Origin of the sequence: Pseudoprevotella muciniphila (assembly GCF_003265305.2) — a bacterium.
Lineage (GTDB): Bacteria > Bacteroidota > Bacteroidia > Bacteroidales > Bacteroidaceae > Alloprevotella > Alloprevotella muciniphila.
Genome location: NZ_CP033459.1, coordinates 1,903,159 through 1,960,829 on the forward strand (window position 1 = coordinate 1,903,159; position 57,671 = coordinate 1,960,829).

General features: G+C 48.1%; 33 protein-coding genes (2 of these 33 only partly in view). 26 read left to right on the forward strand and 7 right to left on the reverse strand.

Annotated elements, in window-relative coordinates:
• The 5 genes from C7Y71_RS07690 to C7Y71_RS07710 all read left to right on the forward strand — a co-directional run.
• Positions 1-404: the 3' portion of a hypothetical protein gene (locus tag C7Y71_RS07690; RefSeq protein ID WP_146739377.1), read on the forward strand. 754 nt of this gene lie to the left of the window's left edge; 404 of the gene's 1,158 nt are visible here — the last part of the coding sequence; its start codon lies off the left edge, out of view; the stop codon is at positions 402-404.
• Positions 405-742: 338 nt separating this feature from the next.
• On the forward strand, positions 743-3,607 hold the full coding sequence (locus C7Y71_RS07695; RefSeq protein WP_146739378.1) for a M6 family metalloprotease domain-containing protein: 2,865 nt from the start codon (positions 743-745) through the stop codon (positions 3,605-3,607).
• Positions 3,608-3,628: 21 nt separating this feature from the next.
• Positions 3,629-6,487 (forward strand): M6 family metalloprotease domain-containing protein, encoded by a 2,859-nt coding sequence (locus C7Y71_RS07700; RefSeq protein WP_111897994.1) that lies wholly within the window; start codon positions 3,629-3,631, stop codon positions 6,485-6,487.
• Between the two features lie 51 nt (positions 6,488-6,538).
• Positions 6,539-8,848: a M6 family metalloprotease domain-containing protein gene (locus C7Y71_RS07705; RefSeq protein WP_111897995.1), complete on the forward strand. Its 2,310-nt coding sequence runs from the start codon at positions 6,539-6,541 to the stop codon at positions 8,846-8,848.
• Positions 8,849-8,934: 86 nt separating this feature from the next.
• Complete coding sequence (locus C7Y71_RS07710) at positions 8,935-9,627, forward strand: N-acetylmuramoyl-L-alanine amidase (protein ID WP_193215871.1); 693 nt, start codon at positions 8,935-8,937, stop codon at positions 9,625-9,627.
• A gap of 66 nt (positions 9,628-9,693) precedes the next feature.
• Here C7Y71_RS07710 and C7Y71_RS07715 read toward each other — a convergent pair whose 3' ends face one another.
• The 4 genes from C7Y71_RS07715 to C7Y71_RS07730 form a co-directional block, all read right to left on the reverse strand.
• Complete coding sequence (locus C7Y71_RS07715; RefSeq protein ID WP_111898080.1) at positions 9,694-12,669, reverse strand: endo-beta-N-acetylglucosaminidase; 2,976 nt, start codon at positions 12,667-12,669, stop codon at positions 9,694-9,696.
• Positions 12,670-12,761: 92 nt separating this feature from the next.
• A complete protein-coding gene (locus tag C7Y71_RS07720) occupies positions 12,762-14,573 on the reverse strand; it encodes a SusD/RagB family nutrient-binding outer membrane lipoprotein (protein ID WP_111897997.1) in 1,812 nt (603 codons plus the stop codon).
• Positions 14,574-14,592: 19 nt separating this feature from the next.
• Positions 14,593-17,898: a SusC/RagA family TonB-linked outer membrane protein gene (locus C7Y71_RS07725; RefSeq protein WP_111897998.1), complete on the reverse strand. Its 3,306-nt coding sequence runs from the start codon at positions 17,896-17,898 to the stop codon at positions 14,593-14,595.
• Between the two features lie 383 nt (positions 17,899-18,281).
• Positions 18,282-20,663, reverse strand: a complete 2,382-nt coding sequence (locus C7Y71_RS07730; RefSeq protein ID WP_111897999.1) for a transglutaminase-like domain-containing protein — start codon at positions 20,661-20,663, stop codon at positions 18,282-18,284.
• 223 nt (positions 20,664-20,886) lie between these two features.
• Between C7Y71_RS07730 and C7Y71_RS07735 the strand changes: the two genes are divergently transcribed.
• From C7Y71_RS07735 to C7Y71_RS07810, 16 genes are all read left to right on the forward strand, one after another.
• Positions 20,887-22,128, forward strand: a complete 1,242-nt coding sequence (locus tag C7Y71_RS07735) for an MFS transporter (RefSeq protein ID WP_394366624.1) — start codon at positions 20,887-20,889, stop codon at positions 22,126-22,128.
• A 21-nt stretch (positions 22,129-22,149) separates the two neighbouring features.
• Positions 22,150-23,121 (forward strand): glycoside hydrolase family 130 protein, encoded by a 972-nt coding sequence (locus C7Y71_RS07740; protein ID WP_111898001.1) that lies wholly within the window; start codon positions 22,150-22,152, stop codon positions 23,119-23,121.
• Positions 23,122-23,297: 176 nt separating this feature from the next.
• Complete coding sequence (locus tag C7Y71_RS07745) at positions 23,298-23,825, forward strand: outer membrane beta-barrel protein (RefSeq protein WP_111898002.1); 528 nt, start codon at positions 23,298-23,300, stop codon at positions 23,823-23,825.
• A gap of 198 nt (positions 23,826-24,023) precedes the next feature.
• Positions 24,024-24,599, forward strand: a complete 576-nt coding sequence (locus tag C7Y71_RS07750) for an outer membrane beta-barrel protein (RefSeq protein WP_111898003.1) — start codon at positions 24,024-24,026, stop codon at positions 24,597-24,599.
• Between the two features lie 678 nt (positions 24,600-25,277).
• Positions 25,278-26,738 (forward strand): lipopolysaccharide biosynthesis protein, encoded by a 1,461-nt coding sequence (locus C7Y71_RS07755; RefSeq protein ID WP_111898004.1) that lies wholly within the window; start codon positions 25,278-25,280, stop codon positions 26,736-26,738.
• 78 nt (positions 26,739-26,816) lie between these two features.
• Positions 26,817-27,404 (forward strand): acyltransferase, encoded by a 588-nt coding sequence (locus C7Y71_RS12175; protein ID WP_317162426.1) that lies wholly within the window; start codon positions 26,817-26,819, stop codon positions 27,402-27,404.
• Positions 27,401-28,513, forward strand: a complete 1,113-nt coding sequence (locus tag C7Y71_RS07765) for a glycosyltransferase family 4 protein (protein ID WP_111898005.1) — start codon at positions 27,401-27,403, stop codon at positions 28,511-28,513. The genes C7Y71_RS12175 and C7Y71_RS07765 overlap by 4 nt, the downstream gene beginning before the upstream one ends.
• 55 nt (positions 28,514-28,568) lie before the next feature.
• On the forward strand, positions 28,569-29,642 hold the full coding sequence (locus C7Y71_RS07770) for a polysaccharide biosynthesis protein (RefSeq protein WP_111898006.1): 1,074 nt from the start codon (positions 28,569-28,571) through the stop codon (positions 29,640-29,642).
• Positions 29,643-29,668: 26 nt separating this feature from the next.
• Complete coding sequence (locus tag C7Y71_RS07775; protein WP_111898007.1) at positions 29,669-30,868, forward strand: polysaccharide biosynthesis C-terminal domain-containing protein; 1,200 nt, start codon at positions 29,669-29,671, stop codon at positions 30,866-30,868.
• Complete coding sequence (gene wecB, locus C7Y71_RS07780) at positions 30,855-32,015, forward strand: non-hydrolyzing UDP-N-acetylglucosamine 2-epimerase (RefSeq protein ID WP_111898008.1); 1,161 nt, start codon at positions 30,855-30,857, stop codon at positions 32,013-32,015. The genes C7Y71_RS07775 and wecB overlap by 14 nt, the downstream gene beginning before the upstream one ends.
• A 63-nt stretch (positions 32,016-32,078) precedes the next feature.
• Complete coding sequence (locus tag C7Y71_RS07785; RefSeq protein ID WP_111898009.1) at positions 32,079-33,284, forward strand: glycosyltransferase family 4 protein; 1,206 nt, start codon at positions 32,079-32,081, stop codon at positions 33,282-33,284.
• Positions 33,285-33,290: 6 nt separating this feature from the next.
• The gene (locus tag C7Y71_RS07790; RefSeq protein ID WP_111898010.1) at positions 33,291-33,704 is read left to right on the forward strand and encodes a WbuC family cupin fold metalloprotein; all 414 of its coding nucleotides are present in this window, start codon (positions 33,291-33,293) and stop codon (positions 33,702-33,704) included.
• A 71-nt stretch (positions 33,705-33,775) separates the two neighbouring features.
• Positions 33,776-34,255, forward strand: coding sequence for an SH3 domain-containing protein (locus C7Y71_RS07795; RefSeq protein WP_146739379.1), 480 nt, complete (start codon positions 33,776-33,778; stop codon positions 34,253-34,255).
• Between the two features lie 82 nt (positions 34,256-34,337).
• On the forward strand, positions 34,338-35,333 hold the full coding sequence (locus tag C7Y71_RS07800; protein WP_111898012.1) for an NAD-dependent epimerase/dehydratase family protein: 996 nt from the start codon (positions 34,338-34,340) through the stop codon (positions 35,331-35,333).
• Between the two features lie 93 nt (positions 35,334-35,426).
• A complete protein-coding gene (locus C7Y71_RS07805; protein ID WP_111898013.1) occupies positions 35,427-35,957 on the forward strand; it encodes a UpxY family transcription antiterminator in 531 nt (176 codons plus the stop codon).
• 22 nt (positions 35,958-35,979) lie between these two features.
• Positions 35,980-37,059, forward strand: a complete 1,080-nt coding sequence (locus tag C7Y71_RS07810; protein ID WP_111898014.1) for an NAD-dependent epimerase/dehydratase family protein — start codon at positions 35,980-35,982, stop codon at positions 37,057-37,059.
• Positions 37,060-37,187: 128 nt separating this feature from the next.
• Here the strand turns inward: C7Y71_RS07810 and priA are convergent, their stop codons facing one another.
• The gene (gene priA, locus C7Y71_RS07815) at positions 37,188-39,662 is read right to left on the reverse strand and encodes a replication restart helicase PriA (protein WP_111898015.1); all 2,475 of its coding nucleotides are present in this window, start codon (positions 39,660-39,662) and stop codon (positions 37,188-37,190) included.
• 2,187 nt (positions 39,663-41,849) lie between these two features.
• On the opposite strand from priA, the gene C7Y71_RS07820 reads away from it, so the two are divergent.
• From C7Y71_RS07820 to C7Y71_RS07835, 5 genes are all read left to right on the forward strand, one after another.
• On the forward strand, positions 41,850-44,411 hold the full coding sequence (locus tag C7Y71_RS07820) for a leucine-rich repeat domain-containing protein (protein WP_146739380.1): 2,562 nt from the start codon (positions 41,850-41,852) through the stop codon (positions 44,409-44,411).
• Positions 44,408-44,578, forward strand: coding sequence for a hypothetical protein (locus C7Y71_RS11840; protein WP_193215872.1), 171 nt, complete (start codon positions 44,408-44,410; stop codon positions 44,576-44,578). The genes C7Y71_RS07820 and C7Y71_RS11840 overlap by 4 nt, the downstream gene beginning before the upstream one ends.
• A gap of 577 nt (positions 44,579-45,155) precedes the next feature.
• Positions 45,156-46,553: a glycosyltransferase family 2 protein gene (locus C7Y71_RS07825; protein ID WP_111898082.1), complete on the forward strand. Its 1,398-nt coding sequence runs from the start codon at positions 45,156-45,158 to the stop codon at positions 46,551-46,553.
• Between the two features lie 651 nt (positions 46,554-47,204).
• A complete protein-coding gene (locus C7Y71_RS07830) occupies positions 47,205-48,416 on the forward strand; it encodes an exonuclease SbcCD subunit D (RefSeq protein ID WP_193215873.1) in 1,212 nt (403 codons plus the stop codon).
• A gap of 179 nt (positions 48,417-48,595) precedes the next feature.
• Positions 48,596-52,312, forward strand: a complete 3,717-nt coding sequence (locus tag C7Y71_RS07835; RefSeq protein ID WP_111898018.1) for a hypothetical protein — start codon at positions 48,596-48,598, stop codon at positions 52,310-52,312.
• Positions 52,313-52,425: 113 nt separating this feature from the next.
• On the opposite strand, the gene C7Y71_RS11845 is transcribed toward C7Y71_RS07835, so the two are convergent.
• On the reverse strand, positions 52,426-52,599 hold the full coding sequence (locus C7Y71_RS11845) for a hypothetical protein (RefSeq protein ID WP_193215874.1): 174 nt from the start codon (positions 52,597-52,599) through the stop codon (positions 52,426-52,428).
• 83 nt (positions 52,600-52,682) lie between these two features.
• Positions 52,683-57,671: the 3' portion of a hypothetical protein gene (locus C7Y71_RS07840; RefSeq protein WP_111898019.1), read on the reverse strand. It continues 711 nt past the right edge of the window; only the last 4,989 of its 5,700 coding nucleotides appear in the window; the start codon falls outside the window, past its right edge; its stop codon occupies positions 52,683-52,685.

Below are 57,671 nucleotides of genomic sequence, written 5' to 3' on the forward strand. Positions count from 1 at the left end.
ACTTCTTTACGTCGGAGACACAGTTTGGAGGAGATCCCGTTATGGGTGGTTCCTTTTTAACAGGAATGGCTTGTGAAGAACAAAATTATATTGATGAATTTCGTTTGTCTTCCATCAAGCGTTTTTCTGCAATCATAGGGGCTGGCGACTTCAAAGAACCTGCAGCAGGTAAACCAACAATAAATAAGCCGCAAAAATTGTTGACGAATTTAAGAGGACTTTTAGATAACGTAGAAGATACCGTCTATAAAAATATGACAATAGAAAACACCAAGGGCACTATTGCGGCATATAAAAAATTCGAAGCTTGTCGGAAGCGTGTAGAAAAAGCATTGCCGAAAAACATGCGTGCGGCTTATGCCAAAGAAACGAGGGCTTATCTTAACCTATTAGACTTTGATTGAAAAAGAGAATCAAGAAGTAAGACGTACTATGAACTAACCATATGTATCGCTTAAGGCGATAAACACGGTAGGGCATTGTCCTGCCGTCTGTGTCCGCGGGTGCAAGCAAGGTTGTCCGGGCGAATCAACAGACAGCCATGGTAAGTACTCGCGGATAAGTGTGCATATATGAGCGCCCACATCAAAAGCTCCTCAAAGGCTTTTAGTACCCGAAATAATGTTAAATAGGGTCAAAATCTTTTCATTGCGGATATAAAGTTGTAATTTTGCAAATTGCAAAAGATTTAAATAAAAAAATACAAAAAATAGGGCGTTATCTGCCACAATCAAACAAATTCATGACTCAGACGAAAAAGATTCTTATTTTGTTCATCATGGTTTTTGCCATGGTAAGTTCTGTCAGCGCCATTCGTCCTGAACGCAGGCCATATTTCTTCCTTCAGAGCGATGGTACAAGAGTAACGGTTTATCGCAATGGCGACGGCCATTCCGGTGTGTTGTTCTATACCACGGAGGACGATGTGGTGTTGGTAAAAGGTGCTAACGGCGACCTGTGCTATGCCTATCCCGAGGGCGACCGCCTGCGTTCTTCAGGCATCATGGCGCACAATGCTTCGCTGCGCGATGCGCATGAAACGGAGTATATCAAGAGTGTAAACCTTGACCTAAAGAAGGCAACATCTGTTGTAAAATCCCGCCGAAGGGGGGTGCGCCGCGTTTCTGCACCAGGTGGTGACGGGCTTGGCACATACGGCCAGAAATCTTCAGGTGCCGTGCCGAGTATAGGCAATCCTGTCATTCCTATCATCATGGTCAACTTCTCGGACATTAAGTTCTCATACACTGACGCAGCGCATCTCGAACGTCAATATAACGAAGAAGGCTATACAGACGACAGAGGTTCTGTGGGTTCTGTACGTGACTATTTCATTGAGCAGAGTAATGGCATGTTTAAGCCCGAGTTTAAGGTGGTGGCAGAAGTGGAACTGAAAAAAGAAGCCTCTTATTATGGAAAAGACGAAAGTGAAGACGAAATAGACGTTAACCTTGATGAATTTGTGACTGAAGCATTTGCAGCCGCAGTGAAAAAAGGATTCAATCCTAAGAATTATGTATATAACAATGATGGTGTGCCTTGCGTTGTGTTCATTTATGCCGGTCAAGGCGAGGCTACATCCTATGGTGATGATGCAGACGGTTATCTCTGGCCCTGCGAATGGGATGATTATGGCACATACGGCGGGGCAGTTATCAACTCATTCTTCATCGGGAATGAGATGGAATACGTATGGTCGAGAAGAGGTTCGTCGTATGTAAGTTCAGAACCGCACTATGCAGGTATCGGCACGTTCTGCCACGAGTTCGGACATGCCCTCGGTCTGCCGGATTTCTATTGCACAAACTATGGACACGATGCGACACCGTTTGGTTATTGGTCTATCATGGACTACGGTTCATACCACAATGGTGGCTTTGCTCCAGTGGGTTATCTTGCATATGAAAAGAGTTTTATGGGTTGGTTGAATATTCGTGAACTGACCGACCCTGAAGCAGTTACTCTTGCGCCGTCGACTGCATCGGCAGGAGAAAATGCAGTACTCGTGCGCAACGACAAGAATCAAAAGGAATACTACATCTTTGAGAACCGTCAGCCTGGCAGGTGGTATCCATCCAATATGGCAGGTGGAATGCTTGTTACGCACTTCGACTATAATGCATCACAGTGGTCAGCGAACACCCTTAACAACGATGAAGACCACCTGCGTGCCACAGTTTTTGCAGCCGACGGACAGGTGGAGCCATACTCTGGGCAAGGACTCAACTTCATGAGCGACCTTTTCACAGGCAGGAATGGGAGTACCATTTCAAACTCCTCTGTCCCTGCCATGAAAGCGTTCACAGGAACGTATATGAACAAGCCTATCTATAAAATAGCAGTGAAAGACGATTCGCTTATGACGTTCAACTTCCTTGAACAAGAGGTTTATAGTTACACCGTGGGCGACACAATAACCGTGGACGGTGTTTCTTACGTTCTGCAGAAGAACAAGAAAGCTGTCGTTACAGCCAGTCAGTCAGGCAAATATGAAGGCGATGTGATTGTGCCTGAAAATTTCATTCACGAAGACATTCTCTTCACGGTGGTAGGTATTGATGAAACGGCTTTCTGTGATTGTCCTTCGCTTTATTCGGTATCATTCCATACGTCAGTTGAAAAGGTTGCCGATGGTGCGTTCAGCAACAGTCCGAACCTTATGTCTATTTGGGTTTCAACCGATAATGCAAAATACGAAAGCATAGATGGAGCACTCTATACCAATCGCAACCTCGATGGCCAGGCCATATCTTCGCAAGCCACTTTCGACTGGGCTAACAATCCTATGGGACTACCTGTTTCGACAAACAGCAGTCAAGCAGCAGGAAACATCAATTCTGCAGTTACGGAGAACGATGTAACTTTCACTTGTACACACGGCACCACAGCCACAAGGCTCTGGCAGTCGGGTACGAGCATCACACTGCGTGTATATTCCACAGGTACTATCACGTTAACAGCCCCCGCAGGTGCTTCTATCTCAAAGATAGAATTCACTGCTACGGACTTCTCTTTGACACCTGATGTGGGAACTATGAGTTCACGCACATGGACTGGCGAAGCCGAGAGTGTGACGTTTACAGCATCCAGCAGGACGAACATCACAAAGATTGTCGTAACGTTAGAGGCTACGTCATCTTCAGTGTGGACACTTCTGAAAGCGCCACAAGGCAAGGGTGGGACATTTGCTGCGGCCGATGGTGTCAAGATGATTGCCGCCGGGGCTCTCGAGGGTTCAAAATACACCACAATTGTACTTCCTGCATCTGTAGAAGACCTTGGTGCAAGCAGTGTGGCGGCTCCAATGATGACCACACTATATGCAGCCATGGAAACAGCACCTACAGTAAGCGAAAACCCATTTACCGGTGTGGATCAGACGGCATGTGTGCTGAAAGTGTATGATTCATCACTCAATAGTTATGCTGCAACCAACTGGTGGAAAGACTTCTTGCAAAAGGAACCCATTTCGGGCGAACTTCCCACAGCCATTGGTTCTGTGAGCATCTTTGGTGGAGAAAATGTGATTTATGACCTCCAAGGACGTCGCGTGCAACAAATGCAGAAAGGTGTTTATATCATCAACGGAAAGAAAGTAGTAAAATAAACAACATAAAGTAACCTAAGTATGAGAGCGAAGAGACTGCTTATATCGGTTTTATTCTGTACTATTGCCGTGATGTCGGTCGTGGCACAGACAGACCAGATTGATCCCGTTCATCCCACGTTCACCATGACACAGCGGGATGGTTCGACAGTAAGGTTGAAGACGTATGCGGGCCACAGGTCATGCTATATCTTTTATACCACGTCCGACGGTGCAGTAGTGGTAAAGGACGCAAATGGCGACTTTTGCTATGCAAGGGCAGAGGGCGGTGCATTGGTATCAACTGGTGTCGTGGCACATGAAGTTGGAGAACGCACTGTAGAAGAACAGCAGACAGCCGATATATCGCTCACTGTGGATGAGGCATTTGCCGCACTTGCAGAGACTGTTGCCACGCGCGACTGCATAAATCGTGTGCGCAAGCCCGATATGAGTCTGCTCTATCGCGACAATACAACCGGAATGGGTGTTTACGGCGAAACAGGTGGCGGTGCAGTGAATTCCATCGGTGAATACACACTGCCGGTAGTGCTCGTGGAATTTGCTGATAAGAAGATGCTCTCCACAAACACCAATGCAGCCTTCTTAAGGCAGTTTAACGAAGAAGGATACAGTCTTAACGGGCGAGTGGGGTCAATACGCGACTATTTTGTTTCGCAGTCGGGCGGCATGTTCAAGCCCACTTTTGAAATAGTAGATCGCATCACACTCGACAGCGTAAAGGCTTATTATGGCAAGGATGAAGGCAGCAGAAGGGACGTGAATTTATACAATTTCATTCAGGAAGTTCTCAAAGCGCTCAACGGCAAGATGAGAAAGTATCAAGACAAACGCACCAACAACAGTGTGCCCAACTTGGCTATCATTTTTGCCGGTACAGGTCAGGCTCAGTCAGGAGTAGCCGACGACCCGTGGCCCTGCGAGATGAATTTGGGCAGAGACTGGAGTTACAACATAGGTCTCGACTATGGTGTAAACTCTGTGTTCATCGGCAATGAAACTGAAGGTGCCGGACTGATGTCGCTCGGTACTTTCTGCCACGAGTTCGGACATGCGCTCGGTTTGCCCGACCTTTATTGCACATCAGGGGAAACTGTGCCAAAAGCCATGTATTATTGGAGCGTCATGGACCTCGGTTGCTACTTAAACAGAGGTATCGTGCCAATGGGTTACACAGCATACGAGAAGAATGTGCTTGGATGGCTCGACATACCTGAACTGACCAAGCCCCATGTCATCACGCTATATCCGCCGGGCAGCAAGAAAGGTAATAATGCTGTATGCATTGTGAACGACGCCGATGCAAGTGAGCGATTTATCCTGGAGAATCGTCATCCCGGCACATGGTATCCCGCTGACTTCGGAAAAGGATTACTGATAACCCACCTGCACTATGACCACAGCACGTGGTATCTCAATGCAATGAACAATGACGGCGACCATCTGCGCTACCAAGTGGTGGCTGCGGACGGAACCATTTCAAATGAAGAAAACGACCTTTGGGGCAGGAACGGCAAAATCATGTTTACCGACGTTTCTAAACCAGCACCTAACGTGTATTCAGGTGAGAAACTTGGCAAACCCGTGTTCAAGATTTCTGTGAAGACCGATAGCACGATAACATTTGCTTATCTTATGAGCAACCCGCCGGAATATTATGTAGGCGATACTGTGGAGGTGAAAGAGAGCGGACTGACTTGCAGGACAGAAAATAATCACGGACTTCTTGTACTGCCAAAGGGTAAATACGAACATTACAGCGGAGATATTGTCATACCCGGCGACACTGTAAACTTCGATCGTGAAAATTACGTTTACATAGGTATTGACAGTGCTGCCTTCCGTGATTGTCCGGACTTGCTGAGTGTGGCAATAGGAAAAAACATACGCCGCATAGGAAAAGGTGCATTCCGAAACAGCCCAAAACTTGCTGTGGTAAGTGTGGAGGAAGGGAATGAATGGTACGAAGAGGAAGCAGGAGCAGTTCTCACCAAAAAAGAAATTGCACAACCAGCCGGTACAATAACGAGTGCTGAAGTGGACTTTGCTGCCAATCCGTGGGGATTACCCATTTCCGAAAACATTGCTGACCATGAAACGGGAAGAATTACGGAGACGATAGCAGAAAATGGTATCTCAGTGGAATTTGTGGACGACACTCTGTCAACTTATCTCTATTCGCAAGCATCGGGAAATGTGCGCTTACACCCCGGAGTGGGTAGCCACATGCGCGTAAGTGCCAATGGCAACGTCATTACGAGGATAGAGATTTCAGGTACCACAGTAGCAGCAAGTCCGAATGTCGGAACCATGCAATCAAAGGTGTGGACCGGTGAGGCAAAAATCGTTGATTTCGAGATTACAGGTCGCAACACATGGAGCAAGATAGCCGTAGAAACACGCAGCGAAGGGAACACTTGGCGGCGCTTGGTCTATGTACCACAGGCAGGCACAGGAGAATTCTTCCTGCCATCCGATGTGGCACTAATAGATGACTATGCCATGGAAGGTGCCGGCTATACGAATGTAACATTGCCCGAAGGCATTTTAAGTCTTGGGCACAATGCCTTGAGTATGCCGCGTCTGACGTCTCTTGAGTCTCGTTCCGAACAGCCTGCTATTTGCTATGGCGGCGATCCGTTCACAGATATACCGGCAACCTGCATGCTCCACATCCCGGCAGGGATATCAAGCGTATATAGCGTTGCAGAATACTGGACACGTTTCTTCCCCAATGTTGTAGAAGACGCAGAAACGGGCATTTCTGCAATAGAAAAAGCACGTGGAATAGAAAAAGAGGTTTACGACCTCCAGGGCCGCCGTGTGAAGCAGATGCAGAAAGGTGTTTACATCATCAATGGCGCAAAAATTATTCGCTGACAATAATCTGGTTTGTCAATCATAACCTATACCCACCTATAAGAAGCAATCATGCGAAATACCGTTTTACATCTCATAGCCACCCTGCTTGTTGCATTGACGACAGTTGCGACGTATGCAGTGCGACCATTGCGAATAGCCATGACAGCGCGTCAGAGCGACGGCAGTACAATCGTTGTATATAAGGAAGGTGAAACACGTCTCGGCATCACTTTTCATGTTACAGTCGATGACATTGCAGTAGTTAAGAATGCAAAAGGCGACTTCTGCTATGCAAGTCTTGTGGACGGGAAGTTGGAGCCTTCCGAAGTTGTTGCACACGATGCTGTAGCACGTTCTGACGAAGAAAAAGCGTGGTTGGCAAGCAACGGCATCAGTGCACAACGCGTGTTTGAGGAGGCGAGTAGCGGAAAGCATTATTCTCCTGTAAATCGCACCACAATGAGCCTGCGCCCAGACGGACTGGGAACATACGGGCAGACCGCGGGTGGGGCAGTGCCGAGTGTAGGAACACCCACGTTGCCTGTCATCATGGTGGAGTTCTCAGATGTGAGTTTCATGGAAACTACTACTGTGGGGGCACTCGACAGCATGTTCAACCTGTCAGAAGGAGCCGCAGGACTAAGCATAGGCTCAGTGAAGAACTATTTCAGAAAGCAGTCGAATGGTATGTTTGAGCCTTCGTTCGACATAGTGTGTAGGGTGCGGCTCGACAACACGCGAGCCTACTATGGTGCCAACAGTTCTTCCGGTGCCATCGACCCTAACAATTACACCTTTATCACTCAGTCGGTGGCAAAGGCGGTGTCGCAAGGGGCAGACCTGAGCAGGTATGACGATGGCAATGGTGTGCCACTCGTGGTGTTGCTGTATGCAGGGCTTGGAGAGGCTGATTCCTATGAAAGAAATTCTGAAGACTTCCTTTGGCCCTGTGAGATAGATATTAACACCACGCTCAGCGGACAAAAAATACGTTCTGTATTCCTGGGTAACGAAGAACGCAGAACATACACCAGGAATGCAGCCGGAGACACCTTGAGTTCCGACCCTAAATTGGCGGGAATAGGTATATTCTGCCATGAGTTCGGACACGCATTGGGACTTCCGGACTTCTATTGTACCAATTATACTCACCGCGTAACGCCATTAGGAATTTGGGATATCATGGATATGGGGCAGTACCTGAATACAGGCAACGGCACGACCTACAGTCCGATAGGCTATACGGCATACGAGAAGAATTTCTGCGGATGGCTCGAAATACCTGAATTGGAAAGTGCAGGACCTGTCACAATCAGTCCTTATGGAAGCACACAAGGTCCATCAGCGTTCCTTGTACGCAATCCGAGCGATGATAAAGAATACTATATTTTCGAAAACCGCCAGCCTGACACTTGGTATCCCGCTGTTATGGGACGCGGGTTGCTTTCCACTCACGTGGCATACAACGAAACTAACTGGAAGAAAAACAATCTTAACAACACAGCATCGAAACTGCGTATGACTGTCTTTGCTGCTGACGGACAAGTGGCAACCGGATCATACCGTCCTTCAAATGCCCACTATAGCGACCTCTTCCCAGGTTACACAGGCAATTCTGAAATCACAGACGAAACGACTGTCTGTATGTCTGTCTTCACTGGCAGTACCATCGACAAACCGATCTATAATATTGCCCTACGCCATGATAGCCTTGTTACGTTCAACGCTTTCTGTAAAGTGGATACGCTGAAATTGGATAAGGCGGGCTATGCCACTTATTATACAACGCAGGCTTTCGAATTGCCCGAAGGGCTTGAGGCTGGTGTCATAACAGGTGTGGAGGAAGATACACTCATCGTGGAATACCGCTATGCAGCAGGGGCAGTGGTGCCAGGAAGAACAGCGATAGTGCTTCGAGGCGACAGTGGGTCTTATCAATTTACCTCAATCCCGCTTTATGAAGGGAAAACGGCACCTGCAGACAATTTGCTCTGTGGTGGCGACTTTGCACATATTCCCGTCATGGGGACAAGCCACTATTATCTTGCCAATGCAGCCGACAGTGACCAAGTGGGACTGTATCTCAAGACAACAGATGCAGCAGATGCACATGAGGCATACTTGTCATTGCAAGACGCAGACAAGCAAGCCTACCTGTTCAAGTATTTCAGAGAAGTAGCCGCAGCCGATAAAGGTGTGCTCTATGGCGATGTGGATAACAATGGTTTAGTCAATGTAACAGATGTTACAACGCTTATCAATTACATTCTCGGTGCTAATTCTGCAGTTTTCAATGTCGTAGCGGCTGACATCACTTGCAACAGCGCCATCGACGTGGCAGATGTTACTTCACTGGTCAATATAATCCTGAGCAACTGATTGTGCAAAACACAATTTATTTCTAACTTGATATCGTAAGAATGAATCAGAGAAAAGTTTTATTTTTTATACCCTTTTCAGTCCTGGTGTTAGCATTAAGTTTCTGCAATACGGCATGTGCTAACACCAATGAAACGCCACGTCAAAGCAACGATACCATTATCGTGCCCATAGTGGCGACAGACGAGGTTGGAGAGGTGAAAACAGATTCCCAATGCATTGAGATAAAAGACATCACGAATGAAGTTTCTTACGGTCACAATCCGGAAGCGAAACCCAATGTGGATGTCATTGTGTTGCACTCTTGTTATCATGCAGATAGTCCAGACACATTCAGCATAGAAGGAGTCATTAAGCAGTTTATACAATATGATGTGGCATCGCATTATCTCATTGCTCGCGATGGGCTTATCCTGCGTCTTGTCAGTGAAGATCATGTGGCATGGCATGCAGGGAAAAGTGCACTGCCAACAACCAAAAGGACAGGACTTAATGCTACATCGATAGGCATAGAGACCATCTGTTCCAAATGGAATGGACCCACAGAAGAACAATATACCGCTCTTGCTGGTCTTGTGAACGATATTTGCGAGCGATACGAAATCAACTACATCGTCTCGCATGAGGACATCGCGCCAACAAGGCGCTCTGACCCTTGGTGCTTCAACTGGAATCGTTTCAAAGCAAAACTTTCTGAAAAAGCACTGTTTGCTATCAGTAAGCGCGACCGTTTCCCTAAACCAAAACTTACAGAAAAGCAAAGGCGAACAAGGATGTAAAGGTAAAAGCCAAAAAAACGGGCCCCGAAGTAACGGGGTCCGTTTTTTTAGGTATAAGCAGTTTGCTTATATGGCTATCTTAACTGCTCGAATGACATTGCCGCTCTGCATCTTGACGATGTATGTGCCTGGAGGGAATTCTTTCGTGCTGATGCTTGTGGGACTATCCTTCGTGAAGTTCACTAATTTACCATCTGCGCTATATATCCATACCTTTTCCACGTTTTCAAGGTTGATGCAATCATTGGCTACAACTGCAGAGGATACAGCACCAGTAAGGGTGTTGATTGCTGTAAGGTCGCCATCGAGACCATCGGGAATATCGCTTACGCCTTGGTCGTGTGTGTCGGCAGGCGGTGTGCGCTCAGCGTTGGCACCCGATACTTCAATAGCGAGGTCGAGGGTGTAGCCTTTGGTGGTAAGACATGTAGGACCCGGATGGGGGAACCACGCATCGCTGAGCACCATGCGCATACGTGTGAAACCGCATACAGCATCTTCTGGAACATTAAGGGTGAATGGCTTGAGATTAGAACTGTTATTCTGCTTTTCTCCTCCCTGCTCAACAATAAGTTCGTCTGTCTTCGACTCGAAATAGCCGTTGATGTTCCAGTCAGCGTAGGTCTTCATGGTGCAGTATTGCAGACCATCGCTTGCACTGTTGTAAACCCAGTTGATGGTAACTTTATCTCCCTGTTTCACTTTCAGCACGCTCGATGTGCCGTCAACGTAGTTGGTACCATCTTGCTGCTTGCTACCCGTGAAGTTGATGTTTGCCACAGAAGCACCGGTGGATGTAACGGACGTGATGTAGCGAGTGTCGAAGGCAGTCTGGTAACCTTCAGAACTTGGGTTGATTTCGCTGATGCCATATACAACATCGCCTTCGACGCCAGCCGGTACGTTAGAACTCCTTGATACATGCACCCAAACAGGATCGCTGTAAGTCTTCAGGTCGGTAGAAACGGCGCGTACACCAATGTAGGGATCTTCGCCATCTGACATGGGAATATCGCCAATATAGTCTGACCAGCCCTGTACATGGCTGATTGCGCTGATTCTGCCGTCTTCTCCATTCTTGTAAAGAACTTCGAAGTGATCCACATTGCCGTCTTCGTTGAATACCATACCCCAATCGGAACGTGTGCTACCGGTAGCATCAAGTGCCCAGTTGAGTTTCACGGCAAGCGATTTGGTAGTTTCGCGCTTCACTTCTACAGTGAAGTCCTTGATTTCTGCAGGTACAACGGTTTTCTCATCGTTAATTTCAAGTTTGCCTACATACATATTGTAGTTGCCCGACGTTGAACCCTTCACACGGAGACCAACGAATTGCACAACGTCGCCAGAGGCCAGGTCGAGAGCAATGTTCTTCTCTTCCCAATTTTTGGAAGTGGTGTTGCCTACGGGATATTCGTGGTAGGTCGTTTCGCCCTTCTTTTTGAGTATGAGGTAGAGGTTGCTGGCATTGTTGCCTTCAATGCCACTCTTGATGGCTACTTTTGCGTATGTGCCCGCGCTCGCAACTGGCAATTCTGTGCGATAGAGCACAATGTCCGTACCACTGGCAGAAGGTGTGCCCGTCAGGCGGAGACTTGAACCACCTTGGTAACTGTCATCAATGGTGAATTCAGGTTGTATGTTGGTGGCAACAGTCGTTGTATTAGCCGAACGTACTAACCAGCGATATGTTGGCACAATGTCCTGAGTAGAGAGATTGTACCATGGACCTGCTGTCTTCTTTCCCTTGTAGTTGTAGCTGTTACCTACACCTATGTTGAAATAAGTGCGGAAAGGCATCGAAGTGATGGCAGAGCGCTCAGGGAAGTAAGTAGCCAAACCTCCGAAGGTGGAGAGGGGAGGAGTTGTCCCGTTCCATGACCAATCGTTGCCCGAGTTCTGCATTGTCGGACGGCGTGCAGGGTTGCGGTATCCACCGGAGAATCCCCTTTCGAGGAGTGCTTGGTAGTTGCTTTGGAACGAACTGGCATCGTCGCCCACGTTCCAACTCCAGAAACGACTGTTGCCATGTTCACCCCATAGAACGGCACCGATACTATTGCCTGCGAGAGATGTCCAGCGTCGGTTCATGTGTACAATCCATACGCCTGCGTATAAGCCGTCAACAGTGCCGAGTGTGTTATTTGCTGTGTTTTCTGAGGCAGCAATGCCGTAAGTGAAGTCGCCGGCAGCATAGTTCAGGAATGTATCTGCAGTCTTGCCGTTGGTCTTGGAACCGAATAGTGATTCTGCATTGCCTGCAGTCAGTGTGGAAACTGATGTGTAAAGACCGATATGGAAATTGTCGAAACCTACGCGTTCTGCTTCTTTATAGAGTGCCTGGTGGAAGCGTATGATGTCGGTGTTGGAATACGACGCATCTTCCCAGTTGTAGTTGATACCATCTGCACCGAAATAGAGTAGGCAGTTGATGACGGGTTTAACGTATTTGTACGTGCCATCAGCATTTTTTTCGGAGATGAGTTTACTATATGCCTGGTCGCCAGAGCCTGCTGTCCAACTCTCAAAGAATTTGATTCCGGACATGATGTCTGTGCCGTTTCGGTGTGCTGCATCAATCCAACAGCCTGGTGCCTGGAAAAGTCCATGATTCCACGAGCCGAACAGGTGTGTGTAGTTCCACATGGTGTATGTGTCATCGCCAGTGTTTGTACCCGGATATCCACCTGTTGTCTTGCCTGTTCCCATCGGAACATTCAGCCAGAGGCGGCGTGTGTTTGATACACCCCTGAGCAACTGGTTGCTTTGGTCGTTAATAATTTCGCGTTTGCGCACATGTGAGCGTACAAACTCTATGTCCATGGCTGTGAATCCGGCTGCTTCGAACTCTTCCATAGTCGGGTAATTCCTTCCATCCTGCAGCGCGTTGTAGAACAGTGTCAGCAAGTTGCTGTCGTTGAACGGATTGAAATCGAACAATGAAGTGGAAGCCGAAGCGTCGTATTCTTGCGCACAAACTGTCTGCACTGTGCCACCGCTTAGGCTGGCAACAAGTGCCGCTGTGAGTAGAATTTTCTTCATGTTATTATAGTTATATGTTTTTAATGTGTCTATAAAGTTTGTGGACTGCACGCAGAGTGTTTGTGCGTACAGCCCACAAATAGTCTTTATTTTCAGAAGTTAGGTCCTTCAACGTCCCACCACAGGCGTGTGCTCTGGTAGTCTTCGCCGCCGAGTGCCTCAAGACCCGTGCGGTCGATGTCGCGTACGGAAGCATCGTCAGTGTTGGGGAATGGAGCACGACGGATGAGGTCGCCATACTTCAAGGTGCCATCGCCTTCGTCAGCATTCATCACGGGGAACACCTTGGGATATCCTGTGCGACGCATGTCGCCCCAAGCCTCCCATGAGTTCGGGAAGAGGGCAATGTACTTCTGAGTGATGATTTTTTCGAGTTTCGTCTCCTGGCTGTCGCCTTCGTTCCATGCTACACCAATCTTGGTAACGCTTTCGAGGTAAGAGTTGCCGGTCTTCGGGTCAACCACATTGCCCATAGGATCCTGATAAATATAAGGAGTGGCCTCAGTCTGTGCCATGTATTCGGGCAGGGCACTGGTGTATGCATAATCGCCGATGAGACGGTCGTTCAGGTAACCATATTCAATGCCGCGTTCGTAGAACATCTTGGCATCACCGCCCATGTTCCAGCCGCGCAGTGCACCCTCAGCACGCAGGAAGTCAACCTCCGAGAGCTTAATGAGATAAAGTGGAGCCATAGCCACATTTTCTGCAACGAGTGAACTATATGCAATCATCTGGTTGTTGCCGTATGCCTGACCCTGTCCCGGGTGAATGCCTTCGCGCAGACCTACAATGCGTGTGTTTGCAGGAAGAACTTCACCGGTCTTCAGGTTAGTGATAGGATCGCTGTTCTTGCGGAACACGCTCTTGGCAAATGGGTGGTTGAGACTCATGAGCAGACTTTCGAAAGAAGCACTCAAGCGAGCATCGCCCCAGTTGTTCCATATCTCAAGCAATGGGTTGGTGAAACCTACCATCAAAGGAGACAAAACGGCTTCGTCGGTTGTTGTCTCTATCACACCGCTTGCCACGGCTTCCTCTGCCCATGTTTGCGCCAATGTCGGGTTCACCTTCACGATGTGCATAGCCATACGCAGTTTCAGAGAATTGGCAAAGCGCCTCCAATTTTCGATATCTTGCGTTGGGTCATACTTGTGTTGCAGCACAACGGTATAACTCCAAATCTGCTCCATAATCTTGTTCTGATACCATTCCGGGCGGTTCTTGAAGTTTTCGAGGCATGCTATAACGTCGTCAATGTTTTCAACAATTTTCTTGTAGATGACTTCCAGACTCTGATACACGAATGGAGAATTGCTGAAGTTTTCCTTGAAATTTTGATAGGGGAACGGACCGAAGATGTCTGCTACTTCCTGTGCTGCGAAGTCGTACAGGAGCAGGTAGATGGCCTTCAGTTCAGGAATGGTGTCGATGGCGGGATCGTTGATGAGCGGAACGATGGCATTTTTCACCATGATGAATGAACTGTTAGGACCGCCGTTGAACTCAGCACTGATATCGTATGTGGATTTCAGTGTGCCATACATAAAGTCGGAGTGAGGCACAGTGGTATATTGTGCGTAGTTGTCAGGACCTAAACTGTACTGACGTTGGTAAGCATGTGGACCGGGAACATCGCCGTTCTTACCACCGCGGATGGCATATTGCCCCGTGATGGTCTGATGGAAACGGGTCTCCAACTTTTTGGTGGCAGCATCCACCGCTTCTTCAGTGGGTAGAGTTCCATAGCCGATACTGTCGGGTTTGCCGTGATATACGGAGTCGGTGATGTTGATATCGGTTTGATTGAACTCATCGGTAGGCTCGTCGTAGTCAACACAAGCAGCAAAACTTATTGCTCCAAAGGCGAGCGCAAATAATGATAATGTCTTATAGAGTTTCATATCTTTTTTGTGTCGAGGGTTAGAAGTTTACTTTCACATTGAAACCGAACGAGCGGGTGGAAGGAAGGTTGAAGATTTCAAATCCGCCCAGGCCGTTGCCTGTAGAGAGGGAGATGTCGGGATCAACAGGTGAGTCCTTGTAGATAAAGAAGAGGTTGCGGCCGATGAACGATACAGAGAGGTTCTTGTTCTCGCCCAGCAGGTTACGGAACGTATAGCCTAAGGAAAGTTCGCGCAGGCGGAAGTTCGTAGCGTCGTAGATGTAGTTCGGTGTGTATTGGCTGCCGGTAGCACCTACAGTCTGGTAGTAGTCCTGAACACCGATAAGTCGTCCGCTTCCGTCAGGCAGATACATGGCAAGTTCGCCGCTTGCTGTGTAGAGGCCGTTAGCTTCTGCATACTGGCGGGCTGCGGCACTGCGTTGTGAGAGACCCAGATTGTCGAGGTAAGCCTCTGTCAGGGAAATCACCTTACCACCGATGCGGCCGTTGATGAGGAAGTAGAGTTGGAAGTCCTTATAACTGATGGTGTTGCTCCAACCGAGTTGGTACTTCGAGTTCATATTGCCAATATACTTCGTGTAACGACGTTCTGTAAGCAGTTTGCCACCTTCGCTCATGAAAAGAGTGCCATCTTCGTTGTGGTGCAAGTCGCGCACGTACATGTCGCCAATGGAACCACCCTTGGTGTAGCGGACACGAACACCGGCGAGGTCAGTGTAGAGTAGTTTCTCTGTACCATCCTCTTCGTATGTCGTTTCGAGAATCTTGTTGTTGTTGTAAGAGAAGTTGAACTGTGTCTTCCAGCGCCAGTCATTGTTGAAGATGAAGTTGTAACCGATGGTGGTTTCAAAACCGCGGTTGCGAACCTTACCGGAGTTTACGGGTTCTGCAAGTCCGCTGGCGTTAGAGGCAATCATGTAGAGGTTCTTCATGATAGAGTTGTAGAACGTGAAGTCGAAGTTCAACTTGTTGTTGAAGAAGAGCATTTCCACACCGGTTTCGAAAGAGTTTGTCTTTTCCGGAACAGGATTGCGGAAAGTGGACCATGTGCTCGAAGTGATGGCACCGGTGCGCAAATTTTCAGAACCCTTGGAATATACGGTGTTAGGAATGGAGTTACCTACCTCTGCATAACTCAGACGATACTTGAAGTAGTTCCACCATTCGGGCAGACGGGCGAGGTCGCTGATGATAGCGTTCAAACCTACACCAAAGTAGCCGTAGTTGTCGTCAACACCGCGGTCCTTGAACTGACGGAATGCGCGATACCAGTCCTGACGATAAGAGAAGTCAGCATAAATGCGTTCTTTCCAACCAACCTGTCCTGTAAACAGCGCAGCCTTGTCCCAGTTGGAACCCTTTGAAGAGGATGTGGCACCAGGACCGCCGGCATTCGTCATGAAGAGGTTAATACGGTCGGAAATCATGTTGAGACCACCGTCAACGTATTTTGCTACAACGTCTGTGGTTTGGTTTCTCGACTTGATGGTGTGTCCCACCCAACCGGCAGTAGCACTCACGCTCCAGTCTTCTGCAAATGTCTTGTTGTAGGAGAGCAGGAAGTTTGTGTAGAGTTCAGTTGTGCGGTTCAGTATGCGCCAGTAGCGTCCGTAGTCTTCCATCGTTGCAGGAAGAAGGGTGGTGGCATAGCGCTTGGTCTCACTGTCATATTTTGAGTGGTCGATACCCACGCGGGCTTCGAATGTCAGCCCGTCAATAATCTTCACGTTGGCAGCGAAGGCACCATAGACGCGGTCTTCCTTGTTGATGCCGGTGTTCTGCTTGAGCAACCAATAGGGGTTGTTCTGAAGGGCTTGCATGTAGGCCCAGTTCTGCATCAGACCGGAGAGGCGAATCGACTCATTAACCTTGTCGTACGTACCATCTTCGTTCTGCTTGTAATAAGTCTGAAGAGTGGAGTTCCAAACGCCTGTGCCGGCATAGTTGTGGCGGTAGTATTCCATGTCCACATTGTTTGGAGTAACATACAGGTGGTAAATCGGGTTCATCACCGTACCACCACCAACGCGGTTCTTCGTCTTGGTCTGAACATAGTTCAACGATGCCTCAAACTTCACGCGGTTCTTGAACAGATTGTATGTCTGGCGGAATGCAAATGTGTTACGGTTGTAGTTGTTTGATGGCACGAGACCCGTGGAGTGGGAGTTTGCCATTGAGAAGTAGGTCTGAATTAGGTCTGTACCGCCGGAGAGCGCCAACGAGTTGTTCGTTGTAGTACTTGTGCGGTAGAAGTCGTCAAGGTTGTTTCTGCCATAGTTGCGCATGAACACCTGGCGGTTGGGATTGCCGTCGGGACTGATGACCATGTCCACTGTTGCATCGCTACTGTAGGGTTGATAGACGTAATCAGGAGTTTCAGAAATCTTTCCGCCCCATCCGTCGGCAGACATCAGCTGACCTGTGGGACTGATGGGCGCACCATAAATCTTCTGGATTTTCGGCGTGAGCAGCGGGGTCTCAAATGTGATGTTGCCTGTGTAGGTAACGTCTATCTTGCCTTGCTTACCTTTCTTCGTGGTAATCATGACAACACCGTTGGCTGCCTTGGAACCGTAAAGTGCGGCAGCATTCGCACCCTTGAGGATTTGCATCGACTCGATATCGTCGGGGTTAATCTGCGACAGAGGGTCGGAACCTTCTACCACTCCCTGATAAGTCATGGTCTCTGCGCTGTTAATCTGTCCGCGGATGTTGTTAGTCATTGGCACGCCGTCAACAACGATGAGCGGGGTGCTGCTACCGAGGATAGACTTGTTACCACGCATGATAATCTTTGAACCACCACCGGCTCCACCGGCACTTGCAGTAATCGTAACACCGCTCACCTTACCTTCGATGGAGTTGGCGATGTTCACGTCTTGCACTTTCATGAAGTCGTCCGACTTAATCTGCTGTGTAGCGTAGGTCAGTGATTTTTCCTTGCGGACAATACCCATCGCCGTTACCACAGCGCGACCGGGATTGCTCTCCGGTGCTTTCAACTGTATGTTCAGCGTTGAGCCTGCCCATTTAACGTCTTCGGTTCTTGCACCGAGATAAGTAATTCTCAATGTCGTTCCGGCGGGAACGTCCGACAGGAAGAATTTACCGTCTGTGTCGGTCTGTGTGCTCTTGTCAAGCCCCAAAGCGGTTACTTTGGCTCCGAACACAGGATCCCCGTCCTGGTCAAGTACGGTACCCGTAGCCGTGGACGACGTAGAGGCGGTTACCTGTGCTGAGGCTGCCTGCGGAACCATTGCTCCGCAGAAAGACAAACCTGCGCAAAATAACAACGCCATCATGGAATGGTTGGAATAATGCATAATTGTTTTGTATTGGTAATAATTAGTTTGTTTCTTTAATTTTTCTCAAGAGGCATGGAAAAATGCACGTCTCTCAAATGTTTTTATGGGTAATCTATAATATAAGAATTTCTAAATGTTTGATTATTAATGATTCATGTTTGTTAACAAGGACGTCTGGCTGCATCTTGCTTTCGTGTGCGCGCGTGTGCAAATCCAATTAAAAGCTTATTTTCGCACAAAAATAAGTAAATCTTAATAAATGTGAAAGAAAAACGCAAAAAAATAGCGCGAGGCACTTGGGAAACCAAAAGTATTTGCACAGCGGAGGTCTGTCACGCTGTGCAAATACTGTTATAAAGGCATGCATTTATGCTTGAAAGAAACCTAAAGTGTGTACACCCTTATTTTCCCGACAAATCTTTCATTTTGTTGATGATGTCCTCGCCTATGCCGATGGTGTAGCCCTGACGGTAGAACATGATGTGGCTGTCCTTGTCGATGAGAACGACGATGGGAAGGTTGGAAGCGTTGTGTATGGGGAGAGCGCGTGCAATGTTGTCATGGAATTCTCCCGTTCCGTCGGCAGTCCAGCGGGTTCCGTCGGGCATGGCGGGGAAGGCTGTCCTATCAAACTTGCGGAGTTGTTCTTCGCTTGGGAAACAGCAGATAATGGGAATTTTCATTCCTTCAAAGTCGGATTTCTTTGCTGCGAGGTCTCGTATAACGTGGTTTGAAGGCTCTTGTCCTTCAGCCAGAAGAGCCACTACGCAAGGGCCTGTAATGTCTTTTACTGTGCCGAAAACCGTGGCTGTATCCCTTATTATTCGCGGTTCCACTTCCACTGTGGTAGTTTTCCCGTCGCTCAATGTGAAAGACTTGATATGGGCAAGGATATTCCCGTTGTTGTAACGTGTTCCGGTTGTCAGTACGTAATGTCCCGCTTCAAGTTCCAATCCGTTTTGCAGTTCGGCGAGCGTTGCTTCTTCGGGATAGGTAAGCAATTTGAGTGTGCCGTTTTCTATTTTAGATAGGGTGAAACGGGTGTAGTAGGGCAGTGTTGTATCGCCGGTAAGAACGAGACGTGCACCGTGTTTTTTATTTTGGGCATCTTGATTTTGAGTGCTGAAGACACCCTTCTTGTTTGTGGTGCAAACTTCGCCTGTTACTGCGTCTATCCATGCAGGTATGCCGTTTGCGCGGCAGACACTGACGAAGAAGATGTCGCGTGAGCGTGGGTCGCAACGTTTTGTGTTGTAAACACCGATGGGAGTGATGTAGGTGCCGTTCAGATTGCATTTGGTATCAATCGTAAGATTGGTATTACACCAGGTTTCCACTGCTTCAGGGGTATTGAACGTAAATCCTTCCTTTTGGAAATAACCTTTGTAAGGACTGAGCGGTTCGAGTGCTGCTCTCGGACAGAGCACATGGCGCTCATATTCCTCCTTGCTGATGCCATCATTTTTAGGCGAATTCTTAAGATGGTCGGTTAAAACCTCCAGAGAGACATCGCGCAGATCCTTGTCGCTCAGGGTGCGTAGCAATGTAATGGCAGGTGTGCCAAATTCTTCGATGAAATGGCGGATTTTTGAATGATTTCCCCTCGATTTCCATAGCAAGGAATCGATGGTTTCCATGCGGTCCTTTTTCTGAACCATAGTGGCCTCGTACGACTTGCGCATTTCGTCTTCGATAGCAGTGAGCCTGTCGTTTTCGCTGCGTTGCTCTGCTGTTACCTGTGGTAGGGTGTAATGTTGTTCCGGCACATTCACGTTGATGTCTATATCTATGGGAGTGGTGGCATCGTGATTCAGGTGGATGGTGTTGCAGGTATCCTTGGCGAAATCCGCCTTGATAAATCCGTATCTGTCGCCTTTCGACGCCCATACCAGCAAGTCGCCGCAACCGGCAGTGAGATAGGTCTTACCCAAACTGTCGGTATAGCGCGTTACGGCGGTGTAGAACTCGGCATAGTTATATATCTTGAATTCCACCTTTGCGTTCTCAACAGGCTTGCCATTCTGCATGACGATGAAGTTCACGCGTCGCGTAGGAGCATAGTTGCTCGTTACGTTGATTTCAGTGTAAGTAGGGGTTCGAAGAACAATTTCTTCCTGACCGGAATAGTTGCCGAAAACGCGTGTGTGCATCATCATTCCCCGCGATGCAGGAGCATTAAACCATCCCAAATCGAGTACAGGCTCTGGCTCGCATGCTCCAAGGAAATGCCATTTTCCGTCTGTCCATACTTCCACCCACGCATGGTTGTCGTCGCAGTGTGCCCATCGTGGTGTATAAACTTGTCGGGCAGGTATGCCCACCGTGCGCATGGCTGCCACACACAGTGTGGATTCTTCTCCGCATCGTCCGTGGGCAGTCAGAAGGCTTTGTAGGGGCGATGAAGTGCGGCCGTCGGAAGGTTGGTATGTTACGTGTTCATGGCACCAATGGTTGATGGCTATGGCTGCGTCTGTCATGTTCATGCCGCTGACCCGCGCCTTGAGAGTTTCATAATATTTTATGCGAAAAGAATCGAGCGGTTCGTTGTTTACGCGTAGTGGGAGAACAAAATGTCGGATTAGTGTTTCGTCCAACTGTGTGCCCCATGGCATCTTTGCCACAGCGCGACGTGTAAGTGTGGCGTTTGTCTTGAAAAAGTCCCGTGGATAGTCGGCTTTGTCGCAGAGCGGCATACTCTCGTAAAGGAAATCCACGTCGCTTTGTGCCGAAGCGGAAAGGGCTATACCCACTAATAGAACTGCAAATAGTTTTCTTACAATCATGGTATCATTTTTACATTATTTCGCTACAAAATTATACAATAATAATGACCTTGTTCGTTTTAGTCGTTCAGAATAATTATATTTGCATCCAATTGTTATAAAAACAAATATGGGTAAGGAAATAACAACAAAGACAGATCAGAAGGATTTGGTATCTTCACAAACTACTGCAGAAGTGTTCAAGCGCTCGCCTTTGCAGTGGGTTCCTACACTTTATTTCGCAATGGGTGTGCCTTTCGTTGTACTTAATATGGTGTGCTCACTGATGTTCAAGGGATTACAGGTTAGCGATACGCAGATAGCCTTTTGGACATCACTAATCATGCTTCCTTGGACACTGAAACCACTATGGAGCCCGTTTTTGGAGATTTACAAGACCAAGAAATTCTTTGTTGTCCTCACACAAATCAGTTGTGGAGTAGTTTTTGGTCTTGTTGGCGTTGCTCTCCATCTGCCTTCATTTTTCGCCATCAGCATTGCCCTTTTGGCGGTCATAGCAATATGTGGTGCCACTCATGACATAGCAGCCGATGGCGTTTACATGCAGGAACTCAACAATGAACAGCAGGCACAGTGGATAGGTTGGCAAGGTGCCTTCTATAATATAGCAAAAATCTTTGCCACCGGTGTACTCGTCTATTTTGCCGGTGTGCTCATCAAGACTTTCAGCGGTAGTGAAAATCCCACAATGGAAGGAACGAAAATGGCATGGATGAGCATTATGCTGATAGTAGGCACTGTGATGCTCTTGCTTGGTATCTATCATTTCTTCCGTTTGCCAGCCGGTCGGCCCGCGTTGGAGCAGAAAAAAACATTTGCAGACGTAGCACGTGAATCATTAAGCATATTTGCTGACTTCTTCCGCAAGAAGCACATTGTCTATTACATTTTCTTCATCATCCTCTATCGCTTTGCCGAAGGTTTCGTGATGAAGATTGTGCCGCTCTTTCTGAAAGCACCTGTAGCGGAACAGGGACTGGGTATGACGGAAGAACAGATAGGTCTTTGCTACGGCACATTTGGTGCTGCGGCATTCGTAATAGGTTCAATACTCGCAGGTTATTTCATCTCCTGGCGAGGACTGCGCAAAGCATTGTTCCCGCTCTGTTGTGTGTTCAACCTGCCTTTTGTGGCATATACTTTGCTCGCCATTTATCAACCTGATAACCTTTGGATTATCGGTTCCGCCATCGTAATGGAATACTTTGGCTATGGTTTCGGCTTTGTGGGTCTGACGCTCTTTATGATGCAGCAAATAGCCCCGGGTAAGCACCAAATGGCGCACTACGCCTTCGCCAGTGGTATCATGAACCTCGGCGTGATGCTGCCGGGTATGCTCAGCGGACTCGTCAGCGACTGGCTTGGCTATCACGACTTCTTCATCTTCGTGCTTTTCGCCACCATACCCGCCTTCCTTATCACATGGTTTGTACCTTTCACTTATCCTGATAAACAAACAACATAAAAACAAACACCTAATAACAATATGCAGATACCATGGCAAGACCGCCCTGCAGGGAGCAAGGCTCCCATGTGGCGTTATTCAGAGAACCCCATCATTCCGCGCGACCTGTTGCCGGACAGTAACTCCATCTTCAATTCCGCAGTGGTGCCCTTTGGCGATGCCTTTGCGGGGGTGTTCCGCTGCGATGACCAAAATCGCAGAATGACACTCCATGCCGGGTTTTCGAAAGACGGCATACATTGGGACATAAATCCAGAGACCATCAAGTTCGATTGCGACGACGCAGAAATAGGAGAGTGGGTGTATGGCTATGATCCACGTGTGACGTTCATTGACGGGCGCTACTACGTTACTTGGTGCAACGGCTATCATGGTCCCACCATCGGTGTGGCATGGACCACTGATTTCAAGACATTCCATCAGGTGGAGAATGCCTTCCTGCCATGCAACCGTAATGGTGTACTCTTTCCGAAGAAAATCAACGGACGTTTTGCCATGCTCTCGCGGCCAAGCGACAACGGACACACAGCATTTGGCGACATCTTCTACAGCGAGTCGCCCGAGTTGCAGTTCTGGGGACGCCACCGCCACGTGATGGCCCCCGCACCATTCGAACTCAGTGCCTGGCAATGTCTGAAGATAGGAGCAGGACCCGTGCCCATCGAAACACCTGAAGGCTGGCTGCTGTTCTATCATGGTGTGCTGCGCTCGTGCAACGGGTATGTATATGCCTTCGGCAGTGCCATACTCGACCTTGACGAGCCGTGGAAAGTGAAGTACCGCAGTGGCCGCTATCTTATTTCGCCTCGCGAAATCTACGAATGTGCCGGCGACGTGCCTAACGTATGCTTCCCCTGTGCCGCGCTGCATGATGAGACGAAAGGCAAGGTGGCAGTGTATTATGGCTGTGCAGACACCGTGACAGGACTTGCCTTTGGATATATTGATGAAATCATTCAGTTCACGAAAGAAACTGACATCCAAAACGTCTGAAAATACATGCTTTTATACCTCTGATTTGTCCTTTTTGTTCGCAAAAAGGGCATTTTTTTTGCAAAAAAACACCCAAAACGTAAAAAAATGTGAAAAAAATTTGGAAGTTAAAAAACGTTTTCTTTATATTTGCACCGAACTAAAACCCAAAATGTTTAACTAAAACAAAAGGAAAAATGAAAAAGTTATTGTTAACAGCACTCGTTGCATTGGTAGGTATCACTGCAAGTGCACAGGTTTACGTTGGTGGAGAACTCGGTTTCTGGCGCAACTATGACGCTAACGAAACTTACCTCACCGTTAATCCTGAAGTAGGTTACAACCTCAACGACAAATGGGCAGTAGGTGTTGATCTTGGCTATGGTTATGAATATGACAATGGCGCAAAGGTTCGTTCCTTCAAGGTTAATCCCTATCTGCGCTACAAGATTGCCGACTTTGGTCCGGTTAACGTATTCATTGATGGCGAAGCCGGTGTAGGTAGCCGTCACCTTGTACACGGTGGCACTGTTACCGAATGGGAAGTAGGTGTAAAGCCCGGTGTTGCAGTAAACCTCAATGAGAAACTGAGCTTCGTTACTCACTTCGGCTTTGTAGGCTATCGCGACAACGATTCTCGTGAAGCTTGGGGAGGAACTGATTCAGGTCTCGGCGCTATGTTTAGCGGCAAGGAACTGACCTTCGGTCTCTATTACAACTTCTAAGAAAGCATTAACAAACGAAATCTATACCGCTGCGGTTCACACCGTGGCGGTTTTTTGTGTCCAAAATATATGCTGTTCTGACATTGAGTCTAATAATCGATTTGGGTTTAAGTCAGCAAAAAAAGTGAGAAACCATTGTTATTATTGTGGTTTTCATTATTTTTGCACTATCAATAAAAGCAACAAAAACAAAAAGGAATGAAAAAGATACTTCTTGCAATCATTTGCACCATGATGGCGCTTGGAGCGTCTGCACAAGCCGACTTTGAAATCAAGGACCGCTTCTATATCGGTGGTTCTGTGGGGTGGTGGCGTAATTTCGACACCGACCGCAATGGCTTTGCAATCCTACCAGAAGTGGGTTACAAGATGAATGAAAAATGGACGGGTGGTATAACAATCGGGTATATCAATTCTTCGTCCGTCGAAGTGAAGGAAGACCCTACTATAGCTGACCTCGATTCGCGCACAAAAGCCTTTATCATTGAACCATACGCTCGCTACAATGTGCTCAAGGCCGGTCCTGTGGCTTTCTTTGTGGAAGGTGTTGTAGGTGTCGCCTCAAGTAAGACTGATACCGACGACGAGTCGCATGGCAGTTTTCGCGTAGGTCTTAAACCGGGAGCGGCTGTGCAGCTTGGCAAAAAGTTTTCTGCAGTAACTCATATAGGTTTTGTGGGTTACGGAGATAGTAGGCCTCGTCTGTTTAAGAATGGTTACGGCTTCGATTTTCGTGGTAATAACATCTCTTTCGGTCTTTATTACCACCTCTGATCTCCCTTTTCCGAAAAGGATTTAGGGGTGTTCTATAAATTAGATTCTAAAGTTATAATCAGTCTTGTTGCTTTCTTATCAGACTTTCGGTTGCGGCTCGGCATAGTGAAAACAAGTTTTCCCTATGCTCTCGCCTTTGCGAAAGTTTGGTTCTTTTGGGCATCTTTTGACTTAACTTCTTGGCACATAGCCCGCTATGCACCTGCGAACTTAAATCAAAACCTACACCAAAATAACTCAAAAATCATTCAAGCCTAATTTATAGAACACCCCTTTACAAACTCAACATCGTGCTATTCGACTTGCGCGATGTTGTTTTTTTAGGTGTAGTAAGTCAGCAAGAGGTTCATTTTTATTTCAATGTCTTTTGTGTCTGATTTGCGAAATATTACAAAAATGTAAAAAAATGCATTTACAAGAAGAAAAAAACAATAAATAAAAAGCAAAAAACTTTGCTTTTTATTAACTTTGCCACGTTAATAGCGCTATAGCAAATTCTATTTCTGCGGGCTTAAGCCCTTGTGCGGATGCGGCTGTATGTGTATTTGACACAGATAAAGCGGTTTTCTTCCTCTGAAACATGTTTGGTGGAAGAAAAAAAGTGTGTCAAAACTCACTCTCTCTGAAAATAATTAACGTTTAGGATTCTGCCGCATCCCCCATTTTCTGCAACATTTAATGAGTATCAGGACACAGGCCGTAAAAGGCGTGGCATGGTCTTCAGTAGGGACAATAGGGGCTGGACTGCTCAATTTCATCCTTACGATGATATTGGCGAGGTTCCTCGACCCTGCCGACTTCGGATTGCTGGAACTCCTGGCGATATTTACCATCCTCTCCGAGGCAGTCATCGACAGTGGGTTCAGTCAGGCGATTATACGCGACAAGACAGCCACGGACAAGGACCTCTCGTCAGTGTTTTTTCTCAACATACTCATCGGACTGGTGCTCTATGCAGCACTCTTCGCCTGCGCACCCCTCATTGCCGGTTTCTACAACGAGCCCAAACTCATCGACGTGTCGCGTTTTGCCTTCCTCGTACTGATTTTCAACTCAGGAACGATAGTGCAGAATGCCAACTATTCCAGAAACCTCGATTTCAAGCGCCCCGCCATAGCATCCGTGCTGGCGATATGCATCTCCGGAACGCTGTCGGTCTATATGGCGTTCAACGATTATGGCGTATGGGCACTTGCCACGAACATGGTGGCGTATGCAGGGCTGAAGATGCTCTTCTTCTGGGTGTTCAGCAAATGGAAACCCATACTTGCCTTTTCCCGACAGTCGCTCCACAAATATTTCGCCTTCGGAGGATTTCTGCTCATACAGGGACTGGTGGATAAGTTCGTGTCCAACCTCGAGTCGCTGCTCATCGGAAAAGTATATACCAAAGCACAACTCGGCTATTTCTCGCAGGCTCGGAAACTCGATTCCTACATTGCGCAGACCACCACATCGGTCATACAGCGCGTAACGTACCCCCTGCTGGCGAAAATCAACAACGGCACGCAGGAACTGAAAAGCGGATACAGGAGAATACTCAAAATCACCATGTTCGCCATGGTGCCGCTGATGCTCTTCTCCGTGGCTTCGGCAGACAGCATGATCTTCACCTTCTTCGGACCGAAATGGGCAAAGACGGTGCCATATTTCCAGATATGGTGTCTCTGCGGACTGCTCGTCAGTTTCTATTCCATTTTTATCAATCTCATCATGGTGAAGGGCAAAAGCAAGAACCTGCTCCTCATTTCCCTCGCCAGACAAGCGCTCAGAGTTCTGGTCATCGTGCTCCTGCTCCACATAGGCATTATGCAGATGCTATACGGTATTCTGGCGGTAACCCTCCTCTCCGCAATGGTCTATTCGGTCTATTCCATGCACCTTATAGGCTACCGCATCCGGGAACTCGCAGCCGACATGATGCCCATAGTGGCAACAGCCCTCGTGGCAGGCATCGCAACGTTCTTCTTGCCAAAAGCCTTCAACCTCGGAACGAGCATACCGCTCTTCTTCGGTCAGATGGCTGTCATGGCGACAATATACCTGCTCCTCAACGCACTGACGAAGAATGCCACCTTCCTCGAGGTAAAGGATATCTTCGACAGTATGATTAAGAGAAAGAAAGTTGACAGTTTATAGTTGAGAGTGGATAGTTTTCTGATGATGTCAGACTCCTCTGAAAATTCCGAAAACCTCCGACCTCCTCCGAAAGAAACAATGCTGAACAAATTCTGGAACCAGAAGCCCTTAGGGCTGATTTCAGCCATTGGGAAACTCTTCTCCGTGGTATGGAACCGTTGGTCCGTGAAGTGGCATTCTTTCATCTATACGCGCAACCTCGGCAGTGTGGGGCAGCATGTGCGCATCTACAAGGACTGTTTTTTCAGAAATCCTAAAACCATTCATCTGGGCAACGGTGTTTACGTGGGCGAACACACAGAGTTGACAAATGTGGAGATACCCACAGGCATCCTCAATGTTGAAGACGGTGTAAGCATTGACATGAGGTGTCGTATCGACTATTCCGGCGGATTAGAAATAGGGCAGGGCACACACATCGCCTGGGGCACTTATATCATCACGCACACACACGGCTACGACCATAACAATGCACCCGAGCCCTGCCCGCTCAGAATAGGAAAGAACGTGTTCATAGGGGCTAAGGTCATCATCACGCCCAATGTGGCAACCATAGGCGACAATGCTATGATAGGTACAGGCTCCGTAGTAACTAAGGACGTGCCCGAAAATGCCGTTGTGGCAGGAAATCCTGCACGAATTATCAAATACCGCGAACTGTCATGAGAATTCTGATGCCATCTAATCTGTTCTACCCTTCGAATATGGGCGGACCAGCCAGGACACTTTATTGGTTGGCAAAAGAATTGGTGGCGAATGGTGTAGAGGCTACGGTTGTTACAACATCAAACTTTATTGCTTCTGGCTTAGTGCAAGAGGACGAATGGTTGGATGTTGATGGCATTCGCGTTCGCTATTGCAAGGGTAATTATAGATTTTCAGCCAAAGTGGTGCATAATGCGTGTAAGGAGATGCGCCAATGCGATGCTGTTCTCTTCTCATCGCTATGCTTTCTGCCCAACTTCTTTATTGCACTCTGGGCATTACTTACACGAAAGAAAATTATTTGGTCGCCGCGTGGAGAACTCTTTGATAGTGCGATAAAGGGAAGCAAATGCAAATTGTTCTATTTCGCACTGCTCAAAAATCTATTTGCTAAAAAGGCTCTTTTTCATGCTACTTCTTCAACCGAAGAAACCCATATACGAAAATATTTCGGACAGCATTGTCGTACAGTAGTGCTGCCTAATTATGTGGAGATGCCTAAGAAGATTGAGCGCGACAAAAATCCTGATCCGTATTTCCTCTATATGGGGAGAATAGCCCCCATCAAGGCCATCGATCGTTTGGTGGAAGCCTGCTGTAAGTCGGAAGCTTTCCGCCGTTCTTCATATAAATTGCTTCTTGCAGGCATCAGAGAGGGCGATTACTATAAACAGTTGGAAAAGACAATCAGTGACCATCACCTTGAAGAACGTATCCAGTTTTTAGGAGAAGTGTCGGGCAATAAGAAATTCCAACTCTATGCCGATGCGCGTTACTTATTCCTTGTTTCTCACTCTGAGAATTTCGGCAATGTAGTAGTGGAAGCACTTTCGCAGGGAACACCAGTTGTGGCATCGAAAGGTACACCATGGGTAACCCTTGAAGAGAGCAATGCTGGTTATTGGATAGATAACAGTGTAGAAGAAATCACTCAGACTGTGGATCAACTTATCGAACAAAATGATGCGCAATATGCGGATATGCGACATAATGCTGAACAACTCGCGCAGGCATTCGATATTTCGCGCAATATTCACCATTGGATTTCTCTGCTCGTAGATTCAAAATAAAAAGAAACAGAAATTTTCTATATTCCCTCAAAAATAATATTAAAAATCATATAATATGTCAGTATTCAAAGACAAAGTATTGTTAATCACAGGAGGAACAGGCTCTTTCGGCAATGCTGTATTGCGCCGTTTCCTCAATTCCGACATTAAGGAAATACGTATCCTCTCGCGCGACGAGAAGAAGCAGGACGATATGCGTCATGCTTTGCAAAATCCGAAAGTAAAGTTCTACATTGGTGATGTACGAAACAAGCAATCGGTGGACATCGCCATGGACGGTGTTGACTATGTTTTCGCTGCCGCAGCGCTCAAGCAAGTGCCCTCTTGCGAATTTTTCCCCATCGAGGCGGTAAGAACAAACATCATAGGTACGAACAACGTGTTGCTTTCTGCAGTGGAACACGGTGTGAAGAACGTAGTGGTGCTTTCCACCGACAAGGCAGCATACCCCATCAATGCCATGGGTATGAGCAAGGCGCTAATGGAGAAAGTGGCAATAGCCAAAGGGCGTGAGTTGGGCGAAGGCGCAAGAACCACCATCTGCTGCACACGCTACGGCAACGTGATGGCAAGCCGCGGTTCTGTCATACCCCTTTGGGTGGAGCAGATGACGGAAGGCAAACCCATCACCATCACCGACCCCAACATGACGCGCTTCATGATGACGCTCGATGATGCAGTGGACCTCGTCATCTACGCCTTCACGCACGGACACAACGGTGACCTCTTCGTGCAGAAAGCACCGGCAGCAACACTTTCCACTTTGGCACAAGCCATTAAGGAGGTATATACCAAAGTGGATGCCAAATATGCAGACACGGAAGTTAAAGTCATTGGGACACGCCATGGTGAGAAACTCTATGAGACCCTCGTTACGCGTGAAGAAATGATCCGCGCCATCGACATGGGAGACTACTACCGCATACCCTGCGACACACGCGACCTTAATTATGACAAATTCTTTACCGAAGGCGACCAGAACCTCTCAACCATCGAGGACTACCACAGCCACAACACGCGACGTCTTGACGTGGAGGGCATGAAGGAACTGCTGATGCGCCTGCGCTTCGTTCAGGAAGACCTGGGCATGCTCCCCCGGCAGAAGGCGCGTGATATACGTTCTGAGTAGTACGACAACCAAACACAGGAATCAGCATGAACATTCTCGTAACAGGTGCCAAAGGATTTGTAGGCAAGAATCTATGTGCCAACCTGAATAACATCAGGGACGGTAAGGACAAGACCAGACCGGACTTGGTGATTGACAATGTTTGGGAGTATGACATAGACACCCCTGCGGAAAAGTTGGCAGAATGGTGTAAGGAAGCCGACTTTGTATTCAATCTGGCAGGCGTCAATCGCCCCAAGACTCAGGAGGAATTCATGAAAGGCAACTTCGGCTTTGCCTCAACGCTCCTCGACACACTGAAGGAAGCAGGAAATACCTGTCCCGTGATGCTCAGCTCTTCGCAGCAGGCATCGCTGACGGGCCGCTTCGGAAATTCCGAATATGGGCGTAGCAAGAAGGCCGGAGAAGACCTGTTCCTTGATTATCAGGAAGATACAAGCGCAAAAGTCCTTATCTACCGCTTTCCCAATCTCTTTGGCAAATGGTGCCGACCCAACTACAATTCAGCAATAGCCACGTTCTGCAACAATATAGCCAACGACCTGCCCATCCAGGTCAACGATAGGAGCGTCGAGATGGAATTGCTTTACATTGACGACCTCGTATCGGAGATGTTTGATGCTTTGGAAAACAAGGAACATCGGTGTGAGTTTGAGGGATTAAACGTAATTGAAAATCAAAACGGAAGATATTGCTATTGCCCCGTAACACACATGGTAACCCTCGGCGAGATAGTTGACATGATCTACGCTTTTGCCGAACAACCGTCAACATTGCTGATACCTGAAATACCTGAAAATTCACTGGCTAAAAAACTCTATTCCACCTATCTGAGTTATCTGCCCAAGGAAAAAATTGCCTTTCCCCTGAGAATGAACGCAGACAACAGAGGCTCTTTCACGGAACTGGTACATACAGCCAACAGCGGACAGGTAAGTATAAACATTTCCAAGCCGGGCATCACGAAAGGACAGCATTGGCACAACACCAAGTGGGAATTCTTCATTGTGGTTGCCGGCCATGGCCTGATTCAGATGCGCAAACTTGATACGGATGAAGTCATCGAGTTTGAGGTGGATGGCGATAACATCCAGTGCGTGCACATGCTCCCGGGATACACACACAACATCATAAACCTTTCAGAAACGGAGAATCTCGTAACAGTCATGTACTGCAACGAGATATTCAACCCCAATAAACCAGACACTTTCTATGAAACAGTTTAAGAACGACGGAAAACTGAAACTGCTGATTATTGTAGGCACAAGACCGGAAATCATACGACTGGCTGCCGTAATCAACAAGTGCAGGCAGTATTTCGATACATTATTGGCACATACGGGGCAGAACTACGACTACAACCTTAACGGGGTGTTCTTCCGCGACCTGAAACTTCAGGAACCCGACATCTATATGGAGGCTGTGGGCGATGACCTCGGCAGTACGATGGGTAATATCATCGACAAGAGCTACAAGGTCATGGTAGAAATCAAGCCCGATGCCGTATTGGTACTCGGCGACACGAACAGCTGCCTGTCGGTTATAGGTGCCAAGAGGTTGCACATTCCCATCTTCCACATGGAAGCAGGCAACCGCTGCAAGGACGAATGCCTGCCTGAAGAGACCAACCGACGCATAGTGGACATCATAAGCGACGTGAACATGGCTTATTCAGAGCATGCACGACGATATCTTGCAGACTGCGGACTGCCAAAGGAGCGTACCTACGTTACGGGGTCGCCGATGGCAGAGGTGCTGCATCAGAATTTGCCCGAAATAGAGAATAGCGACATACATCAGAGATTAGGACTCGAAAAGGGGAAGTATATATTGCTTTCGGCACATCGCGAAGAGAATATCGACACAGAGAAGAACTTTTTGTCGCTCTTCACCGCAATCAACAGGATGGCGGAAAAATACGACATGCCAATCCTCTATTCCTGCCACCCCAGAAGCCGGAAAAGGATAGAGGCAGCCAATTTCAAGTTGGACGCAAGGGTAATACAGCATGAACCGCTTGGTTTCCACGACTACAACTGCTTGCAGATGAACGCCTTTGCAGTAGTCAGCGACAGTGGTACACTGCCCGAGGAAAGTAGTTTCTTTACAAGTGTAGGGCACCCGTTCCCTGCAGTCTGCATACGTACATCTACAGAGCGCCCGGAGGCCATCGACAAGGCTTGTTTTATCATTGCAGGTATAGACGAAAAATCTCTCTTGCAAGCAGTCGATACAGCAGTGGAACTGAACAAGGACGGACACTATGGCATACCCGTTCCCGATTATGTGGAGGAGAACGTATCGACAAAGGTGGTAAAGATAATCCAGTCGTACGTGGGTATCGTCAACAAGATGGTCTGGCGAAAGTTTTGAAAAATACGGGTGATGAGTAGTGCAGAGAAACTATTGTTTTTACCTGATTAGGATTTGGTAAATATGGAGAAAGGAAAAAGAATACTGATAGTCTCTGAAGTGTTCTGGCCCGAAGATTTCCTGATAAACGATCTGGCGCAGGAATGGCAGGACAGGGGACACCACGTAGAAGTCCTTACGCAATATCCGTCATATCCTCAAAGCTACGTCTTTGAGAACTATCGCAATGAAGGATACATGACGGAGGATTGGAACGGCATAAAGATACACCGCTTCCCGTTTATTGAGGGCTATCGTGACTCAAAAATCAAGAAGTTTTCCAACTATCTGTCATTCATTTTCGGTGGCAGGAAACTGGCAAAGAAAATCGGCGGAGACTTCGACGTTATTTTCGTGTCGCAGACAGGACCGCTGACAGTGGCTAAGCCGGCCATAGCAGCCGGGAAAAAGCACAACATACCCGTTGCTATATGGACACAGGACATTTGGCCCGATGTGGTATGGGCGTATGGTGTGCCCAAGAATTGCATAACTTCCTGGATTCTCAAAAAGGTAATAGCAGGCATCTACCGTAATTGTGACAGAATTTTTATTTCTTCAAAACTCTTCAAGGATGCCGTAGCGAAATATACGGACAAATCCCCGATTTATGCACCAAACTGGTTGAGACCAGCGGTAGATGAAGAAAGCGACCTCCGTCTTGACAAGGACAAGATAAATTTCACCTTTACCGGAAATATCTCACGTTATCAGAATCTGGAGAACACGATTCTGGGCTTCGACAAGGCAAAGATGGACAATGCAGTGCTGAACATAGTAGGCGATGGCTCGTATGCCGACTACCTGAAGCAACTGGTGGAAGAAAAAGGCATAAGCAATGTGATATTCCACGGAAGGAAACCATACAGCCACATGAACGACATCCTGGAGCAGAGCGATGTGCTGGTGTTGCCGTTATTAAATTCCGAGGGTGTGAAACGAACGGAACCCTTCAAGATACAATCCTATCTCAATGCTGGGAAGCCCATCATAGGTATTCTCGGCGGTGGCGGTAAGGAAATCATAGAGGAAAACAACTTGGGATTGGTGGCTGACCCCGACGATGTGGATGACATCGCACGTGTGTTCCAAAACATGGTGGGTTATGCCAAAGATCATGCCGGCGAAGTGAAAGAACGCTCGAAGATACTGATGCAGACGCGTTTCAACAAGGAAGAAATAGTAAAAACGCTGACAGAGAACCTGCCTGTGGAAAAACGATTTGGATAGAAGAAAATGAAAAAAATAGATAACGCACTGTTCAACGCAATAATGGAGCAGGCAAAGACTTCTCCACGACGCAGAATGAACTTTGACCTGCGGACACAGGCTTTTGAAGAAGGATGGAAAGATTCTTCTCAAAGAATGCTGAATGTGCTGATGAAGGATTCGGTGGTTCCCATACACAGGCACACGGAAACGTCGGAAACCGTAATAGTGCTCAGAGGAAGCGGAGAAGAAGTCTTCTATGATGACAAAGGAAAGGAAACGGAACGGATTCTTATCATAGCGGGTTCGGATTGTTGTGCACTGCAAGTGCCAAGGAATGTTTACCACACATTCGTTCCTAAAGAGGATGGCACTGTTATCTTTGAGGGGAAAGACAGACCTTACGACCCTGTAGCCACGGAGGAATTCCTGCAGGGATAAAATTGTGAATGGACAGAACCTTGTTGAAGAAGAATCAATAAAAACACTCCTTATATTTATATATAAATACCATGAAGAGAATGTTTTTTGCAATAGTGGCAAGCCTTTTTGTTGGCTTGTCAAATTGTTTTGCGCAGTCGGCAAAAGTGGTCGTCTTCGAAGGCGATGCCTACAATTACGAAGGCACCAATGGCGACTGTTATGAAGTGTCATGGCTCGATGGCTATGAGCATGATCCAATCCCCGTAAGTAAGGCACGCCTGGAAACCTTTTCTGCAGAAAAGGGGCAAGGCTGGTGCTATGTGAATCCACGCGTTAATGTGCGACAGAAACCTTCCATTAAAGCACGTGTTATGTTTAAGACGTCTTCAGATGGAGAGAATATGGCAGATTATGCATATCCTTGCTTTGGCAAAACAAAGAACTGGTACAAGATTAAACTTCCAAACGGCAGGTTCGGATATGTCCGTCAAGACTTGGCCAGATGGCAGGCCAGCGGATTTACAGGACCGAGAAGAAAACCTCACAATCTGTCATCTGTCTCATATTAGACAGTTGAGAGTCAGTTTTCTATAGCTTTTATAACATCTATAGCATCTATAGCATCTATAGCATCTATAACCATCTGATTACTTGAAAATAACAATAATAGGCGGCAGCGGGTTTATCGGTACGCGCCTGATGAACCTACTCAAGGACGAGAGCAAATACACACTGCACAACATCGACCTAAGGCAGAGTCATTTCTTTCCGGAAGTGACACAGATTGGCGATGTGCGCAAGCAGGAGGATATGGACACCATGCTGGCTGGAGCCGATGCAGTGGTGTTGCTTGCTGCTCAGCATCGCGACGATGTACGACCTCTCTCGGCATACTATGAGACCAATGTGGGAGGAATGGAGTGTACGCTCAGGGCAATGGAGAAAAACGGTGTGAAGCGCCTCATCTTTTTCTCTTCGGTCTCCGTCTACGGCTTGAACAAGAACAATCCCAACGAAACTGCCGCACCTGATCCCTTCAACGACTACGGAAAGAGCAAATGGCAGGCTGAACAGGTGCTCTTCGAGTGGATGAAGGAGCATGCGGACTGGAACGTTACTGTCATAAGACCCACTGTTATCTTCGGAGAGCGGAACAGAGGAAACGTTTATAACCTGCTCAGGCAAATCTCGAGCGGACGATTTCTTATGGTGGGCAACGGGAAAAACCTTAAGTCGATGGCATACGTGGGCAACGTGGTGGCTTTCGTCAAGTTTCTGCTCGAAAACAAAACATCTTCTGGTTGCGAGGTGTTCAACTATATCGACAAGCCCGACTACAACATGAACGACCTCGTAACACTCGTAGAGCAATCGCTCAACAAACACATCCCTTCTACACATTTTCCATACTGGCTCGGCATGGCGGGCGGCTATTGCTTCGATGCCATCGCATGGCTGATGCGTCGGAAACTGACTGTCAGTTCGGTGCGCGTCAAGAAATTCTGCGCCACCACACAGTTCGACTCCACAAAAGCCATGAACTCAGGTTTCCTGCCGCCATACACCATGGAAGAAGGACTGCGCCGGACACTCGAGTTCGAGTTCGTGCATCCGCGTGAGGATGACATAGAGTTCGTTACGGAATAGTACTAATCTTCAAATAAAGAATATAAAAAACGCTGCGAAATTCAACCGCAGCGTTTTTTTGTGCATTGACAAATAATTGGTACTTTTGCCGACATGACAGGTCAAGAGGAGGCATGGTACGCGCTACGGTCCTTTAATTGTAAGGAAATGGAGGCGAGTGGCTACTTGCAGGAGCAAGGGCTGCAGTGCTTCGTACCAATGATGATAAAGGAAAAAGCACTTCCCGACGGGAAGGTGGAGCGGGTGCAGGTACCGGCGGTGCACAACTATCTCTTCATGAAGAAATCAATCGACCACAACGCGCTGAAGAAAGTCGTGGCACAATGTCCTGTACCGTTATGTGTCATCAAGAGTATGGACGGACAGCATCCATGCGAAATACCCGAAGCCGAAATGAACGAATTCAGGCTCTTGTGCGACCCCGATTTCGTAATGGCAACCTACCTCGAGCAGAACGAGGCAGAAGCAAAGGTGGGCAAGGAAGTGGTCGTTATGCACGGACCGCTCAAAGGTACCCACGGAAAACTGCATCGGGTGCGAAACAAGTACTTCCTGGTCAAGACCATGGCAGGACTTGGGGTCATGGTGCGCATTTCCAGATGGTATTGCAAAGTCATTGACTGAAGTCCCTACTAAACATATCCTGATGGAAAACGAGAAATCAAAAATATCTTCATTCTGTGGCAAAACCGTTCTCATAACGGGAGCGGCTGGGTTCATAGGGTCAAACGTGGCGCGGAAACTCCTGAACTTGGAACAGGAAATATGCGTGGTAGGGCTCGATTCGATGAACGACTATTATGATGTCAACCTGAAAAACGAACGTCTCGACTACCTGCTTGCCGACAGAAGATTTATCTTTGTCAAAGGTTCCATTGCCGACCGGGAGATGGTGGACAATGTATTTGCGCAATATCGCCCGCAAGTGGTTATAAACCTCGCGGCTCAAGCGGGTGTGCGCTATAGCATCACCAATCCCGATGCCTATATAGAGACGAATATAGTAGGTTTCTACAATATCCTCGAAGCGGTGCGCCGAAGCAATGAGAACGCAGCGAATGCCGTGGAACACCTCGTGTTCGCCAGTTCATCAAGCATCTACGGAGCCAATGCGAAAGTGCCGTATTCCACAGACGACAAGGCAGACGAGCCCGTCTCGCTTTATGCTGCTACCAAACGCAGCAACGAACTCATGGCGCATGCCTATAGCAAACTCTATGACATACCAGCCACAGGTCTGCGCTTTTTTACCGTCTATGGACCGGCAGGACGCCCGGATATGGCATATTTCAGTTTTACGGAGAAACTCCTCAAAGGAGAGAAAATAAAGGTGTTCAATCACGGCAACTGCCAGCGCGACTTTACCTACATCGACGATATAGTAGAAGGTGTCGTGCGTGTGGCAGCGAAAGCGCCGGAGCAGAAGAAGGGCGACGACGGTCTGCCCGTGCCACCTTACCGACTTTACAACATCGGGAACGGACAGCCCGAAAACCTTATCAACTTTATCAATATACTATCGGAAGAACTCATCAGAGCAGGCGTGCTGCCTGAGAATTTCGACATCAAGGCACATCAGGAACTCGTTCCCATGCAACCCGGCGATGTGCCTGTAACCTATGCCGATACGATACCGCTCGAAAGAGATTTCAGTTTCCGTCCCGGCACGCCACTGCGCACAGGACTAAGGAAATTCGCCGAGTGGTATGCCGGCTATCGAAAATAATCCTATTCAACTTTCTGAAGTTATCGAAGTTATTGAAGTTATCGCTTCGCTAACTTCGTTAACTTCAAGCAAATGGAAATTTAACTTGAAATTACTTGCGAAACTTGAATAATCCTATATAACACGCTCTATAGCGGGTCGGCATCGAAATAGACATTTACCGTCTTGTAATAATCATAGACGAGCAGATTGTCGCGTGCTGCAAGGAGTGTCCGGCGCACGCTTCGGGTATTGAGGTTGGGCGCTACCTTTACCATGATTTTGCGGATATACAGGCGTTGCACCCTTGCCACGGCTGGGCGGTCAGGACCAAGAATGTCGCCTGAGAAATAGGGTTGCAGCATACTGGCGAGTTGCTTTGCAGCCTCTGCCACAACGTGCTCGTCGCGATGCTTCAGGTAGATATTGATGATGTGGTATATTGGCGGATAGTGGAAGAATTCGCGTTCTTCCATCTGGTTTTCAAACAGTGCTTGGTAGTTGTTTTCCTTCACCTGCGTGATGACGGGTTCATCAGGTTGGCGTGTCTGTAGGATGACGAGTCCGCGTTTACCCCGTCTGCCTGCTCTTCCTGCCACTTGCGACATCATCTGGAAAGTGCGTTCGTGGGCGCGGAAGTCGGGTACGTTGAGGCTTTGGTCCGCATTGAGGATGCCAACCACACTGACGCGGTCGAAGTCAAGTCCCTTTGTCACCATCTGTGTGCCGATGAGTATGTCGGTCTTGCCGTGTTGGAAATCGTTGATGATGCGTTCGTAAGCCGTTCTGCCGCGTGTGGTGTCGAGGTCCATGCGCGCTGTGCGCGCCTCAGGGAAACACGCTTTCACAGCGGCTTCTATCTTTTCTGTGCCGTAGCCCATATCGCGCAGTTCGGTGTCGTTGCAGTTGGGACATGCCATGGGAATGTCGTACGATGCCCCGCAATAGTGGCAGATGAGTTTGCCGATGCTCTGGTGGTACGTCAGCGACACATCACAAGCCTGGCAGCGCGGAGTCCATCCGCATGTGCGGCATTCCAGCACAGGAGAATAGCCCCGGCGGTTCTGAAAGAGGATGACCTGCTGCTTGTTGGCTATGGCACTGCGTACCTCGTCCATCAGGCGTGGGGCAAAGGGTGTCTTCATCAGTTTTTTTCGCCGCAGTTCTTTCACGTCCTCTATTATGATTTCAGGCATCAGCACGTCGCCATGTCGTTTCGTCAGTTCCACCAGCCCGTATTTCCCGCTTCGGGCGTTGTGGTAACTTTCGAGCGATGGTGTGGCTGTGCCAAGTAGCACTTTTGCACCATGCTTCATGGCGAGCACAATGGCGGCATCGCGGGCATTGTATCGCGGTGCAGGGTCTTGTTGCTTATAGGATGTCTCGTGCTCCTCATCCACGATGATTAGCCCGAGGTTGTCGAAAGGCAGGAAGAGTGAGGATCGCACACCAAGGATGATGGGGAAGGGGTGGTCTGATATTTGCCGGCGCCACACTTCCACACGCTCCGTGTCGGGAAACTTGGAATGATACACGCCCATCTTGTCGCCAAAAATGCGTCCCAGACGAGTCGTGATTTGTGTCGTTAGTGCGATTTCAGGCAACAGGTAGAGCACCTGTTTCCCGCTTGCCAGGGCCTGCTCGATGAGGTGGATGTATATCTCTGTTTTTCCGCTTGATGTAACACCATGCAGCAGGCATACATCCCGGTTGTCCCAAGCGTTCAGGATTTCGTTGTACGCGCGTTGCTGCTCTTCGTCGAGGGCGCGCTGCCCGATACCTTCCACCTGCACTTGAGTCTTTAAGCGCTCAGTCTCCACGTCGTATATCTCCAGCACACCCTTGTCCTTCAGTCCTTTCAGCGCAGTGTCGCTGGCATTGGGGTGGGAGAGCAGTTGCTTCTTGCTGACATCTTTGAGCAGCGACCTGTTATGCAGCGTCAGTGCTGCGGCACACTCCGACATGTCGAGGTAAGCCAGGAGCGTGCTTTCCTGCTTCTGGCTGCGTTTCAGTGTACTGAAGAACCGGTTGAGGCGTTGTTCGTCGAAATACGCCTCTGTCAGCCGCACGTATGGGATGGTCTTCGGCTTGAAATTGCGGGTAAGGATCTCATCCACAAGCACAACCTCTTTCTCTGCCATTCCTGATACGATTCTGAGGATGTTGCCTTTGACGGACTTCTGCAGGTCGGCTATGCGCAGCGATTTATCCTTCAGTGCCTGCCATATCTCCCATTCTTTTTCGTCGAGCGTGTCGCCGTCAAAGTCGTCGTTGCGCGTGATGGTGGTCTCGCTCTCAAGTTTCAGCCCCGATGGCAGAGCAGCCTTCATCACCTCGCCCGCTGTGCAGAGGTAATAGTCGGAAATCCATTTCCAGAACTTAAGTTGGTGAAGATATACGATGGGTTGCACGTCCTCAATGTCGAGGATATCCTTTATCTGTATATCTTCCTGTGGGGCTGTGCTGTGTAAGCGAACGGCTATGCCGGTGTAGATTTTCCGCTTGCCCAATGGCACCACCACACGAGCCCCCACTTTCAGCAGGCTTTGCAGATGTGATGGCACACAGTAGGTTAATGTGCCTTTCATAGCAAGCGGGAGAAGTACATCGACATATTTGTTCATATTGCAAAGGTAGAGATTTTATGTCTTTTGTCGGGATATGTTTTGACTAAATTTTCGATAATTTCTCGTGCGCAGCACGACTACTAATAGAGTGCCCTGCGGGCAGAAATTAAATATAATAGATTCAAAATTTTAGAAAATCATGGAAATACATGGTAATTCGTGTAGAAAACCATCGGCAATCCACGTCCTTTGCGTTCTAAAACAACGATGTAAACAGGGTTTGATGCTGTTTTCTTAAAAATTTTACCGGACACCAATAAAAAAACTCAACTTTAATAACCCCAAAAAACGATTTTTTCAAACTTTTAGACTAATATTGCACTTGCTATTTGAATCTGCCCTTCTATTGTTTTTCATTTCTTTCAGTTTTTTTATGGAACTATTCTTTTAAAACGAGAGAGCAAGAATTCATGGTTAAAATTACATGGAAATCAGTGGTAATAACATGGAGAAAAAAACGTATCATTTACAGTTGAATTGATTGTCGTTTTGTAAAGTGCAGTTTACAAAATGTCAATATAGATAGATTTTTTGTGCTTTTTAACAAAAATAATTCCGGTAAATATATTATTCTATTTTATACATTGTTTATTTTTGTTGTGAATTTGACTTAATGTGGATTCGTATAGCATTAACAATGTGCTGATGTCGCAGAGAGTTGAAAATCTGAAAATTACAAATAAATAAAATATAAACGAGAGCCACAAGGCTTTGCGAGAGCTGCAAGACAAGAGCCACCGCCAACACAGGCAACACAGACAACACAGAATGTTTCATCGCGGCGCATGACTTGTCAAAACATCTTACAACCCCCGTAATAGCACTATGACCCGCGCGATTCACAGGCAACGACCCGAAATAAGCAAACTGAGATTTCGCTGTATGAATAATCATGCAGTGTTTTTCCCGTTTGACGCACCCCGCGCGTTACTGAAGGCTCAATTTACCCCCCCCCCCCGTTAATTCGCTAATTATCAATACGTTGGCAATGGAATTGCGCAAGCGGTTCCAACGTTTGACACATAACTCATACCCGTTCTTTTCTCCTCGGCAGAGGAAGGGAGAACGGCTTTTTTGTGCCCCTGCACCAACGCGCGTAACCTCCCAAATAAAACAACGGAATCATAGTCTCCTATGATTAAAAATAACAACAGAAAGAATACAAACAATAACAAGACAAATAAACTATAAACAAATTAAAATAAAAGAAAAATGAAAAAGATTTTTACTTTATTATTGCTCGCGGCGTTTTTCTCCATACCGAGGAGCGCGCAGGCAAAAATTGTCTGGCAGATTGCCACAGGAAATGAATGGCGCATCAACCCGCGCAACCCGGGCGACCCTAACGATTCCGTGCGCTTGGAAGCCGGCACAAAGTTCATTTACCTCAAAGCCGCTAGCCTTGATAATAAACTATGGGTACCTTCTCATATTGGGGCTGATGGTTCTGTAACGTGGATGGCTGATTTAAATAATTTTAGCAATACAAGATCAGCCGATCAGTCTTGGTTCACCGATAGACGCTATTGGACATTAAACTCTCCATTTAATCCAGACACAGTAAATTTCAGAAGCTCTCATGTTTTAAATGACAGAGTGACAAAACGCCTGTTAGGATATGATTATATTGGTGATTATCCTTACAATATTAACAAGTATGGCAACCCTGTAAGTGATCGTGAAATTTATGATTATTATAGAAAAGTAATCTTGACAGAAGAAGAAGCCCTGGCTGTAACAAAACTGGATCTTTCACCATTAACTTATGGATTAACCCCGCAAGAATTGTATCCGTATGTTTGTGTTTTTGATGATGACTTAATGATTTTCAAGAATGTTAAGGAAGCAGACTTTTCTAATTTTTATCTTTTACATGGTAAAAGAAACGAATTTGATCCTAAAAAAAATATTTACAAGGCTATAGCAGAATGCTTTCCAAACTTAGAGAAACTGACATTTAATCTTTTAGTTGGCCAATCATATAGTTATGATACGGGAGGATTAGAAATCTCATTATCTGATTTTCCTAAACTTAAGTATTTAGAGATGTCTGCAAATCAAAAGGTAAGTCTTAGGATTGAGAACCACCCATCGTTAGAAACTTTAGTTTTAACGGGACAAAGAGTTTCAGATTTTTATGATAATGTTTCGTTATGTAATGTGATAATAAACAATAATCCCAAGTTGAAGATTGTTGATGCCGAAGACGCAAATTATTATAAAATGGAGTTGTCCAACAGCAATCTGGACGAATTCAAAACTGGATGTTTTGGGGTTCTGCGCTGTCAGAACAATAATATAACGGAACTAAGAGTGACAGGCAGTAATGGTCTTTATGCTAGTGGAAATGGAAATGATAAATTTTCTGATGGCGGCCGCTTATTCTACAATGGAGAGGATGGGAACAGCGTAGACTCTTTGACGATGGATGGTAGCATGGTCGTTGTCATGGACTGTTCAAATCTGGGACTGACTAATGCCACGCTTGACATTAAAAAAGCTTCGTATTTGGAATTTCTGAACGTAAGTTACAACAACATCGACTCGCTCGACCTGTCTAATTGTCCAAGTATAAAAGAAGTCTATTGCCAGGACAACGGCATGACCTCCCTGACGACGAATGCTCCAACTCTTCGGCACCTGGAATGTCAGCGGAACAACATCTCCAAGTTGAATATTTCCGGGTCGGTCAGCTATAACACCTATTGGAAGGTCTTGCCTTCTGCCGGATATGAAGCCGGAAGCGATACCTACGTCTATATTTCTGGAAGCAGGAAAATATATCAAATAAACTATAGCAGCTGGTCTGAATCTGAGCCTCGTTCTGTCGACGGTGAAGTCAGGTGTGAAAAATATGATTACTTTGACTACACAGCACGCCGCTGGATGCATTGTGACCACAGGGACAGCTTTGAGGAAGAATACTATGATTATGATGCCGGTGACTGGTATACCCGCACGATTGCCGGTTCCACCACACGTACGGAAATCCCCGCCCCTGCAGGCTATACCGCGCAGCAGGTAACAGATACCATCTATTCAGGCTCCAACATTGCCTACCTCGACTGCTCAAACAACAGCCCGATGACCTCGCTGACCCTGCCCGGTGCAAGCAATCTCAAGACCCTCTACTGCTACAACAACAACAATCTCGATGCGCTCGATGTTACCGCTTGCACAAGTCTTCAGCGCCTGTACATGTCGCACACGAAAATACCTGCAATCGACCTGAGCAATTGTAAAGATTTAAGAGTTCTTTACGCCAAGAACAGGATCGGCGAACCGGGCTTTGCAAACTGGAACCACGGCCTGACCTCTCTCGACTGCTCCGGCCTGACCAATCTGCAAACCGTGCTCCTCTCCCGCAACAAGATAACCTCACTCGATATGTCCGGGTGCTCCTCTTTGCGGACCCTCACCTGCGACAACCAGGGCGGTGGTAATGATAATGACAGCCGCCTGCTCGAAACGCTCAACCTCACAGGCTGCAGCAACCTCACCTCGCTCGACTGCCAGAACAATGCACTGACGTCTCTGGACTTGAGTACCTGTACGAGACTTCTTCCTAATCGCGTAAAAGGCTATGTACAAAGAGCCATAAAGGACGTGGTGGTGCTCGACCGCGACAAGATCTGCATCGAACTGCCCAACGGCGTAACGCCCACAGTCGCATACAACGGCACAATCAGCGACATCAATATGGACAACTACTTCGGCACGTGGGCCGCCAGCGGCTACGACAAGACCCGCAACAAGGTTGTAAGGCGCGAGGGCAAGACCTACCTTGTGCTCTACGACATCGGCGACGATGCCCGTGGCGGCACACAGACAAAATACGACGTTGACTACTATGGCAGGATACTCAAGTACCAGTACGCCCTTGCAGGCGACAACTGGGACGAGACGCTCGGCGGCAGCCTTGCCAACAGCAAGAAGAACGACAACGTGACCGTAACGATCTATCCCTATGTGATGTACGTGAACCCTTTGAGTAAGGACGTACATTCGACAGAGGTTACCCAGCAGGGCAAGGCCCCCTTCTACTCGGGTACCATCTATCTGGACTACGATGCCATAGTACCTGCCGGTGCCACGGCATACATCGCCAAGAAAATAAACATCAATAAGGAACTGATCTACAGCACGGCAGGCGGCGGTCATGAGAAGGTTACTGCCGACCAGCTCGAACTTGTTCCCCTCGTAGCCGGCGAAGGCGCCTCTGAGGTGGTCATTCCTGCCCTTACTCCTGTATATATCAAGAGCGACACCGAGTTCGGCCTGTTCTCCTTCGACCGCAACAACCACGGTGGCGTGGAACAGGCTCTCGGCTATGCCCAGGATGGCAGCGACCTGATACAGGACAACATCTTCAGGGGTGTCCTCCAAGACTCTACCATAACGAAATACAGCGTGCTGTCTCTTGGCCGCGGCCGCCCCAAAGGCAGTGATGATAATGGTTATACTACAGAGTCGCGCATCGGTTTCTGGCCCTCCAGCAACACGAAAATTCCCGCCCACCGCGTGTTTATCCCCATGTCGGAACTTGAGAATGCCGGCATAGGCAGTGGCAGCCCCGGCCTGTTGTTCTCCTTCATGGGCAATGACGAGGGCACTACGACCGGCATCCGCCCTGCCCTCATAAACAGGAACGAAGGTTGGTACACCATCAACGGCATTCGCCTGAACGGCCGTCCCACAGAAAAAGGTATTTACATTCATAATGGCAGAAAGGAGGTAATACGATGAAAAAGAAGATATATCAGCGCCCTGCAATCCGCATCATTCCTATGACGACGAGCGAAGTATTGTCATTCAGTTATGACACAGGCGACTTCTTCTCCCGCAAGAAGGAAGCAGACTGGGAAGAGGAAGAAGAAGACAATACTCCCAATCGCTTCGGCTATTGGGACTGACAACAGGAAAGTCCTTTCACAGGAAACGAGTATTTCTCATAAATACTATATAAATATTTTTTAGAGTTATGTTTTTTTCCGGGAATTATTCAGAGGATTCCCGTCAGGAAGAACGGCGCTGTGAAGCGCTGTTCTTTTTGAGTTGAAAGCGGACAGTCAGAACCAATAATCAGATATTAAAGAAATCGCCTAAAGGCGAGAAATCCTGCAAATCTTTTCAAATCATACAAATAATCGTATGAAAATTAACTTGTTAGATTTGGGCAGATTTGTGTGATTTCTGCGCGACAGCGCACTCCGTTCGTTTGGATACAAGTAGTGCCCTGCGGGCAGAAATTAAATATAATAGATTCAAAATCTTAGAAAATCATGGAAATACATGGTAATTCGTGTAGAAAACCATCGGCAATCCACGTCCTTTGCGTTCTAAAACAACGATGTAAACAGGGTTTGATGCTGTTTTCTTAAAAATTTTACCGGACACCAATAAAAAAACTCAACTTTAATAACCCCAAAAAACGATTTTTTCAAACTTTTAGACTAATATTGCACTTGCTATTTGGATCTGCCAAAGAACATGTTCACTTTTTTCCAGACATTATACGATTTATTCAGCAGCGGAAACTTCCATTGGTTTGTTTTATTCTATTTTGTAATCATAATCCGATGGTTGGTTGTTTCGTGCTTTGCTGCCGGATACAAGCCATATACATGCAGCAGCGGCAAATTCTTTACGACAGTAATCATTCCTGTCGTGGATGAGCCTGTCAGTCTGTTCAGGAACGTTCTTCAGAGAATACTCTCGCAGCAGCCCGACGAAATTATCATTGTGATAAACGGTCCGGAAAATCCGGAACTCCTTTCCGTTGCAGAGGCTGTTGGTCTTGAAGCCCGGAAATCAGGCAAGCGCACCGACCTGAAGACCTATTATACGCCTGTGGCAGGGAAAAGGAATGCCATCAGAATAGGCGTGGAAAATGCTTCGTTGCAGAGCGACGTTACCTTGCTTGTTGACAGTGATGTGCTATGGACTGAAAATGTACTGAAGAACATTCTCATGCCGTTTGCAGAAGATCCCCTCGTTGGCGGCGTAACGACACGGCAGAAGATTCTCGACCCGAAGAGAAACTTCATTACCCGCATTGCAGCGATTCTCGAAGACATCCGGGCAGAGGGCACAATGAGAGCAATGAGTTCCAACGGAAAGGTGGGTTGCCTCCCGGGACGGACCATAGCATTCAGGACATCGATACTTCGCGACAGCATGGACGAATTCATGACGGAAAAGTTCATGGGAATACACAAGGAGGTCTCTGACGACCGCAGCCTCACCAACATTACGCTCAGGCGTGGCTTCAAAACCGTCATGCAGGACACGGCACTCGTTTACACGGACTGCCCCACAGAAACCAGGCGATACTTCCGCCAGCAACTCAGATGGGCTGAAGGTTCGCAATACAACAACATCAGGATGATGCCCTGGATGCTCAGGAACGCCAGGCTCATGCTATTCATCTATCTGACGGACATGCTGATGCCGTTCCTGCTGATCAGCACTTATACAAACTGGTTCCTGGGCTTTGTTGCCAGAGCGTCGGGCTACGATTTCGAAACGCTCCCTTTCTCTGTCAATATCTTTCTCCTGTGCGTACTTATCTATGTCGGCTCCGCCATCAGTTTTACGGTAAGAAACATCCGGTTGCTCAGAATTGTCAGATTAAGAAACATTTTGTTTTTTCCTTTCTTAATTCTGTTTCTGTCTGTCTTCATGCTTCCAATAAGAATGACAGGCCTTGCAAGGTGTGCCGACTCGCTGTCCTGGGGAACAAGAAAGACAACAGCATCAGATGCAGAAAACATACAGGAAGACATACCTGGAAAAATGAATGGTTATCAGATACTCATGCGGCTCTTGGTAGTGCTTCTCATGTTGTTTTTCGTTTCATTCAGTTTTTTCATGGAACTGTTCTTCTGAGCGGTACAAATAATTATTGCTGTCCGGTAAACTTATTGTTGTCCGCTAAAACGGGCTGAAAGTCCGTAAAGCCCATAGCCCAGGGCAACGTCCTGGGGGATAAGGTCAATGGCAATGGCGCACTGTAAGTGCAAAAGCAGAAACGAGATTAGCATTTATTTAATAATATGGCTTTTGTCCTTTCAGGACGCAAATACTCATACGTCCATATACCCAAGGCGTTGCCTTGGGCTATGAGCAGTAAGGCTTTCAGCCTAATTCAGAGCACTAAAACGGACGCAACAAAGTCAAAGAGTAAGCCCCCATAGATTACACCACCCATAAAACACCCAAACAGAAAGGCTTATGACTATGTCCATAAAACTTTTACCGGACACCAATAGATTTAAATACGAAAATGTTGAGATTTGCATTTTTTATATTAAATTTGCTTCGTCAACGTTAAACAGTGAATTAGAAAAAGGAAAGGAACGCTGTTTTTATTGACCGAAAAACCTGTAGCATCGAGGTGTCAGCAATGCCTCGGGCATGATGCGCATACTTACGTCAGACCAAGCGGCAACAGTGTCGTTTTGGTCGCAGCGGAGGTGGTGTTGTCAATTTGGTTTGATGAAGAATCTCTTAATTGAAAAAACAGTTTCTGTTAGTAGCATGAAAATAATCCATACTTCAGATTGGTATTTAGGCAGTCGTTTCTTTGGTCATGACCGCAAGAAAGAAATGCTGCATTTTTTCGACTGGCTTCTTGAGGCGATTCGCCTGAGGGTGCCGGACGTATTGGTCGTTTCAGGCAATGTGTTCGATTCCGCCATGCCCGAGGCGTGGGCAGAGGGTGCGTGCCACGACTTCCTGAAGCAGGCAACAGAGACAGTGCCGGGCCTTCAGGTGGTCATCGTGGCTGGTCAGCGCGATTCTGCCGAAGGCTTTGAAGCACGCAGAAAATTCATGGCAGAGCGCAATATCCATGTCAGGGGACTTGTGTCGAAGACAGATAGCGGCAAGCCCGACGTGGACGACCTGATTATCCCGCTCAAAAACCGCGATACGGGGCAGGTGGAGTGTATATGCTTTGCACTGCCCTATCTCAGAGGTAGCGACATGATGCCCGATCGCGGCATGGCAGCCTCCTTGAGGAATTATTATGATGCTTGTCTGAGTCGTATCAGAAGGAGCGAATGGGCAAACGTTCCCTGCATAGCCACGGGTCATTTTTATGCTGCAAACGCCTTTATCGACACGACGGAACATTATGAACGCATCGTGCCCGACGGAAACGGGAAGGTAGATACCAACTCGCTCAGCGACAGTTTCTGTTATATAGCATTGGGAATGGTGGACAAGGCGCAGTGTGTCAACAACCGTCCTGCCGCCTACTATGCCGGTAGTCCCCTGCCGATGACGTTCAGCGAAAAGAAAAACAATTTCGGGGTGAATATAGTAGATGTAAGTATTTCAGGAGGTGTCAATGTCAGTCATCTGGACTATACACCGCTCAGAAACCTGCTGACAGTGCCGCAGAACGGTGAAATCTCGCCCGACCGCATGCGATACGAACTCGACAAGTTGCCGGAGCGCCAGGCTGGCGAAAGTGATGCCAAATGGCCCTACATAGAAATGAAAGTGATGGAACATTCAGAGCCGGAACTTATCAACGAAGTGATGAAGAAAATGGAGACAAAAGCCGTGCGCTTCTGTCGTATAACTGCCACTCACCGACCTGCCAACCGACAGGAGGACGCTTCGCAACTCGAGCGATTGCGCACCATCACACCGCTCGAAATGGCACAACGCATCTATAGGGAAGAAAAAGACGAATATATGCCCGCAGAAGTGGAAAAGCGATTCAGGGAACTTGATTATTAGGGAATTCAACTTTATGAAGTTATCGACGATACCACCATGCGGGATGTAAATGACCATCTGTCGTACAAAACATACGTCATTAACTTCGCTAACTTCTCTAACTTCGTTAACTTCAAACAAAAGGAACTTACGAAATTTGAATTAGGGAACATAATTACGACGATTAGCCAATTACGACAATGAAGATAGAAAAAATAACAATAAACAATCTGGGACACCTGAAAGGCGAGTTTGTTTTCGACCTGACGTCTGAGCCTTTTGCCTCGGCAAGCACTTTTGTCGTAACGGGAGAGCCCGAGGGTAAGCAGTCGTTGCTCGCCATGGCGCTCAGCCTTTCGCTTTATGGGAAAGCACCGGGTTTCGACAAAACGGCAAGCGTTGAGCCTAACACCACTACGGCATTCAAGAAAGATGCCGTAGTGCCTACCTCCGACCCTCGAAGCCTGCTCTATAACGGCGAAAAGGAAGGCGGTTGCTCCGTCGTGTTCAGCCTGCCCGATGGCAGACGCTTCGAGGCAGGATGGATGGTCAAGCAGAGCCAGGTAGGGGTGTATGGCAATTCCTACCAGGCATTCCGGCAAATCTATCCACGCATGCAGGAGTATGCAGCATCGGACGTGCAGGAGGCAGTTCTCACCGAGGTGGGGCTCAGTTATGAGCAGTTTATCAGCACAGTGTTGCTGTCCCAGCGCAAGTTCGAGGAGTTTCTTCTCTCAACCTCAGAAGACCGTCCCGTGTTGCTCGAACGGCTGACGGGAACGGCGGTTTATGGCGAAATGTCGAAAACCATTCACGAGAGGTGTGAGAAAGCAGAGGCGACAGTGCACGACCATACCGTGCGCATAGAAACGGTGAAAAGCGACTTCATGACGGATGAAACACATGAAAAGACACTCAGGGAGCAGAAAGAACTGCAAACGCAGATAGAAGAGGTTACACAGCGTCGCGATGAAGCAAGGCTGAGCGTGATGTGGATCAATGAATTCGAAGAAGCACAGAACGACCTGTTCCAGAAAACACGACAGAAGGAGGATGCGGAGAAACTGCATAATTCAAGACGTGCAGACGAACACAACCTCGAAATGTTCGACAAGGTGCAACCTGTGCAAATGCTCTACAACGATATACAGAACATGCGCCGCACCACCGCTAACACACGCGAGCAGATAGATCAGGCTAATCGTGAACTCGTGGCTGCATCGCAACGCCAGCAGACAGCACGCAAGGACTATGAACGTGCCGTGGAGAGAAGAGAAGAAGCCGTGCGACAACTTGAGGCACAAAAGGAAACCATCGAACAGGGATATGAACTGATGGGCGAAATTAAGACCTCGGCACAAAACATAGAACGGCAGCAGAACGTGGTAACTGACTGTGAACGCGTGCTGAAAGGACGCGGCGATTCGTGCTCAGAAAAAGAACGGCAGTTGCACGATCTGGAAGATAAGCACAGCAACGATAAATTCCACAGGCAGACCCTCGTGGCGCATCACCGGATGTTTGAGAATTTCAGCATAGTGAAAGACCGTCTCAACGATTTCTCCACAGAAACAGCCAACAAGGAAGAACTCCACAAACGCCTGGAACAGAAAATGATGCAGCAGAGCCAACTGCAGCAGAGCGTGGACAACCTTGAACGCGAAATGCGCGACAGTCAGACAAAGATGACCGCACTTCGTAATGTGATAGATGTGCACAGACAGGCAGTGAGAGGCATCGATGGTCCGGAACTGCAACAGCGGACACTCGAAAGCAAAGAGCGGTTGCAGTTGCTTCTCAGGGCTGAAAAACTGTGGGACCGCATATCAGAAGCAAATGAGGCAATCAGTGCACGGCAGGCTAAGTATAACCGCGACGAGGTGGAGATAGAGCAACTAAGAGGCCTGGTACAGGCAAAGGTGCTTGAAATAAACCGTCTCGCAGAGGAAAACGAACGTAGGCAGCAGGCGTTGGCACTCAGCCAGAGTAAAGACGTGGAAGGGCTGCGGAAACAACTGCAGGAAGGCACTGCATGTCCCATCTGCGGCGCAGCACATCATCCCTACCACACAGAGACAGAGAGTGCCAGCGGAGAATTGATGTCGAGCCTGTCATACGAAGCCAAGGAATCCACGAACAGACTCACACAGCAGGAAGAACAACTGCGTCAACTCGAGATAAAACTTTCCAGGATGGAGACCCAGCACAAGGCAGACATGGAGTACCTCGACGAACGGCGCGCTCATCTGCGCGACGACGTGGAAGAGTGGAAAAACTATACCACACTCGATAATTCGTTTGCTGACAGCACGGCGGGCGTGAACGGACATGCAAGGCAGATTACCATATCGATGCTGATAGACAAGTCGAGAAGGGAAAGCCTGGAATACGGCAAGCAACTCAGGGAATATAACAACCACCAGAACCACATCAACCGACTTAATGAGGAAATATCAGCACTTGATGTAAACCTCAACGAAGGCAAGGAACGGCACAGCACTTTCAAGAGCGAATACCTCATAGTGCAGGCCACGGTGGAAGACCTGAGGAGGGCAGTGGAACTCAGCGACCGAAAGTACCACCAACTCTATCACGACCTCAACGAACTGATTACCCTGCCCAACTGGCTTGACGAATGGAAAAAGAATGCTGAGGACTTCGCCCAGCGTCTCAACGGATTGGAGGCAGACTGGCAGCGTGTGAACAACGTCCTGGCAAACAATGATGAGCAAATCATGAATATGCGGGTGGAACTCAACCGACTGCAACTCTCCGAGAGCGAGGCACGCCGGCAACTACAGGAAGCCGACGACCTGCTCAAGCAGGAAGTGAGCAACATGAAGCAAAAAGAGCGCGACTTCAAGAAAGTGTTTGGAGAAGGCGGACCGCAGCAGATGCAGAACGACCTCGAAAGCAATGTGGCGCACAGCAGGAGCGAGGAAGAGAAGGCGCGTCGCCAACTGGACGACAAAACAGCGGAGGTGCAGCGCATCGCAGGCATGAAAGCACAACTCGAAACACTATTGCAAAAGCAGGACAGTACATTGCAAAACCTGCAGTCGAACCTCGACACCTGGATACGCGAATACAACATGACCAATTCACCGCTCCAGATGTCGGAACTGGCATCGCTCTTTGCTGCAGAAAATGATTATATCAAACTGCGCATCAGCATCGACAAGGTGCGCCATGCACATCAAGAGGCAGTGCAGGATCTTGACGCTGCACGCCAGCGGATAGACCGACTGAAGCAGCGTAAGGAGATGCCGCGCACGGGAGGCGATGAGGGCAGGGATATGCTTGAGCAGGAGATAGAAAGACTGACCGTGCAACTCACGCAACTGAACAGGCAGTATCAGGAAGTCAGTTCAATGCTGTTGCGCCACGAGATGTGCCTGAAACGTGTGGAACAACTCACAGACGAACTCAGGCAGGCTGAAGAAGACCATAAATGGTGGCTGCAGATGGACGAAATCCTCGGCAGTGCCGACGGATCAAAGTTCAGAACCTGTGCACAGCAATACATCTTTGATAGCCTCGTGATGTACGCCAACCAGCAACTGAAGATGATGGCACCACGCTACCAACTCAAAGTGGTGGAAGGCCGTCTGATGGCAGAGGTAGTGGACCGCGACAGACTTGACCAACTCCGGCACGTGGCAGCACTCAGTAGCGGGGAAATGTTCGTGGTAACGCTCGCCCTCGCCCTCGCCCTCTCCACACTCTCCGCACACCATCTCGCCATAGGCACATTGTTCGTGCAATCCGACTTCGGCAACCTCGACATTTGCAGCCGAAATCTTGTCCTTGATGCACTGTGCAACCTCCAAAGCGTGCAAGGCAGAAAAATCGGTGTCATCACACAGTCGGAAGCCATCGCCTCGCAAATCACACCGCAGGTAAGGGTGCTGAAATAACTTTCACAAAGGTCACAGCAATAAAATCTCCCACGCAATTATTTGCGTGGGAGATTTACTTTTTTTATGCTTGCTAAACCACCATTTCTGATGATTTCGCATGACCTACTGAATTATCTCCAGCCCACCCATAAATCTTCGTCCTGTTTGGGGGCGAAATCGAAACCGTCTTGATTGTCGTCGTCGATGCCTTCGCCGGTGTTGTCCTTGGGTATGGTCGTGGCAATCACGCTTTCATGGCGCATGTCGTATGTCGCTGTAGCGGGAGTGATATAAGTCTTTTTCATTGTCTTTGTTTTGTTTTTTGTGGAATTTTCCGGTTTCCCGGAAATTCCGGTGTTGCCGGAACTTCCGGAAAATCCGGTTTGTTTTACTTAATCACTTTCTTGCCGTTGATGATGTAAACGCCCTTCTCAGCCTTGTTCACGCGGCGACCCTGGAGGTCGTATATGGCTGCGTTCCGGCTGTCTGCGTTCACGCCGCTGATGCCCGTCACGTCTTCACCGAGACCGCCGAAGATGGCTTCAAGTCCGCGTGTAGGTGTGCCTGCGGGCAGGTATGAGCGGTTGGCTGGTATCGTGAGTCCCTCGCCGTTGATGGGCCAGAACTTGGCTTCTGCTTCACCCTTCTTGTATGCGATGATGAAACCACCGTTTACTGTTGAGCCATCGCCGGCTACGAGCATGTTGCCCGCGGGTACGTCAACTGTTCCGGAAACCGGGAGGAGAGGTACAACCTTGCCTTTTTCACCGCAAATGACATAGCCCTCGCCACCTGCCACTTCTCTCGAGTCAATAGTGTTGCACTGAGCACCTCCTGCTGATTCGCTAGAGATGGTGTAAACACGGATGTAGAGCGGGAGTTGCGCATCAGTTGGATGAGCAAATCCTTGCATCACTTCATCGCCGTCATACACACCTTCAGGAGCAATGAGCGTGAATTCCTCGATGACCACAGGCATGAGACGCCATTTTGAGGCTTCGTGTGATGTATTCCACGTTGTGAGGGAACCGTCAGTGCCATTCCCGTTCCTATGCCCCTCGGCGTGGAGCGCACCATAGTAGCTGTTGGAGCCGTTGCCAAGTACCACGGAAGCCGGATCGGAGGGTATTACTACGAACTGCTGTGCAGCAGATTTGTTGGGATTTGTATTGCCAGACATGTTGGCAAGATAAACATCTGCGAGCGGAACATAGATGTTGAAATACGCACTGCCTCCTGCAGCAGTGAGTTTCATGATCTGTGCTGCAGATCCATTGTAACCTTGCCATCCCATAAAATTGTTTGATACTTTGTAGTATATGGCCTTTTCTTCACCTTCCTTTTGAACGAACGCATCGTATGCGCTCTTCACGATGTAGTAGCCCTCCGTCGCCTCAACCTTCGGTGCAGCATCGATAGCAGATTTCAGCGCGAGGTACTTCGTGTATGTAGGTGTGTTTTTGGCATCTGCAAATTGTGATGCTAATGCTGCGGAGTCGGCCTTTGTTATGGAGTTTACATAGCCGGCGTAGGTAAAGTAGGGCTCAAGGCTTTCCATGAGACCGTTTTCTGCAATGGTGGTGGTGTACACCTTGAGACAGGATCCTTGGTCGCCATTACCCCTGCTGTCAAGCCATGTGCTCACCTTTCCTTCGCGGTAGTTGATATAGGCCTGTGTGCCTAAAACGTTGAGGTTAAAGCCTCTGTTCTCGTTAGTATTTGTCCTGATGGCGAATGCAACGGGTGTTGTGCCGAATGTAGCCACGCTGTTGTCAATGTCTGCCTCTACGCTCATGTATCCGTAAGCGCGGTTGTAAACGGTGATGCCGTCGAACTCATTGCCGCCGAATGTCCATAGATAGGCATTGTCATAAAAGTTGAAGTCGGTGGTGGGATTGGTATTATTGCCGTAGGCATACGCACCCTTCAGAGTCATGAGGTAGGAAGTTGCGCTGCTGCTTGCAGGGTCGTCCGACAATTCCATCGGGAGATTTGAGGTGTAAGTTACTTCCACCGTCTGGCTAGTATCTGCAGCAGTGATTTCTGCAGGGTCAAAGTCTGCTACGAAGGGAGGTCTGCCAATGACGTTAGACACGTTGATGGCCGTTCCTACTTCCACACCGGTCAGAGTTATAGTCCTCAACACGTTTGTGCCGCGCATCAACTTGATTGTCGTTTGGGGAGCGTTGGGGTCAATATTGAAGTCCACAGGCATGAGGCGCCATGCAGAAGGTTCTCTGTCGGCATACCAGCCTGTCAGTGCGCCGGAAACGCCAGAACCATTGCTGTGGCCGTCAGTATGGAGTGCCTCGTTGGTGCCGCCGCCACTATTGTAAACAAGGGATACAGCCGCAGGACCGGCAGGCATTGCCCTAAATCCTAATGCGTTGGATGAGTTTATGGTAGTGGCACCTGTCTTTGATGAAATGTAAACACCTCCAAGGGGTGAATAGATGCTGAATTTCGCTGTGCCTTCCACTGGGGTGAGTTTCATAATTTGCGTTAGCGAACCATCTACGTTTTGCCATTCGAAAAGACCGCTGGTCGTGTTGTAGTAGATAGCTTTCTCCACACCTTGCCTTTGAACGAATGCGGAGTATGCGCTCTTCACGATGTAGTAGCCCTCCGTGGCTTCCACCTTCTGTGCGGCATCGATAGCAGATTTCAGCGCGAGGTATTTCGTGTACGTAGGTGTGTGTTTGGCATCTGCAAATTGTGGTGCCAATGCTGCGGAGTCTGTCGATGTGAGTGCATTCACACAGCCGGTATATGTAAAGTAGGGCTCAAAGTATTCGATGAGGCGTTCAGAAACTTCATCAGGACTGTAAATCTTGAGGCAGGTGGCTGGATAGTTACCGGGATTATAATAATAGTAATAATTGGATGATGAATAAATTTGATTAGAACCATTAATATAGAAATATCGGTTTGTATTGGGTGTAAAGAAGGTAAATCCACCTGGCGTACTGGCGTTTGGTTCTATGTTATACGCTTCGGGCGTTGTGCCAAATGTAGTGATGGTGCCATTGCCGTTTGTTCGGAGATAGCCGTGGGTACGGTTGTAAACGGTGATGCCGTTAAATTCATCGCCGCCGAATGTCCATAAGTATTCATTGGTTGAATTGGTGAGGTTGGTTGCAGAAATGGCATTGTTGCCGTAGATATAATATTCATTGGAACTATTCAGGGTCATGAAGTAGGGTGTTGCGCTGCTGCTTGCAGGATTGACTGACAGTTCCATCGGCAGTGTCGATGTGTAGGTTACTGTTACAGTCTGGTTACTGTCAGCAGCTGTGATTATGGCAGGAGTGAAACTCGATACGTAGGCTGGGGTTCCTACAGCGTCTGCCACGTTGATAGCCGTTCCTGAAGCCACATTGAGAGCAACCGTCTTCACCACCTCCGTTCCGCGCATCACCTTGATAGTCGTTTGGCAAACAATGGAATCCGGTGTGATGTCCACAGGCATGAGGCGCCATGCAGAAGCTTCGCTGTCGGCATACCAGCCTGTCAGTGCGCCGGAAACGCCAGAACCATTGCTGTGGCCTTCAGGATGGAGTGCCTCGTTGGTGCCGCCGCCACTATTGTAAACGAGAGCCACAGCGGCTGGCCCCACAGGCTTTGGCCTGACTCCCAATGCAGCAGATGCGTCCGCATTTACACCGCCTGTCTTTGTGGAAAGGTAAGCGTCTCCAAGGGGTGAATAGATGCTGAATTTCGTAGTACCTTCCACGGGGGTGAGTTTCATGATCTGTGCCTCTGAGCCATCTACGCTTTGCCATTTGATAAGGCCGGTTGATACATCATAGTGCATTGCTTTCTCCACTTTTTGCCTTTGAACGAATGCGGAGTACGCACTCTTCACGATGTAGTAGCCTTCCGTGGCTTCCACCTTCTGTGCGCTATCGATGGCAGCCTTGAGTGCAGTGTATTTTGTGTATCTGGGACTTCTTACTGCATCTGCGTATTGCGATGCGAGGCTGTCTGCGGTCTCGGTTGTGAGTGCGTTCACACAGCCTGCGTATGTGAAGTAGGGTTCGAGTTCTTTGATAAGGTCTGCCGCCACTGAGTTTAGGGTGTGAACCTTGAGGCAGGAGCCTGCATCGCCATCTCCACGTGCATCGAGCCATGTGCTGACTCTTCCATCGCGCTGGTTAACGTAGGCGTTCGTGCCGGGAAGGTTGAGGTTGAAACCGTCTGTCTGGTTGGAATTGGGCTTTATGGTGTATGCAACGGGCGTTACGCCGAAAGATGCCACGCTGTTGTCGGAGGCTGCTCCTATTCTCATGTAGCCTCCTCTGCCACGGTTGTAAACGGTGATGCCGTTGTATTCATCGCCGCCGAATGTCCATTGGTAAGAGTCATTGGTGGCTTCGAATGTGGTAGTCGAATTGGCATTGTTGCCGTAGGCATAATAGCCACGCAGGGTCATGAGATAGGGGGTTGCGCTACTGCTCGCGGGGTCATCGGACAGTTCCATCGGCAAGGATGAACTGTAGACGACTGTTATGGTCGTGTCGCGGCCTGTCGCTGTGATTGCTTGGGGCTGGATATTCGATACGTAGGCGGGCTTGCCTATCGTGGTATTCACGTTGACTTTAGCACCTTCTTTCAAACCGGTCAAGGTGACGGTCTTTACCAACCTTGTGCCGCGCATCACGTTAAGAACAGTCTTGGTGGCATTCTGAGGAAGGGCAACATCCACAGTGCCGTTGAAGTTGGCATCCGCAAGTGCTTCAGCCAGAGTGCTGAAACCATTGTAGGTGGCGATGGTATTGACGGTCAGGTAGTTGCTTATTTTTGCGCCAGAAGTGAGAACTACTTCAGTGTTGAACGCTACTTCATTGCCGTCAACATATAGGGTCGGAATATCGCCGGCACTGTTGGTAAACTTCACGCCATACACTTCGGGAGTAACTGTTACATTGGGCACTTCCATCATCTGCAGCACGTTACCGTCGTCGTGAGTGCTCCAATCGTTGATTATCGCAAGGGACTCACCGTTGATGTTAAGATAGTAGGTCGTTGAACCCTTTGTGAACCGTAGCACGAAAGGATAGCCGGCCTTGTATGTACTGGAAAGGCTTGTAACTCTGGCTGCACCGGATGTAACGAGGTCGTGGCCTTTTATGGCATTGAAACTGGCAAGTTTTTTTGTACCTACATTGTAGAGGTAAGATTTGCCGCTGATTGTTACAAAAGTCCACTGGTGGAGCGGATTGCTGCCACTGGTAGTCCCGGTGGGGGTTGCAACGAATTCTGTGGCACTGGAACTGGCGGCTCTTAAATAGCCACGCGGAGTTACCATGGTGTAAGCCTTTGAGGGGCTGGCACTTGCCACATTCTGGAGGATGGGCATGTAGTAGAGAACCAAATT

Coding starts and splice junctions, on each gene's coding strand:
- C7Y71_RS07695 (WP_146739378.1), top strand. CDS start 743: ATGACTCAGACGAAAAAGATTCTTATTTTGTTCATCATGGTTTTTGCC.
- C7Y71_RS07700 (WP_111897994.1), top strand. CDS start 3,629: ATGAGAGCGAAGAGACTGCTTATATCGGTTTTATTCTGTACTATTGCC.
- C7Y71_RS07705 (WP_111897995.1), top strand. CDS start 6,539: ATGCGAAATACCGTTTTACATCTCATAGCCACCCTGCTTGTTGCATTG.
- C7Y71_RS07715 (WP_111898080.1), bottom strand. CDS start 12,669: ATGAAGAAAATTCTACTCACAGCGGCACTTGTTGCCAGCCTAAGCGGT.
- C7Y71_RS07720 (WP_111897997.1), bottom strand. CDS start 14,573: ATGAAACTCTATAAGACATTATCATTATTTGCGCTCGCCTTTGGAGCA.
- C7Y71_RS07725 (WP_111897998.1), bottom strand. CDS start 17,898: ATGCATTATTCCAACCATTCCATGATGGCGTTGTTATTTTGCGCAGGT.
- C7Y71_RS07730 (WP_111897999.1), bottom strand. CDS start 20,663: ATGATTGTAAGAAAACTATTTGCAGTTCTATTAGTGGGTATAGCCCTT.
- C7Y71_RS07735 (WP_394366624.1), top strand. CDS start 20,887: ATGGGTGTGCCTTTCGTTGTACTTAATATGGTGTGCTCACTGATGTTC.
- C7Y71_RS07740 (WP_111898001.1), top strand. CDS start 22,150: ATGCAGATACCATGGCAAGACCGCCCTGCAGGGAGCAAGGCTCCCATG.
- C7Y71_RS07745 (WP_111898002.1), top strand. CDS start 23,298: ATGAAAAAGTTATTGTTAACAGCACTCGTTGCATTGGTAGGTATCACT.
- C7Y71_RS07750 (WP_111898003.1), top strand. CDS start 24,024: ATGAAAAAGATACTTCTTGCAATCATTTGCACCATGATGGCGCTTGGA.
- C7Y71_RS07755 (WP_111898004.1), top strand. CDS start 25,278: ATGAGTATCAGGACACAGGCCGTAAAAGGCGTGGCATGGTCTTCAGTA.
- C7Y71_RS12175 (WP_317162426.1), top strand. CDS start 26,817: ATGCTGAACAAATTCTGGAACCAGAAGCCCTTAGGGCTGATTTCAGCC.
- C7Y71_RS07765 (WP_111898005.1), top strand. CDS start 27,401: ATGAGAATTCTGATGCCATCTAATCTGTTCTACCCTTCGAATATGGGC.
- C7Y71_RS07770 (WP_111898006.1), top strand. CDS start 28,569: ATGTCAGTATTCAAAGACAAAGTATTGTTAATCACAGGAGGAACAGGC.
- C7Y71_RS07775 (WP_111898007.1), top strand. CDS start 29,669: ATGAACATTCTCGTAACAGGTGCCAAAGGATTTGTAGGCAAGAATCTA.
- wecB (WP_111898008.1), top strand. CDS start 30,855: ATGAAACAGTTTAAGAACGACGGAAAACTGAAACTGCTGATTATTGTA.
- C7Y71_RS07785 (WP_111898009.1), top strand. CDS start 32,079: ATGGAGAAAGGAAAAAGAATACTGATAGTCTCTGAAGTGTTCTGGCCC.
- C7Y71_RS07790 (WP_111898010.1), top strand. CDS start 33,291: ATGAAAAAAATAGATAACGCACTGTTCAACGCAATAATGGAGCAGGCA.
- C7Y71_RS07795 (WP_146739379.1), top strand. CDS start 33,776: ATGAAGAGAATGTTTTTTGCAATAGTGGCAAGCCTTTTTGTTGGCTTG.
- C7Y71_RS07805 (WP_111898013.1), top strand. CDS start 35,427: ATGACAGGTCAAGAGGAGGCATGGTACGCGCTACGGTCCTTTAATTGT.
- C7Y71_RS07810 (WP_111898014.1), top strand. CDS start 35,980: ATGGAAAACGAGAAATCAAAAATATCTTCATTCTGTGGCAAAACCGTT.
- priA (WP_111898015.1), bottom strand. CDS start 39,662: ATGAACAAATATGTCGATGTACTTCTCCCGCTTGCTATGAAAGGCACA.
- C7Y71_RS11840 (WP_193215872.1), top strand. CDS start 44,408: ATGAAAAAGAAGATATATCAGCGCCCTGCAATCCGCATCATTCCTATG.
- C7Y71_RS07825 (WP_111898082.1), top strand. CDS start 45,156: ATGTTCACTTTTTTCCAGACATTATACGATTTATTCAGCAGCGGAAAC.
- C7Y71_RS07830 (WP_193215873.1), top strand. CDS start 47,205: ATGAAAATAATCCATACTTCAGATTGGTATTTAGGCAGTCGTTTCTTT.
- C7Y71_RS07835 (WP_111898018.1), top strand. CDS start 48,596: ATGAAGATAGAAAAAATAACAATAAACAATCTGGGACACCTGAAAGGC.
- C7Y71_RS11845 (WP_193215874.1), bottom strand. CDS start 52,599: ATGAAAAAGACTTATATCACTCCCGCTACAGCGACATACGACATGCGC.